The following is a 57671-nucleotide window of genomic DNA, read 5'->3' on the forward strand; positions in this document are numbered from 1 at the left end:
CAGCGGCAACAAGAATCATGTTAGCGCCTGCATTATCCTGTTGTAATTTGTAATTCATAAATGCTGCAAAGAACTGAATGAGATAGGCAAGGCCAAAGGTCCATGCCAGGTACTTATAAAGAGTTTTTGTGTTTTTGTCTAATTCCTTCATGTCTATTTTCCTCTTATATCTTCCTAATACCGCTATGTACACGTGATATTCTAATATATCCGCTACATTTTATATCTTTTTTAGATTCCAATATCATTTATATGATATTTGAATTGTAAGTAGCTCTATTTTTTCGCCTCAAACAATTAGTGCAGATCAAACTCAGGAGGCTCGTCCAGATGTTGTGAAACGTACTTGCCATCTTTTTTTCGCTGTTTGACGCACTCAGTCAGTAAATATTCAATCTGTCCATTGACGGAGCGAAAATCATCTTCGGCCCAGGCGGCTATAGCATTGTAAAGATTTTCGTTAAGTCGAAGAGGGACTTGTTTCTTTTCCGCCATATCAGTACAGACTTCCTGAGTTTACTATAGGCTGTGCATCATGGTTGCCACACAGAACCACGAGGAGATTTGATACCATTGCCGCCTTACGCTCCTCATCAAGATCAACCATTTTCTTCTCGCTAAGTCTCTCAAGTGCCATCTCGACCATTCCAACAGCGCCATCAACGATAAGCTTTCTGGCATCTACTACTGCGCTTGCCTGCTGTCTCTGAAGCATTGCTGCTGCAATCTCTGGAGCATAAGCAAGATATGTGATCCTGGCATCTACTATCTCAAGTCCTGCATTTTCAACCTTAGACTGGATTTCCTGTCTGATTCTCTCAGCAACAACCTCGGTCGAACCGCGAAGGCTTCCGTCGTCAGCCTTGCCATCGCCTGTTGTATCAATATTTTCAGTGATATCGTATGGGTAGAGCTTAACTACATTTCTAACAGCAGAATCGCACTGAAGAGAAAGGTATTCCTTGTAGTTATCCACAGTAAATACTGCCTTGGCTGTATCTGTAACCTTCCACATTACTGCAACAGCGATCTCTACTGGATTTCCAAGAATATCATTGACCTTCTGCTTGGAATTACTAAGTGTCATGACCTTAAGAGATATCTTTTTATCTACTCCTGCCTTTAACTCCGCAGATGCGCCTCCAAGCTGACCTGTGCCAAGTAGAATGCTTCCCACGCCGCTCTTCTTGCTATCTGAAATATCTCCGCTCTGTCCAAGCTTGGTCTCAGCAGCAGGATTGAAGGCTGTGCAGAAAGGATTTACAAAAAAGAATCCGTCTCCTTTTAAGGTCCCAATGTACTTGCCAAAAAGCGTAAGAACAAGGGCTTCTCCTGGCTTTAAAACTTTAAGTCCCAGGAAACATATCCATCCAAGGCACAAATACAACAGGCAAATAACCATCAGCGTTATTGTTAATCCAGTAAAATCCTTAGACTCACCAAGAATCGCAAAGTACACAACTCCTACAGTTGCCAGCACATACAAGGCTATTGTAAGGCAAAGTACTGCGATTCCATTTTTGTGTCCACTAATTACTTTTTCATTAATGTTCTCATTCATATCTATACCTCCTCATAATTCCATTCAAATGCACATCCAAGCTTTCTCAGCATGCAAATCCATATGCTGTGCTATCTTTTGTCTGTACATTCTCTTTTTTAAATTTTAAATTATTGCTGATGAAATTTATTTGATATCATTATGATATCATTTGTATTCTTTTTGTCAATACGATATAGATATTCGACGCAAATTAGCAAATTAGCAATTATATGTTATAAGAAAGACTCCTGGCGCACGCCAGGAGTCTTTTGTATTTCTATATTGAATCTGAATATTATCTATACACTATGCCTCAGAGCCATATACACGCATATTAGCATCATCTGCACATTTGCATGTACATCAATTTTCATTTCCGCAATTAATCCATTTGGCAAAATGCCAATTCCCATCAAGCTGACATATCCTCTAATGTGAAGTATGACATCTTCTCATTAAGTGTCTCTGCCATATCACGAAGGTCTGCAGCTGCATCGTTGATAAGAGCAAAGGTAGCGTTAAGCTCTTCCATAGAAGCATTTGTCTCCTGGGAAGAAGCTGCATTCTGCTCAGAAATTGCAGCAAGCTCAGCCATGATGTCTGAGAAGCTTGCCTTAAGGTCGTTGAGAAGACGAATCTTTTCAGCTATTACTTTTGTTGAGTTTTCAACGTTGTTGACGTTATCTACTACATTGTCCATATCGTTCTTGGTAGATGTAAGCTGATCGTTCTGTTCCTTCATGTCCTGTCCAAGCTGACCGATAGTATCAACACTCTTCTGTGATTCCTTTACAAGGGTCTCTACAATAAGGTTGATCTTCTCAGCAGCCTCCTTTGACTGCTTGGAGAGGTTGCCGATTTCAGAAGCTACTACTGAAAAGCCCTTTCCATACTCACCTGCTCTTGCTGCCTCAATTGTGGCATTAAGGGAAAGAAGGTGTGTCTGTCCTGCGATGTCAGTAATGATATTGGAAGCTTCCGCAATATCCTTAACAGAGTTATTTGTAAGAAGAATCTGGTCGTTGATGTCCTTCATTGAATTCATGACAGTGTCGTTCTTGTCCATAAGATTTCCAAGTGTATCCACTGTACGCTGAGCGCCTGTAAGCATCTGGCTTGCCGCATTTGAAAGAGCCTCAACCTTAGCAGTGATGTCTTCGATGCTATCACCCATTTCATTCGTGTTATTTACTGAGTTTTCCACACTTTCTGCCTGAGAAGTTGCGCCACGGCTGATATCCTCAACTGCATTTGTTACCTGCTGTGCCACCTGAGAAGCAGTCTCTGCTGAATTTGCAAGACTTACGCCTGAATTAGTAACATCCTCAGAGAGCTTTTTAGTCGCACTGATAACATCCTGAAGCTTATCTCTAACCTGGGCTGAACTTGCAGCAATAACGCCAAGTTCATCTTTTCGGTTAAATGTACGATCATTTATATAAAAAGAAAGTTCGCCATCTTCAAGGCTCTGAAGTCCGCCAACGATATCACGGATTGACCTTGTAGATCTTGTAATGATAATTCGGGCAACTCCCCAGTTAAAGAAAAAGAATCCAAGGAAAGTAAAAATGATTGCTCTTCCTGCAGCTCTTAAGTTATCCACAACGATAGTAGTATCGCGGCCTGCAAAGATCATTCCCGCAACTGTTCCATCTGTGTTCTTTAAAGGAAGATAATATGCATACCAGTCCTGGCCTGCGATTTCAAAGTTAGTTGCAAGGTACTCATTTCCTTTTGCAATAACTTCAGCTACTACGGTATCTGATGCCTTTGTGCCTTCCATTCTAAGCCCTGTGTCTGCATCTTTAAGAGAAGTCACAAAACGTGTATCTCCGTAAAAAATAGTAAAATGCATATTTGTCTTGGCGCTAAGAGCATCAAGCTGTTCCTGATAGATGTCGTGAACGGCTGTTTCGCCCTTCATAAGTTCTCCGTCCTCAGAAAGATGCCAGTCTCCCTCAAACTGATGGGACACTTCATCATCAAGTAGTACTGCTGCTGCGTGCAATCCTTCTGATAAAGATGTGTAATATGCTTCCTGAATGTGCCTGTAGCCAATATAGCCTACAAGCGCTGCCATTAAAAGTGCAAGCGCTGACGCGATAAGAATAATACCGCGAACCATGTTTCTTGATTTTTTCTTCATAATAAACCTCTCTACATAAACAATAAAACAATAAGAAAGAATGTCGCTTGCGACATTCTCGCGCGAGGCGCGGATGCTTTAGCATCATTTTCATCTCGCGCCGATGCGCATCCTTAGCGGAGCGTTTTTTATGATGTAGGAATTTCGGAGAAATTTCCTATATCATAAAAAAAAGCACAGGAGACACGTCCCATGCTTTTGATAATCCTAACTAAGTAGAATGCAACTGGCTGACATGTTAAAGTCCCTATAGCTTTGCGCCGCAGGCTTTCGCCTGTTTTGCCAAAAATATTTTTTTAACAACGAGGATTATAATGAAAAAATTTTATTAATGCAATATAAAATTTTTATAAACTTATTTTTCTATTACAATTTACTATATTCTTTCGGTAAGCAGAAAAGAAATTAGCAATGTTGTAGAAACCAATTTTATAAAACCGGTTTCCGTATCCCCTTTGAGCTACTTCTCAGAAAACTATTCCATCCTTAAAGTACTGGAAAAAGAGATCTGCGCCTGCCATGCACATTGCAAAAAAGCTAGTCATGATCATAAGGAAAATAGCGGCTTTGTCATAGACTATCTTATCCGTAAGATAATTAGAGATAAGTAGTTCAACGCCAAGGCCTATTATCATAAAGGGCCAGAGTCTGAAGATCATTTCATAGGACATGATTCCCGTAAACATGTGGACTACAAACAAGATTCCGAAGACAATCAGCGAAAGCCCCGTAGTCACTGAGCCAACTCTGTGGGTTCTTGTATACTTTGGTTTCTGATCTGAAACTTCTTTTTCATTAACAGCTAATGTTTCTCCCATTTTCAGCCCTCCCCGACAAGTTCTTTTTTCTTACCTCTGATAAGGAATATTCCTGCCGCAATCAGCACTATCGCAACAACAAGACTTGGGATATCCTCAAGTAAAGGATAGATGTCGTCCCAATAGCTCTCTGGTATATAGCGGACGATGATGTCTGAGATATAACTCCAAGCCATGGCAATTCCAACAAGAATCAACGCATAGGCACCAATCTTGCGCATTGTTTCTGCCTTGATCTTAAAGGCGTTTGTAGTTACAAATTCTTCCCAGATGTACTTATCCTCAAATGCAGCAAAGCTCTCATCATCAAGGCCCGCTACATTTCTGGCATGGAAGAATCCAAAGCAGTATATGAGCATTAAAACAAATAACAAAAAGTCAATCCTCATAGTTGTTATTGCCCCGCACAACAGGGCAAATACAGCAAGAATACTAAAGCCGTTTTTCATAAATCCCATGTACATTTCTGCTGCTCCTGGGCAGAAAGAAAATATAAAAGTAAAAAACTTGTTCTTTTTCCTTGGTTTCATTTTAATTTACCTCCCATTTCAAAAATGAAGTTCTCAAAGCCACCTATTATTCGATCTTTTCTTCTCTTATCGATTGCTTCTTCTCTTGAAGTCACAGAATCTTTTTCACCAGATAGGAATTCTTCAGCTTTTATCTGTGTGCCGCTTCTATCCTGACTAATAACCTCATCCCTTGTAGGAATCCTGTCACGAGAGTCTGTAATTCCTGGAGTAATGATCAGTAGCAAAAGAGCTGCTGCTATGGCAAATACTACTTTTGCCGAGTATCTGTATAATTCAGCCATGCTTTTTTCAGGTTTTGCCGAAGGGTTTTCTTTGTATATTTTCCGCAGTACTTCTGACTTTATCTGGGCTGGTGCTTGTATAAGCCCCTCATCTTCCACATTATTTATCAGTCTGTTTAGTTCTTCATCAGATAGGTATCTGTTATTGTCATTCATGAAAGAAAATCCTCCTTTCTCACCATTTTTTGTAGCATTTCCCGGGCTCTTCGAATCCTTGTCTGAACGGATTTAAGTGGCGTGTCGGTTTTTTCCGATATTTCTTTTGCCGTCATCCCATCTACAAAGTACATCTCCGCCGCAAAAGCATAAGTTTTCGGCAGATCATCGCATTTTTCCCTTATGTTTTCCACAATATCTTTTGCAAAAAATTCTTCAAAGGAGCCATCCCGCGACACTGTCTCTGGCATTTCCTCCTCTGCAGTAGGAGCTGCCCGTCTCTCCGCAGCTTTTAGATAGTCGATGCATTTGTTAGAGGCAATCCTGCATATCCAGGCCTTTTCTAAAGTTTCATCAAGGTTCTCCAAATGCTCATAGGCTGAAATGAAGGTCTCCTGAGTAATATCCTCTGCGCAGAAATAGTCACCTGTCATTTTAAGACAAATAGAGAATACGAGATTCTGATATTTATTCATCAGCTCTATTAACTTTTCCTTAGAATCTGTATTCCCCAATTTCTAGCTCCCATACGCGTTTTGGATATTTATCATTTGCTCTTCTATTATATAAAACGAAGCAGAACCAAAAAAGTCTTCAAAAATTTGAAAAAACTTTTTGAAGACTTTTTATTTGTTACCCGTAGAAGTAACTTTTGCGGATAACAACTTATGATTTACATTTGTAAAATATGCTTTCTTACAGGATCAAACTCTCTGCAAGATCCTTAAGTTCTTTTTTCCTATCATTTAAAAGTAGAAGCTTATTGTATTCATAGTAGGCCTCATTGCCAGTTTCTCTGACAAACTTAAGGCTGTAGTAGGCCTTGGACAGCTCAGTAAGGAAGATTACCATTTCCTGGCTACCAGAAAGCGACTCCTTATCGCCAAAGGTTTCTTCTATAAATTTAAAAGAGTTTGTGAGGTGTTCCCCGGTCTGCTTGTTTCGCTCCTGGCGGGCATTTTCCCTGTCGTTGAACCAGCTCTTTATGTTTTCTGCAATCCGGCTTGCATTATTTGTAAGATCAGCATCTGCAGAAACTCTTGCCTCATACTCTCTAAGAGCAGCAATTGTAAATCTTTGTACTCTCTCATCTTCCCTGCTAAGAAGACCAGCTTCAAGGTTATCCGCAAGCTCTTTTTCAAGCATAGATGCCTTATCTTCGAACCAATTTGCGGATGCATCACGACCTTCACCATTTGCAGCCGCCACTGTGATGAACTCTTTTATCAGTTCAAATAACTTTTTCTGCACAGCCTGATTCTGAGCATATTTGCGGAATTCCTCCATGAGCTTATCTGTAAGAAGTCCGATAATACTTAGTTTTTCGTCAAAAGAGCCATCTCTTAAGGCCTTCTTATCCTCTGGGAATCTTCCCTCTAAGATATCAGGAATCTTATAAAGCTCGTTGTATCTGCGATAAAGCTCATAATAAGTAGCATAATCCCTTGCTATATCAACATTCTGGAGGTACTGAACTGTAAGATTCTCATCAACAGCTATCCCAAGCTTTTCATGTACCCTTATAACTCTTGATAAATCCTCCCAGCCTCTTGCTGTTACAAATTTTCTGCCGTCAGCATCAGTCTTTATGCTGTAGAAATTATCTTTTTTAATCTCGAGATAAGCTATTATGGAGCCATGAACGCCGGCCTTATAGGCGTAATTTTTCCAGGCCTCAAAGTCCTCCTCAATATTTATTTGACGGACACGGTCAAGGGTTACAATATCAAAGTCCCTCACAGATTTATTGTACTGAGGCGGATTTCCGGCAGTTACAATAACAAAGCCATCTGGAAGCTTGTGACTTCCAAAGGTCTTATACTGAAGAAACTGAAGCATAGTTGGAGCAAGTGTTTCAGAGACGCAGTTGATCTCATCCAGGAAAAGAATTCCCTCTTTTATCCCAGTTTTTTCAATCTGCTCATAAACTGCTCCGATGATCTCGCTCATGGTGTATTCCGTCACAGAATATTTTTTTCCACCAAATTCTTTTTCAGAAATCATTGGAAGGCCTATTGCGCTCTGCCTTGTGTGGTGAGTTATGGTGTATGAAACCAGATTAACAGAAAGTTCATGAGCAATCTGCTCCATAACTGCTGTCTTACCAATTCCGGGAGGTCCTATAAGAAGAATTGGCCTTTGTTTCTCTGTTGGAATCTCATATTGTCCTGCGTCATCCTTTTCAAGATAAGCACGAACTGCATTTTTAATTTCTTCTTTTGCCTGATCTATGTTCATGGTTTTTCTCCTGTTATTATTGTTAACATGCAAGCATGTACGCATTTTGACTTTTGACACCTATATGATATACGAATTGCTCCATGACTTACGTCATTCTCGCAATTCTACAAATATTCAGAAACCGCTAATTTACTGCGTAAATTGCTAATTCCTCATATTTGTTCGGGTCATGAATTCATAATGATTATCATGTAAACATGAAATCATTATGAATTATGACACCTATATCATATATATAATTTCAGTGCCCAGTCCGGGACTTTTTCATCATCATAATCCTCATCCTGCGCAAATACAAATGCTGTATCATAGGTGGTTGGCTTATCCGGATATATTCCAAATCCATCTGTGAAATAGATGAGACCTTTAAGGTTTTCAAATTTCTTTTGCTGTCTAAGTTCTTCTACCTGTTCAAAAACAGGTCTAAAGTCAGTTCCATAGCCACCTTCCACATGAACTTCTGACGAATATTTATACATCTCATCCTTATTTTCTATAAAATCTATCCTCTGGATCTGGTTGTCGCACTGGATCACACAGATTTTTATTCTCTGGAAAAAGTTATCTCCTCCCAAAAGAAGAGCCGCTGTCTCATTTAGGAAACGCTGAACCAGGATGTCCTTGCAGGATGCTGAGGTGTCAATTGCTATAACAAGCTCCTGTATCTTTTTGACTTCCCTAAACTCATTTTCCTCTATAAGAGGCATGTTTCCGTAAAAATCCATGCCAAAAGAATACATTCCATAATCAAAGCTATCAAGATCTATTCCGCCTTCCTCACGCAGAACCTTGAACCTGTTTAAAAACTCCTTGTAGTCTGTATGTGAGGTGTTCTGTATTTTTAATAGCCAGGATAGTTTTCCAAGTCGGTCACTGTTTTCTTTTCCAATTGTCTCTATTTCAGTCTGGATGCGCTTTCCCTCTTTGTCCCAGTTTTTCTGAGCGTTCTTGATTTTTTGAAGCCTGCGAGGATTTATATATTTGGTTTTCTTCCTTCCAGCGTCATTATCAGGATTTTGTCCGCCTCCCTGAGGCTGACTATTCCTATCATTATCCTCATCTTTATTGTCTTTATCTTTATTGTCTTTATCTTTATTGTCTTTGTCTTTATTTTCCTTTATATCAGGGCTGTCAGAATCATCCAGAGGCGGAATATCCTTATCCCTGGCCTTGTCATTATCTTTATCCTGCTCATTGCTTTGATCAGAATCATCCTCTACATCCTGTAACCTTGTCCAGAAGCCGTGATCATCCAGCTTAAACTCTCTCTCAAGCTTTTCCAGTTCAAAAATATCAAGCGCATGATCTTCAGAAAAATACTTATAAAGCCGCTCAACTGTTAGAACCTTTACCCCTTTTTCAAGTAATGCGTACCATCTGTCCCTATAGTCAGAGGATACTCTGTAGATGCACTGATAGTCCATTCCGTCCAGGATAGACTCAACAACTATGTCTGCGCACAGGTCAAAAAGCCTATCATTTTCATATCTTGATGATGTATACATATGCATAAATATGCAATGTAGTAAAATATGAAGATATGTGCGGTTTAGCTTGCCTGGTTCCTCCACAAACAGCCGCAGAACGTGGCTCGGATTAAACCTTATGCTCACCGCATCTGTTCCTACCGTAGTTGTAGAAAGATCCATCTCGTAACCCAGGCTGTTAAGGGCCCCGCCAAAAAAGCGCATATCTATATAAAGCTCTGTCCTTGAAGCCTCAAGAACACGCTTGCCTGCCTGTTCAAGTTCTAATCTCTTATTGGGTATCATTGTCACCCTCTTATTCTAATCTATTCTCCCGCTCAGAAAAATGGTTTATTTTCCGAGCTTTCAAATGGGATTTGCCCCTTAACCATGATAGCACAAGAGAGAGTCGTATGCACAAAAAGCGCCGTAGGAAAAACTCCTACGGCGCAATATAACTATACCCCTAAAATATATACCCTCAATTATAAAAAACTTTTAAATGATTTCGAATGAATAATCACTAAAATCTGCCTTAAGTGCGATCTTGTGCTCTCCATTAGTCCATGTAAAGGTCATGACACTTCCGTTTGTCTGAATATCAAGCTGCGCATCAAATCCAAAGGCAGGATTGGTGTTACGAAGTCTTAATAGTTCAAGCTGCTTCTGCACTACATCCTTCTTCATAGCTTCTTCTATCTGTGGAAGGCTAAGGTTTGTTCTGTTAATTTCCTTGTGTCCGCCGGCTCCCGCGCGCTTAACAGCCTCGTGGTCATTCTTGCCAGCAAAAAGATCAAGGTACCAAACCTGTGGCTTACCTGGCATGAACATCTGGATTGCTCTTGCAAAGAGCATCTTCTTGTCGTCATCTCCAAGAGCACTGTAGTAGGTAGCATTTACCTGATAGTACATGTTCTTGGCTCCGTGAAGATCCTTGACAAATCCGCCTCTTCCAACGATAGTCTGGATCATCTCTTCGATATCTTCATCAGACAGGATTCCCTTAAGATCAAGAAGAGGAATACCATCGTGGCAGCCTAACATATTGACTACGCGGATTTTCTTTTCCTGAATCTCTCTAGCCCACTTTGCAAGCACTTCTCCGTCCTTGTGTTCAATTGCATAGATGAGCAGTCCTGGCAGGAAGAAGTCGTAGGTCATATAGCCCTTATCAGCAACGGTTTCATAGATCTTTTCCTTATAGCTTGCATGGATCTCAGGTAAAAGAGATACATTAAACTCATCAGCAAGCTTCTTGACCTTTTCAAGTACATCCCAGGTATCTGGCTCGTTAAGGAAGTTCTTCTTGCCTGGCTCCTTGGGAGCATAAGCAAAGGCATCAAGTCTTACGATCCTTGCGCCATATCCAGAGAGAGTCTTTAAGGTATTGCGGTAGTGTTCCCAAACAAGATCCGATTTGATGTTAAGATCCATCTGTCCAAGGTAGCGTCTTCCTGACTCAAGAAGGTCGATTACAGCATCCTTGTATTTCTCATATCCTGTGAAATCTATTTCTGAAGGTTTCTTGCCTTCATCAAGTCCCTTGCAGACTCTCTCAGAAAGTCTCTGAGCTGCAAGATACTGAATATCAATCTTGTCCATAAGGTCCTGAGCATCAGGGCGCTTGTACTGAACCTCCTGATAGAAGGTATTCCAATAAGGAACATCCTTGCCATCTGGCATTCTTACCATAAGGATTGGAAGTCCTGGTTTTCTAAAGAACATGTCTTTAATGTACTTCTGATCTGGCTGAATGTAGCCTTCAGAAGTCATTTCTCCGCAGCCTTCCCAGAACTTGTTCCAGTTGATAAAAAAGTCAGCATACTTGGACTTCTCACCGTTTTTAACAAGATCCTGGAACTGTGGTGAAAGAACTGACGCGTGATTTAAGATAAAATCAAGCTTTAGGTTGATCCCAAGTTTATCCAGCTTTGCAAGGTCATCTTTGTCTGCAAGCTCTTCATTGATTCCGTAGTCTATTACTGAAAAGCCACGGTCAAGATCAGTATTAAAGATACTTGGAAGGATGTAAAAAGACTGAAACACATCCTCAAACTCTTTTTTAGAAAGTACTGATACTATATCTGATAAAGTGCCACCCATGCTATCTGGATAAGCATTGAGCATAGGTCCGTTATCCACAAATTTTTTTCCCATAATGAACTCCTATAATGATGGTATACGGTCTTCATGGTCATGTAATTTTTCATGCAAGCATGAAATTTCCATGACTTTGAATCCTATATCATAAGTTGTATAGTTTCTTGAAATCCTCATAGCTTATAAGTTCTCCGGCCTTTGTAATAATGATCTTGGCCTTGTGAGCCTGTGCTACGAGTTTGTTCTGTTCAAGCTCAAGAACCATCATGGTAAATGGGCTGTCAAGCTTACCATCTCTGTTTCTGCTACGTCTGTGCTCAAGTGTCTCCTGTGGAGTGCTGTTAAGAAGAACTGGAATATCTACCTGTGACATGTAATCACTGTTTCCATGTGTCCACTCTACAATAAGTACCTGTTTCTGAGACATATCTACTTCATCGTACCAAAGAGAAGCCTCATCTCTTCCCATTCTCTTAAGGAAAAGTTTGTCTGCACCATCCTTGAAGGCTTTCATGATCTGATCAACTTCCTCAAAGTCTGTCTCCTTGGGAGTTCCAAGATATGCATCAAGGCACTTTCTGCCACCCTCAAGGTAGCTTCCAAACCATGTGTCAGTTTCCGCATGTGCAGCATTAGCATCATCTTCTGCAATCTGCCACTTCTTTAATACTTCCATATTCTGCGCAGACATGACACCTGCGTCAACCATTGCTCTTATGCCGCCTTCTCTAAATACATGAAGTCTTTCGGCATCGTTGTACATAGGAATACGATGTGGATAATTATCTCCAGACATTGTATAACTACCGATTCCTACCTGTTCAAGCAAATATGACAGGCATGACGCAATTTCAGATTTTCCCACTCCAGAACCACCGCAGACAGCAATTACTGCTCGTCCATACTTGTTTTCCTTGAAAGTCTTTTCAAGTTCATCTACTAATTTAGAAAAAATAGTCTTAGCCTTGGCTGTATGACTATCACCAATTTCAACTTTATCCCCAGGCATATCACCATGTGGAATGTCGGCAGGAATTGTAATTGCTGCCACCTTTTCTTTTGCTCCGGAAAGCTTTGCAATTACTTCATCGGAACTAGCTGCTATTCTATTGTATTGTTTGTTCATAATTCTCCTCTTTCTTTAAAAAAGGCACTTTGCATGATCCAATAATAGAACCACCCATAAATTGAATTGCGTGCAATTGTACCAAACGCCAAACGTTTTTCTTGTTCAAAATGCATAAATATACATTGAACACAACTTATGTTTTTGACAACTTATGTCCCACCGTGTTATTTTGAACACAAGATACAATAACTTTTTTTCTTTGTAAAGACCAAAATAATTTATGATCACAATAAAAGAGATTGCAAAACAACTAAATATGAGCACTACAACGGTTTCAAATGTTATCCATGGAAAAACCAGCGAAGTGTCTGATGATACAAAAAAGAAGGTCCAGGAATTTTTAGACAAGGTTGACTACGTCCCAAACATTAGCGCACGTAATCTGGCGCAGAACGAGTCCAAGATCATAGGGCTTGCCCTGAAGGCCAGAGCTGACAAATATGAGAACCTTATCATGGATCCTTTCGTTTCAGAACTTATAGGTGGTGTCGAGGAGACTATCAGAAATGCCGGCTACTTCATGATGCTGTACATTTCAAGTGACACTACAGAAATCATGCGCCATGTCTCTACCTGGAATGTAGATGGCCTGATTCTTTTTGGTATGATTGGTGATGATGGCATCCGTGTCAGTGAGAAATATAAAAAGCCAATTGTCTGCATAGACACATACAGTATCGAGGGGCTCAAGCATTTCACCAATGTTGGACTGGATGATGAACAGGGAACATATGACATCACAAAATATCTCATCAAGCAAGGTCACAAGAAAATAGCCTTCCTCTCAGATAATATGACAGGTGTCGATCTTGCCCGATTGAACGGTTACCAGAAAGCGCTTGCAGATGCAGGACTCAAATACAAGCCTGACAGCTTCTTAAAGATCCGTCCCAGAACTGAAGACATCGAGGAAAGTTTGGAGGAAATCTGCAAGAGATCCAAAGACTTTACCGCTATCGTTTGTGTATCAGATCTTTATGCTGTAACACTTATGGCAGCCCTTGAAGATCGCGGCATCTCAGTTCCAGATGATATTTCAATCGTCGGATTTGATGACAATATGCTTGGTAAATATCACAGGCCTGCACTAACTACAGTTCATCAGGATATCAAGTTAAAGGGAGTCACCGCTGCTGATACGCTGCTTAAACAGTTGTCAGGTCAGAAAACTCCCAATCAGATACAGCTTCCGACAAAGCTCATCATAAGAGATACAGTAAAAAAGGTTAACTGAATGGTTAACCTTTTTTGTTTTACAGACTATTTCTGCTCATAGCATTGTACATTCTGTACAATTTTACTTTTGCGCATAAGTTTTGACTTTTCGCTATATTGCGTATATTTGTTTATTATTATTTTATATTTTAATAAAAAATTTATACACCCGCAGAGCTTGCCATATGTAGCTTTGCGGTTTTTTGCATTTTTTGGTTCCGGTTTTTTTGCGTTTTTGGCTTGTTTTTTGTGCATTTGTGTGGTATTTTGAATTTAGCGTACAACTTATGCGCAAAAGGAACCACCAATTTTTTAATGTGTTATAGCAAAATGCACAAAAGGAGGATTACAAAATGAAAAAGAAACTCATGTCAGTTCTTTTAGCTGGCGCTATGGCTGCTTCACTTGTAGCTTGCGGCGAGACAGCTACTGACACAACAACAACTTCATCTGACAACACCGAGTCACAGACAACAGAAGCTCCTGCTGCTGAGACACCAGCTGCAGAGACAACTGATGCTGCTGCATCTGTTGAGCCTGTTCGTCTTCTTAATGGTAAGCCTGAGATTGATGCTCAGATGCAGGCTCTTGCAGCTAAGTACCAGGAAGAGACAGGTAATGTTCTCACAGTTGAGACAATCGGTGGTGACACAAACGCTTCTGATGAGCTCAAGAAAATGTATCAGGCAGATAACATGCCAGATATCTTCGTTATCGAAGCTAACCAGACAGCTACTTGGGACGGAATGCTTGCTGACCTTTCAGATTGCGAGTGGACAGGCAAGACTGGTTTCGAACTTGTAGATGCTAGCATGGGAACAATCGGATTCCCTTACACTGTTGAGGCTACAGCTCTTGGTTACAACGCTGACCTTCTTGCTAAGGCTGGCGTAGATCCTTCAACTCTTACAAGCCCTGATGCTTGGAAGGCAGCTTGCGAAACACTCGATGCCAAGAAGGACGAGCTTGGAATCACAGCAGTATTTGGTTGGTGCGCAGAGCCTGCAAACCTTGGATGGTCTTCAGGTACACACGTATTTGGTCAGTATCTTGACGCTGGACTTAAGGCTGATGACACAACATACATCGACCTTCTTAACGACGGTGGTAAGATTGACGAAGAGAGAATGACAAAGTTTGCTGAGTTCATCGGCATGATGAACCAGTATTCAGATCCTGCTCTTCTTGTAGACGGCACATATGATAATCAGGTTGCTGGCTTCAAGGATGGCAAATATGTATTTATCACACAGGGTAACTGGTGCGTAACATCTCCTGATGACGTATCATTCGAGTGCGGATTTGCTCCTTATGCATTTGAGGATGGAATCAACACAATCATCGCTGGACCACCTTCATACTGGGTAGCTTACTCTGAGGGTAATGTTGATGGTGCTAAGGCATTCTTTAACTGGTGCGCAGGCGACTCAGCTCAGAACATTCTTGTTAATGACGCTGGTCTTGTTTCTCCATTTGATGATTGCCAGTACGAGGCTGTTAACCCATTCTATAAGAGCATGAAGAGCTACATCGATGCTGGTAACTATTCAGGATGGCACACAATGCTCAAGAAGGACGGCCTTCAGAACACAACTTGCCAGGTATTTGCTGACTATGCAAAGGGCAAGATTGCTACAGCTGAGGACTTCACTTCTACAATTTCTCAGGTTATCACAAGCTACTACAACAACTAATATTATTGAACTTAGGGGGCAGGGCTTAATGCCCTGCCCATTTTTAACTAACTTTCCACTAGATTTTTGAACTTTCTTTTTACTCACGAAAGGGGAATTACACATGAGTACTTTTTCTATGACAAGAAAATTAACTTCTTTTGTAAGCCTCATCGCGGGAATTGCGCTTGCAATCGGGGGACTTATCCTTGCCATCCTAGGCCAGGGTAAAAGCTACAGGGGCGCAGTACTTGTGTGTGGCGTTTTACTTTTCTTTTGGGGACTATATCTTTTTCCAACACTTAAACATCACCGCACAATCATAAACATAATATTCCTGTTTCCTCTTCTGTTTGCATTCGCAGTAACAGTCATAATACCGCTTGTTCTTGGTATTGGTTACTCATTTACTGACTGGAATGGAATCAGAATCAAGAATGTTGTTGGTATTGCCAACTATGCCAGAATGTTCAGGCAACCGAGCTTTTTATGGTCAATTCTCATAACATTCTTATTTGTAGTATTTAACATGATCCTTGTTAACCTTGTTGCTTTCCTGCTTGCTCTTTTGTGCACTTCCAAGATTAAGGGCCTCGGATTCTTCAGAGCAGCATACTTCCTTCCAAACCTTATTGGCGGAATCGTACTTGGTTACATTTGGCAGTTCATTTTCAGTAACGTAGTTACTAAGTTTACTGGAACTTATTCAATGCTTTCGGATACAAAGACAGCCTTCATGGCTATCATTATCGTATATATCTGGCAGTACGCAGGTTACATTATGTTGATCTACATCACAGGCCTTAACACTATTCCTGGTGATGTACTTGAAGCTTCTGCCATTGATGGTGCAAATCCTACTCAGACTCTTTTCAACATCAAGATTCCTATGATCGCACCTACAATCACAATCTGTACTTTCCTTACACTTACATCTGCTTTCAAACAGTTTGATGTAAACCTTGCACTTACAAATGGTACTGGTTCAGTTAATTTCCTCGGAAACTATCTGACAAACGGTACAGAGATGCTGGCACTTAACATTTACAGCACAGCAGTTATCAACAACGAATATGCCTTTGGTGAAGCCAAGGCCGTTCTGTTCTTCATAATACTTGCAACAGTTTCAATAATTCAGGTACGTATATCTAATAAGAAGGAGGTGGAATTATAATGCATAGAAAAGAAAAGACATCCAGCGTAGTAATAAGACTTATTATCGCTATTATAATTGCTATTTATGTATTATTCCCATTCTTCCTTGTTGTTATCAACTCCTGCAAGCAGACAGATGATATAACAAGAAATCCTATAGGCTTCAATGGAGCAAGTTTTGAACAGCTCTTTTCTAACCTTAAGGATGTTATCGGTAACACACATTTCCTGTTCTGGCAGGCATTTGGTTATTCACTTCTTATTACAGTAGTTTCCCTTGTACTTCTTGCTTTATTTGGAGCAATGGCTGCATGGGTCATCTGCCGTAACAAGACAGTTTGGTCAACTGTTATCTACTTTACCTTCATCGCATCCATGATAATACCTTTCCAAGTAGTAATGCTCCCACTTATTTCTACCTTCCGCGATGTTGGTAAGTTTATTGGTATTCCTATGCTTCAGTCCGTGCCAGGTATTGTATTTGCATACCTTGGCTTCGGCGGAGCCATGACAGTATTTATCCTTAACGGATTTATCAAGGGAGTTCCTTATGATCTTGAGGAAGCTGCATCTATCGATGGTTGCTCACCTGAGCAGACCTTCTTCCAGATCATCTTCCCACTTCTGACACCTGTTATCACAACAGTATCAATCCTTAATGGTATGTGGATCTGGAATGACTACCTTCTTCCTTCCATGATGCTTGGTCAGAATGGTGCAGTTAAGACACTTCCTGTTGCAGTTCAGGCGTTTGTTGGATCTTATGTTAAGCAGTGGAACATGATCCTTGCCGCTGCCCTTCTTGCAATCGTACCAATGGTGATTGTATTCCTTATCGCTCAGCGTCAGATCATGGATGGAATGATTGAGGGTGCTGTAAAAGGTTAATCAACTACTTTTAAAAAAAGAGGCTGTCACGCGACAGCCTCTTTTTTCTATATTTTGACACCTATATCAAAGTGAATATTTAACCTTATCCTCTACGCTGATAGATTCACCAATCTGAACCTCAATAAGCTTGAGTTCTGTATCTGCAAATACTGTATGCTTGCATCCAGCCTGCATCTTGATAACATCTCCAGGAGCTACCTTCTCTTCTATTCCCTCAACAACAGTTCTACCTGTTCCTGAAATTACAACCCAAACCTCATCTCTGTGGTTATGGCTATGATAGTTCATAGAATGACCAGCATTTAATGTAACCTTGATTGTCATGCTGCCTGGCTCAACATCAATAACCTTGAAATTACCCCAGCTCTTTTCAGCAAACATAATCTGCTGCTCAAAGCTATCAACAAATGGCTTGATATATGAGCTCTGTTCCTTGTCAGAAACAAGAATTCCCTCTGGAGAAGCAGATATAACAACATCTGTAAGTCCCATAGCAAGTACAGGAACATCCATTTCATTTACAATATGTACACCCTTACAGGTCTCATTTAAAACGCCCTTACCTACAACGCTCTCTTCCATGGCCTCAGTAAGAGTATTCCAGGTTCCAAGATCCTTCCACTGTCCGCCGAAACGCATAACCTGGATCTTGTCCTCTTTTTCTACTACAGCGTAGTCAAAAGAAATCTTGGTAAGAGTATCATATTTCTCAAACAGATCCTGATAGTTTGTAAAATCAATAAGCTCATGAGCCTTATCAAGAACGTATTTAAGCTTGTAGGCAAAAACACCACCGTTCCAAAGTGCGCCCTGGCTAATATACTCCTTGGCTACTTCCATTGAAGGCTTTTCCTTAAAAGTAGAAACGCTGCTTACTTCATCCTTGGAAGCAGGGATGATATAACCGTATTTCTCAGAAGGATATGTAGGCTCTATTCCCATAAGTACAAGATTAGCCTCTCCCTTATCAGCCTGCTGTGAAAGGGCCTTTAAAGCGTCAAAATAGTCATCCTCAACATAAGGATCTACAGGACATACAACAACTGACTCTTCAGGATCAACTCCCTGAACATCTACAAGATATGCTGTAGCAAGAGCAATAGCTGGGAAAGTATCCCTTCTGCAAGGCTCGATTGAGATTCCTACATCTTCCCCAAGCTGATTGTGGATAGATGAAACCTGGGCCTTACTAGTTGCGATAGTTACTGTTGCGTCCTGATCCACACGCTTTATCTGACGATAAACTCTCTGCACCATGGATTCATAAGATCCGTCTTCCTTTTTAAAGATCTTTATAAACTGCTTAGATCTGATATCGTTTGAAAGTGGCCAAAGGCGCTTTCCTGAGCCACCGGATAAAAGTACAATATTCATTTTCTTCCTTACTTCTTCCTTATTATTTATTATGTGCATAAAGAGAAAATCCTCCGTGATAATCTCGGGCTAAAAACAGCTACATTTATGCTACATGATACTATATCATTAATCTATTAAACCCTGAAAGAAAAAACTGCAAAAATTTCTCTTTCAGGGTTATAAATATTCTGATCAAATTATCTGATTTATACTCTTACTGAGCATTACTTGCGACCATGTTGTCCTGGTTCTGTTGTACAACAGATACATAATAAGCATACAGGTTCTTGTAAGTATCCTTACTATAGTGAAGTCCATCTGATGAACTAAATCCAACCTGTGAAAGGTATGAATAACTGTCAATCCATTGTACCCTTGGATCAAGGCCTTCCTTGAGCTTATTATTGAAGTTCTCTATCTGTGCATTTGATACACTTGCACAGGCAGATCCTACAGGAGTAACAGAAGCATAATAAACAGTAATTCCTGCATTTGTCCAGGCATCAATGTTTGAATTAACAAGTTTGATATACTTATTAGCATTAGCAAGGTCATTCACACCAAAGTTAATAATCATCACTGTTCCCTGGCCTGCATACTCAGGAATAGCTGGAAGAGCTGTATTCTTGAAATAGCTATATCCCTCACCAATCTTGGCAATATAGGCCTTGTCAGTTGATCCAACTGCGTTCTGAAGCTGTACAGTCCTGGAATCTCCAACAAAAAGGAATGGAACTCCTGGCATCTCGCTTACCATATAATCGCCTCTAATATATCCAATAAGGTCATTATAAAGAACTTCAAACCAACCATTGTCGGTCACACCAGTAACTGAAATCTCAGTTCCCCAGGTCACCTTACCAAGCTTGTCATAGTCTGTACCTGCTCCTGAACGAACATTTACAGTATCGCTTGCAAACATCTTGGCTACAGTCTCATACTCTGTTACAGTAAAGGCAGTAAGGGACAGCTCAGCAGCATTCTCTTTAGCTTCTACTACTGTTGTCTCTGAATCCTCTAAATTAGCTGATTCCAGAACGTCCACATCAGCATCATTATCTGAAGCTTCTATATTAAGAGTATTCGCCCTGTATAAATCTTCAGATGCATCAGAATAAGCATCTCCATCTGCATCTGATCCAGTCCTATCATTAATAACGGCTGTAGCTACTGTCTGAGCCTTATCACCATTTACTCCAATGATAAGTGCTACTGAAAGAATTGCTGCAAATGCAAAAAGTATGATTAGGTTTTTCTTTTTTTCTTTGTGCATGTTCATAATATCACCATGTTCATTACGAGCCTTAAGTAGTAAATATAATCAGTAAATAGCTCGCCAAATATAAAAGTTATTCCCTCAACCTCACAAATTTTACATTAGACGTAACAATATGTCAAATTTGACTAAAAAGTATCAACCTCTTATAATATAACATGCCTATTTTTGAGCATGTTCAAATACTTGCCAAACAGGTACAATGAATTGGATCATTAGATCTATAAATATGGATCTAAGATCACAGAAACTTATTAATATTAATATAGAACAAAATGACGCAAAACGATAGGAGAAATTATGTGCGGAATAATTGGTTATATTGGTAAGAGAAGCACTAAGGAGATCCTTCTGGACTCACTTGAGCTTTTGGAGTACAGAGGCTATGACAGCGCTGGAATAGCTCTTTTCCCAGAGGGTGAGAACGAACCTATAGTAAGAAAGATTGCAGGACGTGTATCTAACCTTAGAGAGGTCTGCAAGGATGTTACAGATGAATCATGTGCAGGAATCGGACATACACGTTGGGCTACACACGGTGGTGTAAGCGATGCCAATGCTCATCCACACCATCACGGCAAGGTAACACTTGTACACAACGGTATCATCGAGAACTACAAGGAACTTATCAAGGAGTACGATCTTAAGGGCAAGCTTCTTTCAGAGACAGATACTGAGGTTGCTGCTTCTATTCTTGATCACTTTTATGATGGTGATCCAGAGAAGGCTATCAAGGAGACCGTGAACGTACTTAAGGGAACTTTCGCTTTTGCTATTCTCTTTTCAGATCAGCCTGGCAAGATCTACGCTGTACGTAACGTAAGCCCAATCGTTGTTGCCATGACAGATCACGGTGCACTTCTTGCTTCTGATGTAGCTGCTCTTGGTGTGCATGCCAAGGAATACGCATTTCTTCCTGAGTATCATATTGCATGCCTTTCATCCAAGGGAATCCTTGTTCACGACGAGAAGAAGCATGAAGTACCTCTTCAGCTTATGACAATCGACTGGGATACAAGCCGCGGTGGCAAGGGTGGATATCCTTTCTATATGGAAAAAGAGATCCACGAACAGCCAGATGCTATTAAGGACACTGTTTCACCTCATATTGTAAATGGTAAGACATCCTTTGCAGAGGAGGGAATCCCTGATTCACTCTTTAGAGAAAATCAGAACATCGTAGTTATTGCCTGCGGAACAGCTATGCATGCCGGACTTATCGGCCAGCAGCTCTTCCACACTCTTGCTAACATCCACACTGATGTAGCAATAGCTTCCGAGTTTACTTATACAAACCCTGTTATCAAGCCTGGTACACTTGTGATCGCAGTTTCACAGTCAGGTGAGACAATTGATACACTTGAGGCTATCAAGTTTGCCAAGAAAAAAGGTGCCAAGGTTCTTTCTATCGTTAACGTAAAGGGCTCTACAATTGCCGATAACAGTGATTACTGCATTTATACACACGCAGGCCCTGAAATTGCTGTAGCCAGCACCAAGGCTTTCACAAGCCAGGCTTCAGTGTTCTATCTTCTTGCTATACATGCAGCAAGACTTAACGGCCTTCTTTCAACAGAAGAAGTAAGCCACTACCTTGACGAGCTCACACGAGTTCCTGAGATCATCAGCCAGATTCTTGAGAAGAAGTCTATTGTTCAGAAGATGACTAATAAGTTCCTCTCTCACGATCAGGCATTTATGATTGGCCGTGGCCTCGACTACTCACTTCTTCTTGAGGGATCACTTAAGCTTAAAGAGATTTCCTACATTCACTCAGAGGCATACGCTTCAGGTGAGTTAAAGCATGGTACTATCGCTCTTATTACTGACGGAATTCCTGTAGTTGCTCTTGTAACTCAGTCAGCACTTGCATCCAAGGAATATTCAAACATCCGCGAGGTACAGTCTCGTGGAGCAAGCGTTCTGCTCATCACAAGAGATTCACTCTACAAGGACATGAACATTCCTGAGGAAGATACATTTATCCTTCCTGAAATGGATGATCTGTTCATGACATTCCCTGCAGCAGTAGTAATGCAGCTGATCGCATATTACACATCCTTTGCCAAGGGCTACGATGTAGATAAGCCACGTAACCTTGCCAAGGTTGTAACAGTAGAATAATATAAACGTGCGCCGCTAGGCGCACCAATAAAAAGAGCCTTCACTTATACCACTTAAGTGAAAGCTCTTTATTTTTTCTTTTTATGCGAAGTTAACTGCTCCGCTTTCCTTGGCTGATGTTTTAGAGAATTTAAGCTTTTCGGCCTTCTTTTCCATAATAAAGCCCAGGACTCTTGGGTTAATATTCTCAATCTCGCAGCCAATGGCATTGTAGCCGCTTATGCTAAACTTTCTGACTATTACGCCATTTAATACAAGCTTGGGGCTGAGCTCATTTTTCATAAATTCAAGCTTTACCTTATCGCCCACATTAAAGCCTGTATTCTTACCGACCATAAGTGAAAAACCACGAAGAGAGATATCGTGAAGCACTACGCTTATATGTCTTGTCTTGTTTATCACAGCATTGCCCATAAGCTGAACACTGTAACGCTCCGCCTTTCGCTGATGGTTTCCAAGTAAGATTTCCTTTCCTGTTATCACATGGAAATCTGTCCCTGCAAAATCAACCCTGCTGATAGTATCAGCCTGGAATACATGCTTAACCCCACGAATTGTTTCCACATATTCGAAATGAGCATTAGAACAAATATCTATAAGACGACCATCCACCATGACTGGTGTGATCAAAATTCCGTCACCGTAACGCGTAAGAACAGTTGCATCAACATTCTTGCTCTGATTGTTATGAACCAAATTGATGGTTATTTTTGTTGCCTGCGGTATGTCGTATATTTTCATACCGGTATATTATCTTTTTTCGTCAAAAATCACAAGAAAAAAATGTGAACTCTTTGTGTATTTTTGTTGATTCATCAACAAAATTTCATCCAAAAATATGGAAACTGTAATTATGTATCTTAGTTTCCGTTGCATGCAATGTTTTAGCCAACTTCAAGGCCTTCCATCTGTGCAGTATACAGATGATAGTAATCTCCCTTCTTGGCCATAAGCTCTTCATGGCTTCCACACTCAGTTATGCCACCCTCATTTATGTACATGATCTTGTCGCACCTTGTGATTGTGGATAACCTGTGAGCAATGATAAAGCTTGTTCTTCCAGCAAGCATTGCATCAAGGCCCTGCTGAAGGGCTTTTTCAGTTTGTACATCGATACTTGAAGTTGCTTCATCAAGAACCAGGATTGCTGGATCTGATAAAAGAGTTCTGGCAAAAGAGATAAGCTGCTTTTGCCCCTGTGAAAGAAGCGCGCCTCTTTCTTTTACCTCTGTTCTATAGCCGTCATGCATGCTCTTAATGAAAGGATGGGCACAAACAGTCTTGCTGGCTCTCCTGATCTCTGCTTCTGTGGCATCAAGCTTACCGTATCTGATATTATCTTCGATCGTTCCTGAGAAGATGAAGCTGTCCTGAAGCATGATTCCCATCTGTGAACGAAGAGACTTAAGAGTAACCTTTGAAATATCCTGGCCATCAATCAGGATTCTTCCGCTATCCACGTTATAGAATCTTGAAATAAGACTTACGATAGTACTCTTTCCGGCACCAGTTGGTCCTACGAGAGCAACGCTCTCTCCTGGCTTAACGCTAAAGGATACGTTGTGAAGTATTTCTTTTCCCTTTTCATAGGAGAAGGATACGTTTTCAAAGGTTACTTCGCCCTTAACTGCCTTCATCTCTACAGCATCAGGAGCATCATCTACAGTTACAGGCTCATCCATAGTCTCAAAAATTCTCTCAAGATAAGCCATATTGTTGATAAAGCCATTAAAGATATTACCAAGGTTCATGATAGGCTGCCAGAACCTTGATGCATAGCTGGATATAGCCACGATAGTACCAAGAGTCTCGCTTCCCTGTGAAAAGATAAGGAGTCCAAAGAGGAAGATTGAAGCACGGACCAGAACTGATATAGTGTCGATTCCAGGCCACACAAGTGTGCTGTAGCCAACAGCTGTCATCCAGGTCTTTCTGCAGTTACCTGAAAGGGTCTTGAAAATCTCAGCATTTTCTTCTTCTCTTGCAAAGATCTGTGTGATCCTTGCTCCTACTATATTTTCCTGAAGGTAAGCATTAAGGTTTGAGTTCTTGTTGGAAACTGCCTGCCAGGCCTTTCTCTGCTTATTCTTTATCCAGAACATGAAGACCATAAGAAATGGTACACCCGCCATAACAACAAGGCTCAGTTTCACATCAACTGCAAACATAAACACCACAATGAAGATCAGGTTGATGATCTCAAGGATAACGTTTATAAGACCGTTACTTAACATATCTGACACTGAGTTTACATAGTTAACTACTCTTACCAGGATTTTTCCCTGAGGTCTGTCATCATAGTACTGAAATGGAAGCTTTTGCAGGTGTTTAAATAAATCTGCTCTTATCTGGTAGATTATATCCTGGCTGACGTTGATCATGATGTAGGAACGAATTGTAGTAAATATAACGCTCACTACAAAAAATGCAGCTACATAGACCACAAGTCTATACAACATTGGCATATCCCCATTAGGGACAGCAACGTCCAGAGCCTTTTGAACAATCATAGGGCTCACCAGCGCTGCGGCTCCACCAAGCGCTGACAGGATAAGTGCAAGAACCATCTTGCCAGCATGTTTTCTAATATACACCCAGGCCCTTAAAAGGTGTCGTATATCAAAAGGCTCTTCTAAGATTTCGTCTTCTTTATATGTATTTCTTCTAGCCATTTTTTCTCCTCCTTTCAGGCGCCCGCCTGGAGTTTAACAAGTTCAGCATAGTAGCCGCCCTTCTTAATGAGTTCCTCGTGGGTTCCTCTCTCTGTAATCTCGCCATGCTGCATGATAAGGATCTGATCAGCATCCTTGGTAGTAGAAATTCTCTGAGCGATGATGATCTTTGTGCATGGGAAGTCAAGGTGTCTTAGGCTTTCCTGTATCTCTTTTTCCGTTTCAAGGTCAACAGCCGAGGTTGTGTCATCCAGGATAAGGATAGAAGGTCTAACTGCAAGTGCTCTTGCAAGAGAAATCCTCTGCTTCTGGCCTCCAGAAAGGCCTACACCTCTTTCGCCGACTATAGTCTCATAGCCCTCAGGCATCTTGGCGATAAAGTCAGAAGCTGCTGAGTATTTAGCAAAGCGAACAACCTCGTCCTTACTGATATTGCTGTCTCCGTAGGCAATGTTGCCGTCAATTGTATCTGAATAAAGAAGCACATCCTGTGTGGCAAGTCCTATATTCTTTCGAAGCTGGTTTAATTTCAGCTTATTGATATTAACTCCATCCACAAGGATTTCGCCCTCTGTAGGCTCATAGAACCTTGGGATCAGGTGGATAAGGGATGTTTTTCCACAACCCGTCTCACCCATAATGGCAATTGTCTGTCCAGGCTTGGCAGTAAAAGAAATATGCTCAAGCACAGGAAGTTTGGCATCTGCATATTGGAAAGAAACGTCCTTAAACTCTACTTCACCCTTAAATCTGTCTGGCTTATCAACTGCATCTTTTGCATCTACAATCTCAGGCTCAGAGTAGTAGATTTCCATAACCTTGGCAGAAGCTGCAGAGAATCTCTGAAACTCGTTCATTACGTTACCAAGCTGTCTCATAGGGTTTGCTATAGCCCAGATAAGTCCTGAGAAAGCAACATATTCGCCCATGGACATGTCTCCCCTTATAAGGAAAGTGCCGCCAACAAGAAGAAGGATGACTGACAAAAGGTTTGCAAGAGTTTCCACAAATGGGAAGAATCTAAGCCATACTCCTGCAGTCTTTTTGTTAGTATCTCTATAGTCTGTGTTGCAATCATCAAACTTTTCTATCTCATGGTCTTCTCTTGCAAAGGCTTTGACTACTCTGTTTCCTGCAATATTTTCCTGAGCTATTGTGTTCATATTGGCAAGCTTCTCACGAAGAAGTGCATGCATAGGTGCAACCAGTAGCTTGAACACATAGATGATAAAGAAAATAAGTGGCGCAACAATTAAAAGATTGAAGGCCAATTTCCAATCCATGATGATAAAGTAAATAGATGTAAATGAAACAAGGGCAACAGCCTCCATGACCATTCTCACAACCCAGGCTACCATGTGTCTTACAGCATCAAGGTCACCTGTTACTCTGGTCATAAGGTCACCAGTTCTATAGGTACTATAGAACTTCATGTCCTGTCTCTGGATCTTGTCATAAAGGTAATTACGTACTCTGAAAAGTACTGCCTGAGACACATACTCATAGGCCATACAATCTACATACACAATGATGCATCTAAAGATTGTAAGTCCCACCATAAGTGCCAGGTTCTGAATAAAAAGATCCGGATGCTCCGTCAGATTCTGACTTGCATTCTCTCCAGTCAGAAAGTTATCCACAATCTTTCCAGAAAAATAAGGTACTGTAAGCTGCAACATGTTGTAAACTACAGTACCTAGCATTGCCAGGACATAGATAAATCTGTGCCCTTCCATGTTATCCCAAAGCCATTGTAATCTGGTCCTGGGATACTTCCACTTTTTGTCTCTCTTTCCCATAATATTTACCCCTACCTAGTAATAAAATACTCTATTATCTTGATTCTATATCCAGCATTTTTCATTTACAATATGATTTTGCGCAATTCTCTTACTATTTTCGACCAAGTTATATTCATAAATTGCTACTTAGTTCAAAGGGGCTATTCCTGTGCATTTCATGTGCACTATAAAAATAAATATTTGAGTTAAAGAATTAATTTTGCAGAAAGAATTATCCACAAAAAAATCAGCAACCCTAGGATAATAGTTAATCCAACGTAGTTACTGATCATCACTTTAAATATTATAGAATACTATTTTAAGGCATGAAAAAAAGCTGCTGACGGGAATCGAACCCGTGACCTCCGCACTACCAATGCGACGCACTACCGACTGTGCTACAACAGCTTGAACTCTTTCGAGTCACAAAGGTTATTATAACAACTAGCTATACTAGTGTCAATCATAATCTCATTATTAGCATCTGCGCTTATAAGCCATTTTAGCTCATAAGCTGCGAGATAAGATACTGATAAATATCTGCATTTTTTTCCTGCCAGTTATCGCAGATATTCTGGGCAATTTCCTCAGTTGGAACAGAAAGAGCTATATCTACAAGGTTCTGTCCATTTTCCTTGACAACAAGCCTGACTGTGTATTCATTCTCAGCAGTCTTTTGATAGTCGCCCTGGATAGAGGCTTCATTCCTGAGCTTCATACTGTTGTCCTTGAGATATTCATCCATTTCCTGCTTGATTGTAGGATTGATCCTGTTGCCAAAAAACTTAAGGGCCTCCTCACCATCTGCTGTGATCTCAAGATAGGTTCTATTGCCTACTGTCTTTTCATGAATAAGCTCAGAATTAGCCATCTCACTGAAAACCTCTTGCAGTGTAAGGAATGTTGTATATTCTTTTTCCAAAATAAAATCATAGATCTGAGATTTGCTAAGAGGCACTTCGCAGCGCTTTAACATATACAGAACTATCATCTTGTATAAAGTAAGATACTTAGAACTCACAGGACTCCTCCAAAAAAATTATTTCTTAATTATTCTCAGCCATATAGCACTTCTTGACCGCATCTGCTACTGCATCTGCACATCTTGGATCAAAGGCAGCTGGCAATATATTTACATCGCTAAGCTCATCTTCTGGGACAAGGCCTGCAAGAGCATTGGCTGCAGCAAGCTTCATTTCCTCAGTGATCTGTCTTGCTCCGCACTCAAGGGCTCCTCTGAAGATTCCAGGGAAAACAAGTACGTTGTTGACCTGGTTAGGAAAATCACTTCTTCCTGTTCCAATAACTCTGATTCCTGCCTCCCTTGCAAGGTCTGGCATGATCTCAGGAACAGGATTGGCCATTGCAAACATGATAGCATCCTTGTTCATCTGCTGAGCCATCTCCTTGGAAACAATTCCTGGAGCTGAAACTCCGACAAAAATGTCTGCTCCCTTAAGGGCATCTGCTAAAGAGCCGCTTAACTGATCAGGGTTTGTCACATTCATCATCTTCTCCTGCATCCAGTTAAGATCAGTTGAAGACTTGGAAAGAATTCCTGATTTATCGCACATAGTAACATTTTTAAAGCCATATCTTAAAAGGAGCTTAGTAATAGCAATTCCGGCACTTCCTGCACCATTAACTACTACCTTGCAATCCTCTTTTTTCTTGCCCACAACCTTGAGACCGTTTATAACGCCTGCAAGAACTACAATAGCAGTGCCATGCTGGTCATCGTGGAAAACAGGGATATCAAGCTTTTCTTTTAATCTCTCTTCTATCTCAAAACATCTAGGAGCGGAAATGTCCTCAAGATTAATGCCGCCAAAGCCAGGAGCAAGGTATGTGACTGCCTTGATGATCTCCTCTGTATCCTGAGTATCAAGGCAAATAGGCACCGCATTAACTCCGCCAAATTCCTTAAAAAGTACTGCCTTGCCTTCCATAACAGGCATTCCTGCATAAGGTCCAATGTTTCCAAGTCCAAGAACTGCAGAACCATCGGAAACAACAGCTATAGTATTGGATTTAATAGTGTACTTGTAAGCAAGACTCTTATCTTCTGCTATTAATTTACAGGGTTCGGCCACTCCTGGTGTGTAGGCGATAGCCAGATCCTCTTTGGATTTAACCTCCGCTTTGGACCTGATCTCTAGCTTCCCCTGCCATTCTTCGTGCATTTTAAGGGCTTTTTCGGCGTTTGTCATAATGTTACTCCTCTTTCTTATAGATTCGTGATATACGTCCCTATATCACTAGAACTTCTTTCCAACAATATCGTACGCAAATGATATTACATCATTTCTCTTGTCTGTATCAATATATTTGAACACATTATAAATATATTTGTGATGACCACCTGTAGTCTGAAGTCCAAGTGCAAGTCCCAGCGCAGCTATCTCATCACCTGCATCTGTCTGCCTCGAGAACATAAGAGCGTCAATGTAACCATTTTGCTCCATCTTGACATAGGCATAGGCAAAAGCTGCAGCCTGAAGTGTTTCTCCTGAAGATGAGGAATAGCCCATCTCACTTAGGATTATTGATCTGACATTGCCGGAAGAGTCCAGCATCTCAGGTCTTTGCATGTAATTGGTCAAAACTTCCAGGTTATCCATGGAGATAACGGGAGTAGAAACATCATGATTAGTATATTTGGTAGCCTTCCAAAAAGCTGTATTTCCATTAGGATATGAATAAGGATGCGCCGCAAGGCCCCAGTCTATATTGCCGTAATCATTTATTGAGGAGGCGAAAATGTCCAGGAAATCCTTGGCATCATAGTCTCCAGTTTTTTCTGAATTAAGAGTCCATCTCTGGTCTATGGAAAAATAGACCTTGGCTCCTGCATTCTGGCTCTTAATTGCATTATAAAATACGCGGAAGCAACGAACAAACGCCGTTGTGTAGGTATTAACATCCACATAGGGCATGTAATTGTACTCTTTTCTGGCGTTTACCTCATTGGCAATGATCCACATGCTGACATTGCCATGTCCAGAACCTGAGTATCTACCCGCCAAAAAGCTTCCAACTGCAGCGCAGGCCTTAACTCCACCATCTGTTGCGCCGTTAAACATGCGGTAAGGAGCACTAGATGCCCCCCTTGCATCAGGATGTGTAAGATCTGGATAAGCGGATGTACTTGCGTCGTTTAAAACAATAGCTGCTACATCAATTCCCATGCTGTTAAGTCTCTTAAAGAGATAGTCATAGGTATCAATTGCGCCCTTATTGAAGTGATAGGTCACTCCTCCGTAGCTATAAGCAATTCCCCCCGAAGTAGTAAGGATATGGGAAAGAGGAATATTATAAGCGCAGTAGCTGACTCCCAAATCTGTAAGCTCGCCAATTCTAAGTGGATCTGGCAGGATTCCCTTGATGGATGTATGCTTCATCCCGCTATAGTTGTAGGAAGCACAAGCTCCCGGATTTGTTATGTATTTGGCATGGCTGATGGAAACATACTCTCCACCAAGCTTAACTGCCACTGTAAACTTTGAAAACAGTTTGGAAGATGCATCGCCCTTGTTAAGGTTTATGGTAAAAGAGGTCTCATCGTCCTTGTAGATCTTACTTAAGGGCTCAGCTCCCTCTGGTATTGCATCCTGATAGGTTGTTTCTTCAAAAAGGTAGTAGTATTTGTCGTCGCTTTTAGGAATTCCCTCGGAGGTTACATCTATCTGTACCTTGCCCCCATCTACAATATGGCACTCACTTATGGTTGCAAAGCTTGACCTTGTATCTGCATTCATCTCAACTGTTGCAGGCCTCTTTGAAAGTTCGTCTGCAACAGACTTGCCTCCATCAACAATAGCCCTTATTGTGTCAGGACTTATATACTCTGACTCATAGAGATCTTCTACAGGCTCAGCAAAAGATGCCTCGAACAAAGCTACATCCTCGGCATCCTCGTCATTTCCTTTATCCATTCCGAAAATAACAAACAAAATCATTCCTAGAACAAAAGCAGAGGCAAGAACCGCAACAATACCGCTTAATATGACCAGTCGCCTGTTCTTGCGGGCCTTCGCTCCAGAATGTATCCTACGCTTTTTCTTTTTCATCTATCCCCCAAATAAAAACTATTTCTGCCCCTTGAGCTTTTTCATATGCTCCTTTATCTTGACCTCATATCCATTTCCTGATGGATTGTAGAATTCCTTGCCATTAAGCTCATATGGAAGGTACTGCTGCTCCACATAATTGTTGGGATAATCATGAGCATATTTATAACCAATTCCGTGGCCTAACTTGGCCGCAGACTTATAATGTGCATCCTGTAAATGAGGAGGAATAGGAAGATTCCCTGTCTCCCTCACTGTAGCCATAGCATCGTCAATAGCACAAATTGCCGCGTTGCTCTTGGGTGCTGTAGCAATATAGCTTGCAGCCTGAGCAAGAGTTATTCTGGCCTCTGGCATTCCAAGCCTCTCAACTGCAAGAGATGCTGCAACAGCCACCTGAAGTGCCTGTGGATCTGCATTGCCAACATCTTCTGAAGCACAGACCATCATCCTCCTGACGATAAACTTGGGATCTTCGCCAGCATTTAGCATCCTTGCAAGGTAGTAAACTGCCGCGTCGGGATCTGACCCTCTCATGCTCTTGATAAAGGCAGAAATGGTGTCATAGTGATTGTCGCCATCCTTGTCATATCTGGCCACCTTTTTCTGGATACACTCCTGAGCAACGTCCCTTGTAATGTGGATAAGTCCGTCACTACTTCGCTCAGTAGTAAGAATTCCAAGTTCTATGGCATTAAGGGCATGTCTTGCGTCGCCATCAGCAAGATCTGCCAGAAAATCTGCAGCATCAGGTTCAAGGACCGCTCTATACGCTCCCATTCCCCTCTCCTTGTCAGTTACTGCTCTATTAAGAAGGACCTTGATATCTTCAGCAGTCAGCGGCTTAAGCTCAAATATAACAGACCTTGAAATAAGAGCTCCGTTAACCTCGAAATAAGGATTCTCGGTTGTGGCGCCAATAAGGATTACTGTACCGTCCTCAACAAAGGGTAAAAGATAATCCTGCTGCCCCTTATTGAATCTGTGGATCTCGTCTATAAAAAGAATCGTCTTCTTGCCATACATTCCAAGGTTATCCTTGGCCTTATTAACAACCTCTTCCATATCCTTTTTGCCAGCTACTGTGGCATTTATCTGCATAAATTCAGCCTTGGTCGTACCGGCAATGACTCTGGCAAGCGTAGTCTTACCAGTTCCTGGAGGTCCATACAATATGATAGAGCTTAATTTATCTGCAGAAATTGCACGATAAAGAAGCTTGTCCCTGGCAATGATGTGCTGCTGTCCCACAACTTCATCCAGTGTGCGGGGGCGCATTCTTGCGGCAAGCGGAGACTCTTTCTCTTTGCTGTTTTCTCTCATATACTCAAATAAATCCATAACACTACGATTGTACTATTTTTCCCCTTATTGTACAAATAAATAAGCCTATAAAAACAAAGTAAATTTACTCGGATTTTACTATATTACGAACCCAGACTCCGCTCTTTACAAGCACAAATCCAATAAGACATTTTAAAATCTCTGTAAGTGATACTATCGCAAACACAAAAAGCGCAGGAAGTGCTGTATAGCGGCTCAGTACATAGGCTGTTGGAACTGATACAGCCCAGGAAAAGCAGCTGTCAAACAAAAATGTAACCGCTGTCTTGCCTCCAGACCTCATTGTGAAGTAAGAAACATTAGCATAAGCATTTATAGGCATGCAAATTGCTACTACCCAGATAAACCTTGTAGCAAGAGCTCTTATCTCGGGCTCTGTATTGTAAAAGTTTGGTATAAAAGGCGCTGCACAGGCAAGGAGTGTTCCCATTACAAATGTACTTGCAACACTGAGCGCCGCCATCCTAAAGGCAGTTCTTCTAGCATTTACAAGTCTGTCAGCTCCAAGCTCCTGTCCAACAATGATTCCAGCAGAATTTCCAAGGGATAAGAAAACCTCATTAAATATCTGTGATATAGTGCCACTGATATTCATTGCAGCAATTATAGCTATTCCTCTAAGTGAATATGCCTGCAAGAGAGTCGCCTGAGCAAGACTCCACAAAAACTCATTGCAAAGAAGCGGAAGGGATCTTATAAGCATTGGAAAAACAAGATTTCCAGGAATAACAAAATGGCTGTACAATCCCCTGAAAAACTCATACCTTGTACCTCTTCTGTGGGCTCCAAATACCACTATAAACAGCTCTGTAAATCTTGAAATCACAGTAGCAACGGCCGCTCCAAAAACTCCCATCTTAGGAAGTCCAAAAAGTCCAAAGATCAAAAGAGCATTAAATACAAAGTTAACTCCCATGGCTACCATACTTGCTATCATAGGAAGGGTTGTCTTGCCGGATTCCCTCATGGCACTTGCATAAACCTGAGTAAGGCTAAAGGGTATAAGACCAACGATCATTATCCTCAGATATCCGCCTGCAAGTCTTAAAGTCTCTGCTCTCTCATCCGGAAAGGTATCAGATGAAATGTAAAGTGCAATAAGGTCTCCTCCAAAATTCATAAGGATAATAGCAGCAATTATCAGGATAGTTATGGCTGTTATCAGCTTAAATCTAATGGCAGCCCTTACGCCCTCCATATCTCCTTTTCCAAAGAACTGTGTGCTAAAGATTCCTGCTCCCGCAAGAGATCCCCAAATACACAGGTAAAAGATAAAGAGAATCTGATTTACTATTGCTACAGATGACATGGACAGGGTTCCCACCTGGCCCACCATGATATTATCCAAAAGTCCTACAATGTTAGATAAGGTATTCTGGATGATCATAGGCACAACAACCATAGCTACTCGTGAATAGAAGTTTCTATCGCCGATAAGCGCCTCTCTTAATCCAAATTTATATTTAACTGCTTCTTGTCTGTTTCCAGTTTCAAACATTTCTCTCATTTTAATAAATCCTTTGTCTTAGCATTTAGCATGTTAAGAACACGCTTTTTGTCAAGGCTCCATAAGGGCTCTACAAGGAGCTTTCTAGGGCCGTCCCCCTGCATCCTGTGAACTACACAGTTGTCAGGCAAAAGAGCTATGCACTCTGCCACCAGATCAGTGTATTCCTCCATGGACATCACATAAAAGTCGCTTGAGGCTCCTTCTGTGGCTTTTAAGAACTCCTGATACATTACTGTTCCCTTCAGGATCTGTAAATTCTGAAGTTTGATTCCATCTAGCTCTGGTGTTAACTCTGACAAAAACTTTACTGTATCAAGCATCATCTCTTTTGACTCACCGGGAAGGCCTAAGATAACATGGACAATGACCGTGATGCCAGCATTTTTAAGCCTCTTATAGGCATCAGTAAATACAGGAAGATCATACCCTCTGTTTACACGCCTTGCAGTTTCATCATGTATTGTCTGAAGCCCAAGTTCTATCCAGACTGGTTTGATGCTGTTTAGCTCTTTTAACATATCCATCACATCAGGGCCAAGGCAGTCTGGTCTTGTTCCAAGGGAAAGAGCTACTACCTCATCCCTTTTTATGGCGTCTGTGTAAAGCGCTTTTAATCGCTCCACATCCCCATAGGTGTTGGTAAAAGACTGATAATAAGCAATAAACTTCCTTGCATCGGTTTTACCAGCTATTTTCTCTTTGGCTTCCTCAAAGATGGTTGTGGCAAATTCTCCAGAGCCTCCTTCAGAACAAAAGGTGCATCCTCCTGTTCCACAGGTTCCATCCCTGTTAGGGCATCCACAGCCCGATGATAGGGCCAGTCTATAGACCTTTTCGCCATATTTATTTTTTAAAAATGTAGATAATCTGACTGGCATAAGCTATCATTCCGACCTTTTTCCATTAGAAGTGACGTAACTCTGGGGTTTCCTATTGATGTCGCATATTCCATGGCCTTGTCCTGATCTTCAAAAGAAAGAAGACTCTCTGATCCGAAATCTCCTTGTCTTCTAAGATCAAGCACACTTCCAAGCAGTTTCTGGGCGTCATCGCTATCTTTAGCTCTATCGATGAGCCTTTTTAATATAGCAAAGCCGCTATCACTTACATAATTCTCATATTCTTTCTTAAATCTCTCTTCAAGTTCCACAGGATATAACAGTCTTCCGATTGCAATATCCTCGCAAATGCTGCCACCATCTATCCTGGCCTTGGAAAAGAGATTGTCATACTGCCTGTAGTCAATCTTCCTGCGGTCCACACATTCGCGGTAAGCATAGCCGGAACCCGCTATGGAAAACTGTATCGTCCTTGCCATGGTGTTCTCGTTAAAGTCATAGACATAACCAGGAAAAGAAAGGCAGGCTTCTACATCCTCTTTTTCCTGGGAACTTATATGAATCTGGAAGCGCAGGGCTTTGTCCGTATCGGATAGGAAGTTTCTTATGACCTCATACCAGTTTCTCTCAATAGTGATCTCAACGTCCTCTAAACTGTCACACTGTCTGCATACGCCGTCATAGTAGTCATCTATGCTGTCAAAAAGAGATATCTTTTTAAGGCTCCTGCTATTGTGGAAAACATAACTTCTAAGAGTTCTGATAGTGGACGGAAGGGCAACTTTCTCAATATCCTGTCTTGATGAAAAGGCATGACTTCCTATAGCTTCTACTGGAAGATCATCAATATGGTCAGGTATTATCAGCTCTTTTGCACTACCTTCAAAGCCTGTAATTACTATATATTCGTGATTATCTTTTTTGTCTGTTTCTTTTTCGTATAAAAACATATTTACCTGATCTCTATCAGCTGTGATTTACTTTATTTACAAGCTTGCCCAATAGGTTATAATGCACTTTCATGGCGCCCTTTGGACAAAATTCCTGACAGCAGAAGCACTTTATGCACTTGCTCCTGTCTATCTGCGGAAGGCCGTTTTTACCGCCTTCTACCATGGTTATAGCCTTAGCAGGGCAGGTTTCAAAGCACTTCTTGCAGCCTATACACTCATCCTTTTTAACAAGGGGCTTTGTAGTGAGGGCAATCTTAAGGGCAACCGATTCAATCTTGCCAAATATTCCTTTTCCCTCAAAGGTAATGCTCTGGTGAATGGTGGCTCTCTTAAAGTCGCTTATCTTAAGATCTGATAAAGCACTGCCTACAACTTCCACTTCGCTGATATCCTTGGGGCCAAGTTTTCTCTCACCTGCTGCCACCAAAGTTCCAACATCTGCATAGCCCATTCCTATAAGCTCAGCACATGCCATATCAAGAGCATAGGGCTTTTTGGAAGCAAGAACCGCGCCTATATGTCTCTTTTCTCCAGCAGTTGGACCGTTGCCCTCCATACCATCTATAGCATCTACCACGTAAAGAGCCGGTTTAAAAAACTCGTTTAAGTCCACCATGATGTTGGCAAAGGCCTTTTCCTCAGGAAATCTCATGTGATACTCAGGCTTGGTAGTCCCAGGAATAGTACCAAACATGTTCTTGACTGCACAGCTCATGCCCATCATGGCATGGGTCTTGAGCTTAGAAACATTTATAATTGCATCCACACTATCAAGCCAGCCTGTATAGATAAAAGTTTTTATGGACACAGCATCCATGAACTCTGCATTCTTAACTGAGAAATCCTGGTTAAGAGAGACCTTCACTCCTGATGGATCAAGCTCTTTTACCAGCTTTTCAAGACCGCAGGTCCTGTAAACTCCCTTAAGGAACCCTTCAGTATAGATTCCTCCCGGGCTGTCTCCTATTACGACTGTAGCTTTTCTCTCAAGTAGAAGTTCACAGAGCCTTCTAAGCACCATAGGGTGAGTAGTTGCTGACTTATCAGGATCCATGGCCGCCACGAGATTGGCCTTTATTCCAATCTTCATTCCAGGCTTAACAAAATCAAGGCCACCTATACTATCTAACACTTTATCCAAGGAGCTTTTCACAGCCTCAGCGTCGTAGGAGGGGCATTTTTCTATAGAAACTTTTTCGTACATATTTTATCCTTATCTCGTTTTTAATTATTCAAATGAATCTGCATTCTCACAGGCATAAAACCGCAAATTTTATGCAACACAAAAGGTGGCAACAGATGTTGTCACCTATTATTTGGACATTATAGTTATAGCCTTATTTATGACTTCTATAGAAGTCTCTTTAAAGGATCCGCCAAACTCTCCATCAAGAGTCCACTCAACCTCTTCCTCTGACTTTAAGCTGACCTTAGAGACCTGTTTGTAGGTGATGTATGGGTTATCCGGCTCTCTTACAGCAAGGGCTGCAAGAATAGCATTGAATTCTCCAAGATTCTTGGGCGCCCTGATAAGCAGTAGCTCCATCTGCCCATCGTCCTGCTTGATATCATCATCTGCAAAAAGTGTCATGCCTGCTACAGAGGCAGAGTTACTGACTGCGCCAAAGAGATAATCCCCTTCTTCCACGACTCCATCAGCCTCAATCTGCATATGGCAGCTATAGCCTATGTTCTGCGGAAGTTCAGCTATCGCGCTTATGACATAGGCTGCGTAGCCCAGAACATTTTTAAGATCCTGGTCAGTTGCGTAGCTTACCTTGGAGAAAGCACCAAAGGCTGCAACATAGTTAAAGTAGGAGTCATTCATTCTGCCAACATCATATTGGATTGGTTTGCCTGATACAGCTACTTCCAGAGCCTTTGAGCGTGCGCTTGGTATTCCAAGCCCCTTTGCAAAATCATTGGTGCTGCCTGATGGAATATAGGCAAGAAGTGGCTTTTTTTCAAGGTTCATCATTGCATTCATCGCGTGATTAAGTGTTCCATCACCGCCACTACACAAAATAAGGTCTGCTTCTTCTCCATATTCTTCTACCAGAACTTCTGATGTCAGGTCTGTACCAGGAATTATCGGATATATAATAGGTTCATATCCTCTTTTTGCAAGGGTAGTCGATATTTCAAGAGTATCATTTCCTGCCTTCCCAACTCCTGATGTTTTATTTATCAAAACAAGAGCTTTCTTTCTCTTTTCCACAATTATCACTTCCTGTAATTATATTGATATCTGCTTAAATTCTCTTGTAAGTTCTGTAGGTATAGGTGAGATCGAAATAAACCTGCTCGTCGCTTTCGTCCACAAGCTCCCACTCTGGATCTTTGTCCAGATTAGGAAAATAGGAATCTGCCTCAAATTCCTTGTCTATGAAGGTTACGATTGCTGTGTCGCACTTATCAAGGAACTCCTCATATACGCTTGATCCGCCAATGATATACACCTCATCTGTATCAAGATCAGAAACAAGACTTAAAAGCTCTTCCTTGGAATGAGCTACAGCGGCGTTCTTGACTGTGTAGTCTTTTTTGGTTGAAAGGATAATGTTGTTACGACCTGGAAGGACTACTCTTTGCGGAAAAGTCTCAAGGGTCTTTCTGCCATAAACTATAGTTTTGCCGATTGTCTCATTTCTGAAATTCTTCTGATCTGCTGGTATGCTGACAAGGAGTTGTCCCTTGTTGCCGATTGCCCAGTTACTGTCTACTGCTACGATTGCTTTCATGTGGTCTCCTCTGTATTGTTACTTTTTCGCGATATACTGCGCAACATTGAATTTACTCAGTCCTTATATCGCTCAGATTGCTATTGGAATGTCTTTCAGCTGCTCACCAGCAACTTCGTAGTCCTCAAGGGATACATCATCGCGAGTGAACTTGTAGAAATCTTTTACATCAGGATTTAAGTGGAACTTAGGTGCTGGAAGAGGCTTGCGCTCTATGAGTTCCTTGATAAGCGGAACATGCCTGTCGTAAATATGCGCATCTGCAATAACATGCACAAGTTCTCCAACATTCATGTCACAGACCTGTGCGATCATATGAACAAGAACTGCATACTGCACAACATTCCAGTTATTGGCAGCCAGAACATCCTGAGATCTCTGATTTAAGATAGCATTAAGTGTAAGTCTGTCCTCGCCCTTTTTCTGAGTTACATTGTAGGTTACAGAATAAGCGCAAGGGTAAAGATGCATCTCATGAAGGTCAGAAAACACATAGGTATTTGTCATGATGCGGCGGCTAAATGGGTTGTTCTTAAGGTCATAAATAACCCTGTCCATCTGGTCAAACTCGCCCTCTTTGTAGATGCTCTTTTGACCAATCTGATAACCGTAGGCCTTACCAATTGAGCCTGTCTCATCAGCCCATTCATCCCAGATGTGGCTGTTAAGGTCATTTATATTATTACTCTTTTTCTGATATATCCACAAAACCTCATCAGTAGCGCTCTTAAGAGCAGTCTTTCTAAGAGTCATGATAGGAAACTCCTTAGAAAGGTCATATCTGTTAACTACTCCAAATTTCTTTATTGTATAGGCCGGTGTTCCGTCAGGCCAATGAGGTCTTACCTTTTCCCCCTCTGTTGATGTGCCGTTTTCAAGAATGTCCCTGCACATACCAATAAAAATATCATCTGCTCTACTCATCCCTTGCTCCTCCTGACTATTATTTTACGTAAACTTACTTGCTCTCTAATCAAGTATGCTCTATGTATTTTCTTATTTACTCCATTTATCGCACAGTGCGATTATCTGATCTGCAAATTTGGCCTTGTCCTTGTTGGTCATGCCCTCACTCCTTGCTATGATACCCATAAGTCTGGCACCTGCTGCCTTGAGTCTTGCATAAACATCAGAAACAAGCGTGGCCTCTTTCTTTTTAACAGGTATTGGCAGTCCTTCTTTTACAATCTGACCAGATATCAGGTCAAACTCAGTTCCGCTGTAAGGCGCATAGGTATCGAATCCATATTCATCCCTAAGGCACTTGGCAAAAGAGTTGCAAACGCTGTCTTCTCCATGTACAATGAAAACTTTTTTAGGTCTCTTTTTATCAAAACCATTTATCCACTCGATAAGGCCGTTCTTGTCAGCGTGGCCAGAGAGTCCCTCCATCTTGCAAATGTCGGCCTTAATATCTATTGTCTCACCAAAGAGCTTTATCTGCTCCGCGCCGTCTATGATTGCTCTACCAGTGGTTCCTATTGACTGATAACCAACAAAGAGTATTGTGCATTCCTCTCTCCAGAGATTGTGCTTGAGGTGGTGCCTGATACGGCCGGCCTCGCACATTCCGGAAGCTGAAATTATAACCTTGGGCTCTGGATCTTCATTTATAGCCCTTGACTCCTCAGTTGTGATAGCAAGGTTAAGTCCTGGGAAGGTAATGGGATTTATCCTCTTTTTTACAAGTTCCATTGCCTCTTCGTCATAGCACTCATACTGGTTATCTTCAAAGATTTCTGTAGCTTCCACAGCAAGCGGGCTATCCACGAATACAGGGAAGTTAGGGTTAGATTTTACCAGGCCATCCTTTTTTATCTTCCTGATAAAATACAGCATTTCCTGAGTTCTTCCCACCGCAAAAGAAGGAATGACAACATTGCCGCCTCTTTTAAAGGTTCTATCAAGTATATCTGCCAGATCTCTTACGTAGTCTGGTCTCTCAGTCTCATGAAGTCTGTCGCCATAGGTAGACTCCATGATGCAGTAGTCTGCCTCAGAAGTCTTCTGCGGGTCTCTTATAAGTGGCTGGCGCTTATTGCCAATATCTCCGGAAAAGACAAGCTTCTTCGTGACATTTTTTTCTGTTAGCCATACCTCTATGCTGGCAGAGCCCAAAAGATGCCCTATATCTGTAAACCTGATCTTTACGCCCTCGCAGATATCTATCTCCTGGCCATATGCACATGGAACAAAGGCCTTGATTGTTTTTTCCGCATCTTCCATGGTATAAGCTGGCTCTATCTGTGAGATATCTCTTGTTCTCTTGGCCTTTCTGTTGCGCCACTCAGCTTCCTGCATCTGAATATGGGCACAGTCACGGAGCATGATGTTACAAAGATCTACCGTAGCCTCTGTAGCATAAATCTTGCCCCGAAAGCCCTTGGCATACAAAAGCGGAAGATTTCCCGAGTGATCCACATGTGCATGAGTTAGAAAAACATAGTCGATCTCCGGAGCTGAAACAGGCAGCGGAACGTTTTCAAAATAGTCCTTGCCCTGCTCCATTCCATAATCCACAAGAATATTTTTACCACAGGCTTCCAGAAAATGACAGCTACCTGTCACTTCGTGATCAGCACCTACAAAGATAAGCTTCATATGTTCAATCTCTCCTATAAATCACTGAATTCCTGCCGCTAATAATATAATTCTTACCAGCAAAGCAATGATCCAGGCTACTGCGCACTGCCATATAACAACGAAAAATGCCCATTTTCTGCCAAGTTCTCTTTTAACTGCTGCGATTGCTGCAACGCATGGTGTGTACAAAAGGCTAAATACCAGCATTGTAATGGCCGCGCCTGTTGAAAGAGCCGCTTCTACGCCTTCACTAAAGAGAACTTCCATAACAGATACAACGCTCTCCTTGGCTATAAATCCACTTATAAGGGAAGTGCATATTCTCCAGTCCCCAAGGCCAAGTGGAACAAAAACAGGGACAAAGACTCCTGCTATAAGTGACAAAAGACTGCTCTGAGAATCTGTTACCAGATTGAAATGAAGATCAAAGTGGCTAAGGAACCATACAACAATGGTTGCAATGAATATTACTGAAAAGGCTCTCTGTATGAAGTCCTTGGATTTCTCCCATAATAGCTGCAATACATTTCTGGGACTTGGAAGTCTGTAGTTTGGAAGTTCCATTACAAATGGAACAGGCTCTCCCTTAAATATTGTCTTTTTGGCAACAAAGGCAACTAGTATGCCCACTACGATGCCCCATATATAAAGAGCTGTTATAACTAGTCCACCCTTTCCCGGGAAGAAGGCATTTACAAAAAAGGCGTAGATTGGAAGCTTGGCTGTGCAACTCATAAACGGCGTCAGCATTATAGTCATCTTCCTGTCTCTTTCACTAGGCAGGGTCCTTGTGGACATTACCGCAGGAACTGTGCATCCAAAGCCAATAAGAAGCGGCACAATGCTGCGCCCTGAAAGGCCGATTCTCCTGAGCAGCTTGTCCATTACAAAAGCTACTCTTGCAATGTATCCACTATCTTCCATAAGGGACAAGAACAGGAACAATATGATAATAATAGGGAGGAAACTAAGAACACTTCCTACTCCTTCAAATATTCCGTCTATGATAAGTCCCTGCAATACCTGGTTGACATTCCCGGCTATAAGAGCTTCTTCCACAAGAGTCTTAAGCGCATCAATTCCTGTTTCCAAAAGTCCCTGTAGAAAGGCACCTATCACATTAAAGGTCAGTAAAAAGACAAGTCCCATTATCAGGATAAATACAGGAATAGCTGTATATTTACCAGTAAGAACCTTATCGATCTTGTTACTTCTTATCTGCTCCTTGCTCTCTTTGGGCTTGGTCACGCACTGATGGCTGACCTTCTTGATATACTCAAAGCGCATTTCTGCTATAGCAGCACTTCTGTCAAGGCCGCGCTCTTTTTCCATATTGCTGACAATTCGTTCAATGGCTTCCTTCTCACTGTCATCAAGGCCTAGCTTTTCAATTATAAGTGCATCTCCCTCTACAACCTTACTGGCAGTAAAGCGAAGGGGAAGTCCGGCTCTTTTAGCATTGTCATCTATAAGATTCATGACTGCATGAAGGCATTTGTGGACAATACCTCCATTGTCATCCTTGGAGCAAAAGTCCTGCTCAAGGGGTTTCTCCTGATATTTAGCTATATGAAGTGCATGGGCTATAAGCTCGTCAACGCCCTGATTCTTGGCAGCTGCAATGGGGACAACAGGAGTTCCCAGCATTTCTTCCATCTGATTTATGTCTACAGCGCCGTCATTGCCTGTGAGCTCATCCATCATATTAAGAGCAACTACTGTTGGAACATCCATTTCCAGAAGCTGCATAGTAAGGTACAGATTTCTTTCCACATTGGTGGCATCTACAATGTTAATGATAGCTGTTGGTTTTTCCTCAAGCACATGATTACGGGATACAATCTCTTCACTGGTATAAGGTGACATGGAATATATACCTGGAAGGTCCGTAATTAGTGTATTCTTGTACCCTCTTATCTCGCCGTCCTTGCGGTCAACTGTTACTCCTGGAAAATTACCTACATGCTGCTTGGAACCTGTGAGCTGGTTAAAAAGAGTTGTCTTTCCGCTGTTCTGATTACCAACCAGGGCGAAGGTAAGTGTGGTGCCCTCTGGAAGAGGATTTCCGCTGCCCTTTGGATGATAAATACCAGTTTCACCCAGTCCTGGATGAACAGTTTTCTTTTTATCTGAAGCTGCATGAGATTCCGGATTTATAGATACCTTGGGCTTTGTATATTCCGGAATTTTCTCAATTTCAATTTCCTGAGCCTCAGCAAGACGCAGAGTCAATCTGTATCCGTGTATCTCAATTTCTATCGGGTCACCCATAGGAGCATACTTGATCACAGCTAGTTCAGCCCCTGGTATTACACCCATATCCAAAAAATGTTGGCGAAGAGCTCCTTCCCCGCCAACCTTTATTATTCTGGCTTTCTCGCCTACTTTTAGTTCTCTGAGAGTCACAATAAAAATCTCCTTAAGATAAATCTACCTAAATATATACTAACCCATTTATGCACAAATTGAAAGTTACCCCCTTTAGTCCATGCTCAATGAGCAAGGTTGCCTTATCAGCTCATTTTTGTTAGAATAAAGGTTACCTATTGATTAAATTGCTGAACTATGCGATTTCATAGGTGATTTTTTTGTTTATAGTAAGGAGAAAACAATGTTTATAAAAGCATATGGAAAAAAAGTTCTTGCTGCTATCCTTTGCACTTCAATGATTGCTTCTGTAGCAGCATGTGGTCCTAATGAGGCAGGTTCTGACGACACAACAGCATCTGTATCCTTTGAGCCAATCACAGAAAATGTTGATAACACTGAATCATCTTCATCAGAGGCAGCTTCTGTCGAAGATGCAACATCCAACGAGCCTTATGTTCTCCCTGAGGGAATGTATTTCAGCGAACTTACAGGTGAGCCTATCAGCGAAGATATCAAGGACCAGCGTCCTATCGCAGCTATGGTTGATAATGAAATAACTGCTCTTCCACACTACGGAACAAGTGAAGCTGATGTTGTATATGAGCTTATGAACAGTACAGCCAATGACCGTATAACAAGACTTATGGTCGTTGTTAAGGATTGGGGCAACATTGAGCAGCTTGGCAGTATCAGAAGTACTCGTCCAACAAACATCATTCTTGCTTCAGAGTGGAATGCAATCCTTTGCCACGACGGAGGCCCTTATCACAATGATGCATATTTTGCCCAGCCTTATGGTAAGGATCATATCTCTGGATACTTCTCAAGAGTAAACAACGGTAAGGCAAGAGAGTTTACAGAGTATATTCTTCCAGGTGATCTTGAGACTGACCTTGAGAAGTTCAATATCTCAGCCACATACACAGAACTTGCTAACGAAGGCAGCCACTTTAACTTCGTTCCTTATGGCACAGAGCTTACACTTAGTGAGAAATATTCCAACACATATCCAGCAGGACTTATCTCACTTCCTTTCAAGCACAACCAGTCACAGCTCGCATATAACTCTGACACCAAGGAATATGAGTATTACGAGTACGGTGACAGACATGAAGATGCTGAGGACGGCGCTCCTCTTAGTTTCAAGAACGTTATCCTTCAGAAATGCAGCTTCAATCAGCTTGATGATAATGGTTACCTTATTTACAACTGTGTAAACCCTGGAGAGATCGGTTGGTACATCACTAACGGCGAAGCCAAGATCATTTCTTGGTCCAAGACAAGTGAGACAGGCGTTACCAAGTATTTTGATGAGAGCGGTAACGAGATTGAAATCAACACAGGAAAGACTTATATCAGCCTTATTCCAGCTGATTCATGGGACAGCATTACATTACAGTAAACCTTTTTTTAAGATAGTGAGACTGCCATGGAAGACATAATGAACAGATTTAAGCGGATAAATGGAAATACCTTAAAGATTATTGCCTGCGTATCTATGCTTATAGATCACTTAACTGCAGGTATCATGCTTCCAGTTGTAAGAAACGGTCTTTATACCGGGTCTCTAACTATCGACCAGTTAAACATCATATATAGAGCCCTTAGAGGAGTTGGCAGAACAGCTTTTCCTATTTTCTGCTTTCTTTTGATTGAAGGTTTCACACATACTAGAAGCAAGCTAAGATACGCCCTTAGCTTGCTTCTTTTTGGTATTATTTCCGAGGCTCCTTTTGATCTTTTGTTCTTTGCAAGAGAAGATGTATTCAACATAAATATTCTGGATGCACTAAGGGCCAATAATTACCTTTTACGCGACCAGTGTAATGTCTATTTCACTCTTCTTATTGGTCTTCTGGTGATATGGACAATTGATACAGCCCTTGATAAGATTCGCTTCAAAGAGGCCGAGATAATGATTCCTATCTCATGGATCATTGCCATAGCAATAACAGGGCTTGGATGTCTTATAGCTTACAAGATAAACTCAGACTATGACATCTATGGTGTTACCCTTATAGTTATCTTCTACTACCTAAAGAAGCACGAATACATAAGGCTTCTCATAGGTTTCTTTTTCATTTCCCAGCTTGGCACAGAGTATTTCTCTTTCCCAGGCTTTATCCTCATGGCCCTCTATAACCACAAAAGAGGCCGCAATCTGGGTGCCTTAAAATACCTCTTCTACCTCTTCTACCCAGTCCACCTTCTAGCCATCTACATCTGCAGATGCCTCATCTACGGCTAACCAGGCACTCTGCCCCACCCACCACAGCACCATCCACCGCGACACCTTCCACCACAGCACCATCCACCGTACGCGGCATGGTAATCAGCGGCAGATATTTGCGATGTTCATAAAAGAGTTTTTTGTCGTAAGAAAGAGCTGGTGGATTTAGGAGCCTTCCAAAAGTGTCCCAAAATCCTGTTTACGAATTACCTGTCCGAAGCTCGATTCCAGAATCCCTGGTTTTGGCAAGAGATTTGATCTTACTCACGACAAAGAAGTTCACATTTTCTTAGATGCTCCCGCAGCCTTTCTTTTAAAGCGCATGCTGCAGCGTAAACTTGCAGGACGGATAGGCAAAATATAATAGGAAATGCCATAGCCCGCAAAGCGGGCGTTAACAAAAAATGCGAAATCAATCTTTCAAGTAAACTTGAAGAAGTTGATTTCGCATTTTTTTATGACGCAAGGCGTCAGATGGCATTTCCATATATAGTCTGTTTCCGTCCTGCTTCAGACAACGCTTCGCATGCGCGGGAAAGGCTGCTTTGGGAGCATTAGAAAATGGAACTTCTTTATAACGCTCGTAAGTATCAAATCCACCCGCCAAAAGGATTCTGGAACGAGCTGAGTTTAATTCGTAGGATTTTGGGGCATCTTTTGGAAGGCCTTAAATTCCAGCGAAAGAACCGACAAAAAATCTTTTTGAACGAGCAACCTCTACTGCCGCGTCCGGGAAGCCTCAGTGTATGAGAATGAGTTGAAGCCTTCTGTAATTTCTTAGACGTCCAGGATGATGGTTACGGGGCCGTCGTTTAGGGAGGCTACTTTCATGTCGGCGCCAAATTCGCCGGTTCCTACTTCGAAGCCTTTGTTTCTGCATTCTGAAACGACAAGTTCGTAAAGGGGCTTAGAAATCTCTGGCCTTGCAGCGTCGGTAAAGCCAGGTCTTCTGGAACTGCAGTCAGCATAGAGAGTAAATTGGCTGACTATCAGAAGTTTAGCTCCTGCATCCTTGGGATTGATGTTCATCTTGCCATTGTCATCTTCAAATACTCTAAGGCCACAAATCTTATCTGCTAGTTTTATTGCCTGCTCTTTCGTATCATCCTTGTGTACACCAAGTAGTACGAGAAACCCTTTATCGATGGCTGCTACTTCCTTTCCATCAATTGTCACTGATGCGGATAAAACTCTAGTTACTACTGCTCTCATTTCAATTCTCTCCATAATTTATTTATATTCAGACCCACTAGTCATAGTTTTATTCCACGACTTTTAGATAGCTGCTTACGCAGTACAAAGTCTGACCATTATATTCAACTCTTGACCAGCCATATTCAGCATTTATTCCAGTTCTAAGTGCAGTTTCGCCAGATGACAGGCTGGCAATTACCTGTGAGTCCTCATCTGTTACACTTGGTTTGTTTCGCAGATTTACTACATCCTTGGCTGTGACTGTTTCGCTACACTCAGTAAACTTTGTCTTAAAACCTGATGTTTCCTGAGGCTGCGACGCCACTTCCTGCTTGGGTGCGCTTAGGTCTGTTGTCAAAAAGCTGGATACAGCATAGTAGGTATTCCCTTCATAAACAACTCTGCTCCATCCACTTGAGCTTATGCCTGTTCTCTGAGCAGTCTGGCCATTTTCAAGAGTTACCATAACTGTGCTGTCACTTCCCTGGCTTGGTTTATTTCTAAGGTTGGTGCTACTTTTGGCAGTAACTGTTTCATCCACCGCCTCGAAGTTCATAAGAGCTTCAACATCGGCAGATACTGTTTCACGTTCAGATGTATCCTTGGCTTTTTCAGTTCCATTATATCCAAAATAGGCAACGTTGATATCCACCTTACCATTAATTCCAGGAACATTGCCCTTACTCGTATATTGCCACATGGCACACTGCCCGTCATAGGAAGGTCCCTTTGCCAGATTTCCTGTATCCTGGCCATACCAGGCCATCCATATCTTGTACTTCTGCTGGATCTGGGTGGTATTCCACTTGGCGTTTCCTGCAAGTTCACTTTGGGAAGCGTAAAAAATAGGAGTGTACCCAGCATTGTATATGGCCTCCAAGAAGGTCATAGCTATATTACTTCTCTCATCCTGAGTCAGATTAACCTGTCTGCTTGCAGCATTTTCAAAACCTTCACAGTTATAGCCCACAGGATAAGTTATTGAATATTTAGCTATATAGCTTGTAACCCAGTTTGCTTCTTCCAGGGCCTCAGCACTACTTACAGCAGTTGAGAAAAAGTATGCTCCGACCTTTATTCCGTTTTTTTCTGCTTCCTGCATGTTGAATTTGGCATTTGAATCTGCCTTGATCTCTCCAGTCTTGGAGTCTCTATAGCCAACTCTTACCATGGCAAAATCAATACCACTTGCTGCAACCTGACTCCAATCTATTGTTCCCTGAAATCTGGAAACGTCTATTCCATTTGTGATATTGGAATTCTCTACCACATTACTGGCGCTTACAATCTGTGATATATCTACCTCGGCACCTGTATCTACTGAAACAGCTGCTTGAAGATCACCATCGATATCATCCATACTAGAAGCTGTCGCAGTATTATCTGTATCACCGCTACTAACTTCCTCACTACTATTCTCAGAAGACTTATCAATAGACAAAAGAGCTGTTCCTTCATCAGAAGATGCCTCCATGCTGATCTCTATCCCTGACTGTAATTTTTCAAATAAATTGGCGCCATCTTCTACCTGCTTACCTGGCTTATAAAGTAGTAGAACTATTATGCCTATTACCAGTATCAGCAGAAACACCACTCCGCCAATGATAATCGGGGTAACTCTTTCACTTTCCTTGAAGTCAAAACCATCGCTGTCAAAATCTTTTTTCATACATCTACCTCTTTATGTCATATTGTCCATGATGTTTGTGTTATAGTCATAAGAAAAGAGCATGCCAAACCGACATGCTCTTAAAATCACTCTTTATTCTTTCATAACACTTGCCACTGCTGCCTGAGCACTAATGATGTCAGTCTTGGATAATGTATAGTCCTGTATAAGCGCTGTTTCAAACGTTACACAACCTGGTTCAGCGCTCACTACCGCAACCTGCTTGTATCCCTTATCCTTGTCTCCTGTAAGTATATATACCTGCTCTCCTGGCTCAACGTCCATTTTCACATAGATATTGGCCTTAGTAGTCAGTATAGCCCTGTTACTGAATTTAAGTTCATAGGTACCTGGATAATAGGCATCCTGAGACTTGGTAACTGTTCCGCTGATCGGCAATACACCGCTTTCATCCATCACAGTTACTCTTTGTGTCATCCTGACACCATTCTCAGTGTAACCGCTTACATTTCCGCTATTACCACTTCCTCCAGCCGTATTACTCTCCTCCAAACCCAAAAAGGATTTAAGAGTATTCTCAGCAGTGTCATAAACATCTGCATCAACTTCCATCTCTGAGCTTGCCTGACTCTTGGAATATATCACAGTACCTGCAAATAAAGCACTAATACACAACACAGTAACAAGGAAAGATATCAACAACTTCCTTGCTTTTATCATAAAAAATCACCCTGTTATAATATGTTTTTCACAAAACCTACTCAAGTTTATCACACTTTGGACACAATTATCAATGTTTTTTTATTATTTTTTTATAGAAATTTTAGATTTTTATCTCTTCCATGTCTTAGGCTTCAATATGATGAATATTGGCAAAAGTTCTAGTCTTCCAGCCAGCATATCAAACATAAGAACAAGCTTTGAAAGATATGAAAACTCTGCATAATTGCCTGCAGGGCCTATCATACCAAGACCCGGTCCAATATTATTGAGTGTAGCAATTACAGAAGTCACTGTTGTATCAAAGTCAAAATTGTCCAGTGAAACAAGTAGTATTGATGTGATAAGCGTAATGACATAAATTCCAAGATAAGCAGTTACAGACTTGACTGTAGTGCCTTCAACAGAATGTCCGTCCATGTATACTCTCTTTACTGCCTTTGGATGAACTATATAATTAAGCTCATTTCTTGCATTTCTAATAATTATAAGTGCTCTCGAAAACTTAAATCCACCGCCGGTTGAACCTGCACAGGCACCAATCAGCATAAGTGTGACCAGAATAACCTTGGAGAGCATTGGCCACTGGTTAAAATCAAGAGTACCAAATCCGGTAGTTGTCATGATTGACACTACTGAAAACAGTGAATGATGGAAAGCCATGAATGAGTCATTAACAATGCCTGATCTATACACGTTAATAGCAACAATGCTTGAGGCCACAATTATAGTTCCAAGGTAATACTTAACTTCATCGATGGCAAAGGCTTCCTTGGGCTTTCTGTTAAGAAGAAAATAGTAAACAGTAAAGTTAATGCCGCAAAGAGCCATGAACACTATTATGATAGCCTGGCTCACAACGGAATAGCCCATCATTCCAGTATCGTGGATTGCAAAGCCGCCTGTTCCTACTGTGGAAAAAGAGATTGTCACGGCATCATATAAAGGCATGCCGGAAATAAGCAGGCATATGATCTCTGCAAATGTGATTCCAATATAAATGAGGTAAAGGATCTTAGCTGTATCTTTTACCTTGGGAACTATCTTACCTACAACAGGTCCTGGAGACTCTGCTCTCATAAGATGCATACTATAGCCATCTGCCATAGGGATAACAGCCAAAAGGAATACCAAAACTCCCATTCCACCAATCCAGTGAGTAAAAGTTCTCCAGAACTGTACACTGTATTCAATGTTATCCACTGTTGTGAGGATACTGCCTCCAGTTGTAGTAAATCCGGAAACAGTCTCGAACAATGCATCTATATAATTGGGGATAGTTCTTGTAATTACAAAGGGAAGGGCCCCCATCATACTCACCGCAATCCATGCAACAGCAGTGATTGCAAAGCCCTCTTTAGCATATATTACTTTGTTCTTGGGCTTTTTAAGGGAAAAAATAGTTCCTACAACAATTGACATCACTGCCAGCAGGAAAAATGTAAGTGCACTATCAAACTCACTGTGGATAAGTGCAACTATAAGAGGAAGCAGAAATAATGTCCCCATCACCCTTAAGAGCCTGAATAAAGTGTATCTAACCATCGAGTAATTCATTTATTATTTCTCCAAAATATCACTTATATCTTTTAATCCAGCCAGTGTAGTTACTACAATAACTGAGTCACCATCTCTTATAACGCTGTCTCCACTTGGAGATATGATATCTCCATTATGGTTGATGCAGGCAATCAGAATTCCCTTTTTAAGGTTAAGCTTTGAAAGAGGAACTCCAATAACAGGAGATCCGTTTCTAACAATAAATTCAAGAGCCTCTACTCTTTCATCATTGAGCTTGTAAAGAGCCTCGATATTGCTGTCCTTGGATGCTGTCATGCCTCGTACGAACTGCACAATTCGCTCAGCAGTAATATTCTTGGGATAAATAATACTTCCAATGTTAAGTGAACCAATGATATCACCATAATTAACTCTATGAACCTTAGTGATCAGCTTGGCCTTGGGGTTTATGCTCTTAACATACATTGAAAGCATGATATTTTCTTCATCAAGGTTAGTCAGTGAAACAAAAGACTCAACGCTTGTTACACCCTCTTCAAGGAGCATATCCTTGTCTGTTCCATCACCACAGATGATCAGTGCCTGTGGCAGAAGATCTGACAATTCCTTGCATCTTACAGGATCTTTTTCAAAAATGATAACCTTTATTCCTAGAGAAAGAAGGTTCTGCGCAAGGTAGAAAGCAGTTTCTCCACCTCCTATTATCATTGTTGAATGAACTTTGGCTGTTGGAAGCCCAAGCTTTTTAAAGAAATTGATAGTGTTTCTACTAGAAGCAAAAACTGTAACCTCATCACCAGCCTTGATAACAAAATTACCATCCGGGATAAATACTTCGTTACCTCTTGATACAACAGAAATAAGTACCTGCTTGCGAAGATCAGCAGGTATATCTTTAAGAGCCTTGCCACATAGTCTTGAATTCTCATCAACTATCATCTTCACAAGCTCAGCTCTTCCTCTGGCAAAGGTCTCAACCTTAGTAGCTGATGGAAATTTAAGGAGCCTTTCAGCCTCAGCAGCAGCGGCCTCTTCAGGGTTGATGACCATTGAAAGGCCAAGTTCCTCTTTAATAAAGTTGATTTCCTTTTTGTAGATTGGGTTACGAACTCTTGCGATAGTGTGACAGTTACCAGCCTTCTTAGCTATTAGGCAGCACAGGAGATTGAGTTCGTCTGAATCAGTAACAGCCACCATCAGATCTGCTGATTCAATTCCAGCATCCTTCATTATGGAATAGCTGGCACCATTACCCACGATGCCCATAACGTCGTAGTTATTAACTACATTCTGCAGAACACTACTTTTTTCCTCTATTACAGTTATATTATGTCCCTCTTTGCTGAGCTGCTGGGTAACTGCCTGACCCACATTACCACAGCCCACAATAAGAATATGCATAACAATCCTCCATCTATTACATATAAATCCACATTACATTATATTCGCAACAATTCTTTAAAGCAATAAGCCTTTTAAATCCCCGATATGTCTGCTAAGACAAGTTGATATTTGTTAACATTCAGTATATATGCGTATAATAGTTTTTTAAGATAAATTTATCCCAGTTTCATTGAATTTAAGCTACTCCAAATCTACAATTATCATGTAGCTAGGCATGTTCCAGCTATATTGTTTTTTAAGGAGATTATTATGAGAAACTTGTTACGCCAGTTGTTCCACGGACGGTATGGTTCGTATGGATCAGATAGACTGACTCGTTTTCTTCTACTTCTTGCAGTTATTCTGCTTTTGCTTTCTATAACTATAGCGCCTTTAGCTTTTTTATATTATGTAGCTTTTATCGACTTGATTCTTTGTTATTTGAGGCTCTTTTCCAAAAATATAACCAAGCGATATAGAGAAAACGAGATTTTTGTGAGATACACAGATAAGTTGCGTGATTTATTCAAAAAGAAGTGATGCCTATGCTGAAAAATCTTGTGGTATATGCCAGTGAAACTGGCAACACCCAAAAACTTGCAGAGGAAATCTTTAGTGTCCTTCCATCCTCTATGGGAGAAAAGGATATAGTAAATGTGCGCTCCTGGAACGGAAAATTAGATGCAGAGAATTATTTTGTAGGATTCTGGGCTAACAGAGGGTCTTGCAGTCTTGAGATCATAGATCTGCTCTCATCTCTTCAGCATAGAAATATTGCCTTATTTGGTACCTGTGGCATGGGAAAAACAGATAAATACTATGCTTCTCTAGAACAAAATGCCTGTGTATGGATATCTGACAGTAATAATTACCTTGGCTCATTTTTCTGTCAGGGTCAAATGCAGGACGTAATACGTGAAAAATATGAGTCCTACCGCGGACTAAAGAGTGACAGCAAGATTGATCTTATCCTAAGCTACTTCGATGAGTCCTTGAATCATCCAGACCGGACTGATATGCTAAAGGCCCACATGTTTATCGAAAACTGTATAAAGAAAATACAGTCACTAACTCTTGTCTGACCTTTTTGTGATGTCATCTTCTGCTAATATAGCCATTTCCATCGATTACAGCTGTTGATGACATTGAATTCATATATCCGATTATTCGCTGGGCTTCTCCTCCAGTTGCTTCTGTAACAGTGCAATCGCTTTGAATAGCAGGCACAAACTGAAGATTAACCGTGCCATCGCTGTGAAGGCTTGCGAGAACAAGGCAGCTATCAAGCGTCTTAGAATTAAACATGAAATTACCCAGACTATAGACTACAGGGACTCCGTTCACGTAGTCTATTTTTTGTAGCACATGTGGATGATTGCCAATTATAAGATTAGCTCCTGCATCAGCTATTTCAGCCGCCTGATCTCTTTGAAGATAATCTATTTCTGAAGTACTCTCAGTTCCCCAGTGAATATAAACTATCACGTAGGCATTCTTTTTCCTTGCCTCTCTTATTCTCTCAAGAAGAAGGGTATCATCAAGACATCTGAACACTCCTGCAGAGGTTGCTGTAGCCTCCTTGGTATCTGGATTAGACAGTCTTTCTATCTGAGTTGCGCATATTATAGCAATCTTCATACCAGACTCAGTAACATAGTATACAGTATGAGACGCCTCATCTATATTGTGCCCCGCACCAGCATATTCTACGCCGACAGAATCAAGTGCACTCATAGTATCAATAAGAGCCTGTTGTCCATAATCATAGGCGTGGTTATTGGCAAGTCCTACTATATCAACCCCCATAGTATTCAAAATTGCAGCTGAATCCGGTCTTGCTCTAAAAGTAAAAGTTTTTCCCTCGCAAGGAGACCCGCCATAGGAATATGGAAACTCATTGTTCACCATCATGATATCTGCATTTTTCATCTTATCAAGAAGGCTGTCTCCTATAACTCCAACTGCAGAATTACCATGCCTCTTAAAGGCATTACCAGCCGCATAATTATCATCAAATAAAATATCTCCGGCAAACCCTATTGTTACCACATTATCATCTAGAGTCTGGATAATATGAGTGTAGTCCTTATCTTCCTCAGGAATTTCCGGAATTGCCTTCTCTCCTCCAACTCCCTCCTCAGGCTCTTTTTCAGCATCATTCCCTGCAATATAAAACTTGTCAGCCTCTGGAATAGTTTCCCACTGTGGTGATAAGGAATTAACTTTTTCTGTGTTTTTTGTAGGTTTTCCACCAAGTAGTCCCTTTCTATCTGCAATTATGCATAGTATCAGAACTCCACTCCCAAGAACGACAAATAAGGTAACCAAAAAAACTCTGATCGCCTTACTGACAATTGAGTTATCAATTTTCTCTATTCTATTATTCTTATTATTCCAGTTACTACTTCCCCTGCTCATACTCATACCAAGAAAATAAATATAATGCCCCTATCAATTACTCATTTCAATAAACTCATTGACCTGCAATAAACAATTACTAAGGCCAAATAATAATCATCAGCTCTAGATTAAATACTCATATCCACAAGTATAGCACAACATATGCGCATTATTAACCATGAAACCACAATATATTTACCATCAATAGTTTAGTATCTACCAAAATCAAATGTCTGCCTTTTACAAGTAAGTAACTTGTATAACGCTAAAGTTTCGGTTTTTCGCATCGCGAAGCGATGATTCTGCTGCACTGGATCTGCTGGCCAAGGTAGCTAAGTGCATATTCGAGGCGATTTTAGTTCTATGGAGACGAGACAATGCCCATGCATTGGCTCGTCGGAATGTTCAGAACTACGAGCATCGAAATGCGCTTAGTAACTTGGCTGGCAGATCCATGCGCAGTAGAATCCCCCCGGAAGTGTAAAAAAAGACCATCACTTTCGTGATGGTCTTGTAAGCTCTAGATATAATTAATACTTGTTAGATACAACCTTAACACCAGGGCCCATTGTTGTAGCAAGAGTGATGCTCTTGAGGTACTGACCCTTAACAGATGCTGGTCTAGCCTTTGTGATAGCATCCATAAGAGCGTTGAAGTTCTGCTCAAGCTGCTCCTCTGAGAATGAAGCCTTTCCAACTGGAACGTGAATGATGTTAGCCTTGTCAAGTCTGTACTCAATCTTACCAGCCTTGATATCAGCGATAGCCTTTGTAACATCCATAGTTACTGTACCAGCCTTAGGGTTTGGCATAAGACCCTTAGGTCCAAGTACCTTACCAAGACGTCCTACAACACCCATCATATCAGGTGTAGCAACTACAACGTCGAAATCAAGCCATCCATCGTTCTGGATCTTAGGAATAAGCTCCTCGCCACCAACATAATCTGCGCCTGCTGCCTGAGCCTCGTCAAGCTTTGTTCCCTTAGCGAATACAAGAACCTTAACAGTCTTACCTGTTCCGTTAGGAAGAACAACAGCGCCTCTGATCTGCTGATCAGCGTGACGTGAATCACAACCAGTTCTGATGTGTAATTCTACTGTCTCATCAAATTTTGCAGTAGCTGACTTCTTAACAAGAGCGATAGCTTCTGCAGCTTCATACTGCTGAGTCTTATCAATAAGCTTAGCAGCTTCTACGTATTTCTTTCCGTGTTTCATCTCTCATCCTCCATCAGTCTTCTACTACGATACCCATACTACGTGCTGTACCAGCGATCATGCTCATAGCACCTTCGATGTCAACAGCGTTAAGGTCTGGCATCTTTGTCTCTGCAATCTTTCTAATCTCTTCCTTAGAAATAGTTGCAACCTTAGTCTTGTTAGGAACTCCTGATCCCTTCTGGATCTTAGCTGCCTTCTTAAGAAGAACTGCTGCTGGTGGAGTCTTTGTGATGAATGTGAAACTTCTGTCTGCATAAACAGTGATAACAACAGGGATGATAACGTCACCCTTATCTGCTGTCTGAGCGTTGAACTGCTTTGTGAATTCAACGATGTTTACACCATGCTGACCAAGTGCTGGTCCAACTGGTGGTGCTGGTGTTGCTTTACCAGCCTGGATCTGTAACTTAATATATCCTTCGACTTTCTTTGCCATTATGGCACCTCCTGAAAATATGTGGTCGGCGCAATTATCCAAAAAGAGTTGCTCCCGTGGTTCGGACTAGCGGATTCGCTGCGACTTACGTCTAGCTCATCCGAGTCCTATCACAGGGGCAATTCCTATATCGCGCGAAATACGCGCGATTGGAATTGCTCCCACTCAGCGGTTACATGTCTGCCGAAGCAGACTATATATTCAAGTGCTCACGCACTTAAATAACAAAATTATGAATCGATCTTACGAACTTCAGCAAAGGAAATCTCTACTGGAGTCTCACGGCCAAACAGATCTACATTGATAGTAGCAGTCTGCTTACCAAAATCCATTCTCTGTACAACGCCTGCTGTATCCTTCCAAACGCCAGCAATAACTGCAATCTCATCACCAACGCCAAAGTTAACAGAAATTGTATCAGTCTTAATACCGAGAGGTTTGATCTCTGCATCTGTAAGAGGAACAGGCTTACTTCCCGGTCCAACGAAACCAGTAACACCACGTGTGTTACGAACAACATACCAAGTCTCGTCATTCATATCCATGTTAACAAGGACATAACCAGGGAACATTTTTCTCTGGACGTTCTTGCGGGCACCGTTCTTGACCTCAACAACATCCTGAAGTGGAACTCTTACCTCAAAAATCTGATTTTCAAGGTGTCTGTTCTCGATGGTCTTCTCAAGAGTTGCCTTAACCTTGTTCTCATAACCTGAATATGTGTGAACAACATACCAATGAGCATTCTCACTAGCAGATGACTCTTCTACGCCTGCTTCCTGTTCTACAGAAGCATCTGATAATACCTCTTCAGATACTGTGTCTTCAGAATTCTCAGACACCTGTCCAAGATCCTTTTCCATTTCTTCTGACATATTATCTCCTTCTCAAATGTAACTATGTGTCCTACTCAAAATATAGAAGTAATAACATTCACTCCATACTCAAACACAATGTCAAGTAACGCAATAAGCGCACAACAAACAGCTGAAACAACGACTACTGCAGTTGTCTGCTTAACAATATCGTCTCTTGTAGGCCAAATAATCTTACCAAACTCTGCCTTAACCCCAGCAAAAAAGCCAGAAATCTTAGAGAATACACCATCCTCTTTGTTCTTGCTCTTCTTGGCAGAAGACTTCTTTTCAGAAGTTTCGGAACTATTCTGTACTGCCTTAGTCTCTTCCATACCCTTGTAAACCTCCTAGAAAAATAGGGAAATAAAATAAGAAATTACTTTGTTTCCTTATGTAATGTATGCTTCTTGCAGAATGGGCAATACTTCTTCATCTCAACACGATCTGGATGTGTCTTCTTATCCTTAGTTGTGTCGTAGTTACGATTCTTGCAATCTGTGCATGCCAGTGTAATTCTTGTACGCATTATCTCACCTCCGGGCGTTTTAATCTACTATACTTCGCGCCACAAAACATTATTTTTTTGCATAAAAAAAAGACGTAAATCTTATGTCGCTTGTCTACTATAACATAGTCTCTTTGTCTCGTCAACGTTTTTTCAATCATAATTATAATATTTTTATTAAATCGTGCATTTTTAATGATTATTTCATTGACATTTCGATTGTATTATGTAGAATAAAGATAACTAAACGTGGCTAAATGTGCCCTCGTGCGACAGATGTCAATGGAATGGCAGAAGATCCAACTCGTACGTATCATGGAAGAAAGGAGGGGCATTATGGCAGGCATCTCTTTAAATGGTGCTTATAACCATTTCATACAGGATTATGTATCCAAAGATGTTACACATGCTGATACTCATCGTAAAGAAGAGCTTCGGGATGTGTATAAATCAATTGCAAAACTCAATAAAAATTCCCCTCTATATCTTTTGACTGATGACGATAAATCGCGCAATGACGCTATAGATATCAAGGAAAGAGCAAGACAGTTACAGGGAAATATCATAGGACTGAACAATCAGGAGGATAAATCTTCGCTAGATCAC

Annotated in this window: 50 protein-coding genes, 1 tRNA gene and 1 riboswitch (2 of these 52 only partly in view); of the genes, 9 read left to right on the plus strand and 42 right to left on the minus strand. The window is 41.2% G+C overall.

Going from position 1 to position 57671, the window contains the following annotated elements:
- The 12 genes from G631_RS0116905 to G631_RS0116965 form a co-directional block, all read right to left on the minus strand.
- Positions 1-151, minus strand: partial view of a CPBP family intramembrane glutamic endopeptidase gene (locus G631_RS0116905; protein ID WP_026490444.1) — the 5' portion only. Its footprint begins 767 nt before the window's first position; 151 of the gene's 918 nt are visible here — the first part of the coding sequence; its start codon is at positions 149-151; the stop codon falls past the left edge of the window.
- A 146-nt stretch (positions 152-297) separates the two neighbouring features.
- Positions 298-495 (minus strand): PTS ascorbate transporter subunit IIC, encoded by a 198-nt coding sequence (locus G631_RS0116910; RefSeq protein ID WP_026490445.1) that lies wholly within the window; start codon positions 493-495, stop codon positions 298-300.
- 1 nt (position 496) lies between these two features.
- Positions 497-1549, minus strand: a complete 1053-nt coding sequence (locus G631_RS0116915) for an SPFH domain-containing protein (protein ID WP_026490446.1) — start codon at positions 1547-1549, stop codon at positions 497-499.
- Positions 1550-1955: 406 nt separating this feature from the next.
- Positions 1956-3689, minus strand: coding sequence for a methyl-accepting chemotaxis protein (locus G631_RS0116925; protein ID WP_026490447.1), 1734 nt, complete (start codon positions 3687-3689; stop codon positions 1956-1958).
- 218 nt (positions 3690-3907) lie between these two features.
- A riboswitch (cyclic di-GMP riboswitch) is annotated at positions 3908-3983 on the minus strand.
- Between the two features lie 173 nt (positions 3984-4156).
- Entirely contained in the window at positions 4157-4507 is a 351-nt protein-coding gene (locus G631_RS20505) for a LiaF transmembrane domain-containing protein (protein WP_051197349.1), read from the minus strand.
- A 2-nt stretch (positions 4508-4509) separates the two neighbouring features.
- Positions 4510-5037 (minus strand): hypothetical protein, encoded by a 528-nt coding sequence (locus tag G631_RS20510; protein WP_051197350.1) that lies wholly within the window; start codon positions 5035-5037, stop codon positions 4510-4512.
- Positions 5034-5477, minus strand: a complete 444-nt coding sequence (locus G631_RS0116940) for a hypothetical protein (RefSeq protein ID WP_026490448.1) — start codon at positions 5475-5477, stop codon at positions 5034-5036. The genes G631_RS20510 and G631_RS0116940 overlap by 4 nt, the downstream gene beginning before the upstream one ends.
- The gene (locus G631_RS0116945) at positions 5474-5992 is read right to left on the minus strand and encodes an RNA polymerase sigma factor (protein WP_026490449.1); all 519 of its coding nucleotides are present in this window, start codon (positions 5990-5992) and stop codon (positions 5474-5476) included. The genes G631_RS0116940 and G631_RS0116945 overlap by 4 nt, the downstream gene beginning before the upstream one ends.
- A gap of 181 nt (positions 5993-6173) precedes the next feature.
- A complete protein-coding gene (locus G631_RS0116950; RefSeq protein ID WP_026490450.1) occupies positions 6174-7715 on the minus strand; it encodes an ATP-binding protein in 1542 nt (513 codons plus the stop codon).
- A gap of 230 nt (positions 7716-7945) precedes the next feature.
- Positions 7946-9490: a vWA domain-containing protein gene (locus tag G631_RS19675; RefSeq protein ID WP_051197351.1), complete on the minus strand. Its 1545-nt coding sequence runs from the start codon at positions 9488-9490 to the stop codon at positions 7946-7948.
- Between the two features lie 192 nt (positions 9491-9682).
- Entirely contained in the window at positions 9683-11341 is a 1659-nt protein-coding gene (locus tag G631_RS19680; protein ID WP_035789978.1) for an alpha-amylase family glycosyl hydrolase, read from the minus strand.
- Between the two features lie 88 nt (positions 11342-11429).
- Positions 11430-12410, minus strand: a complete 981-nt coding sequence (locus G631_RS0116965) for an adenylylsulfate kinase (protein WP_081671400.1) — start codon at positions 12408-12410, stop codon at positions 11430-11432.
- 223 nt (positions 12411-12633) lie between these two features.
- Between G631_RS0116965 and G631_RS0116970 the strand changes: the two genes are divergently transcribed.
- The 4 genes from G631_RS0116970 (at position 12634) to G631_RS0116985 (ending at position 17344) form a co-directional block, all read left to right on the plus strand.
- The gene (locus tag G631_RS0116970) at positions 12634-13647 is read left to right on the plus strand and encodes a LacI family DNA-binding transcriptional regulator (protein WP_026490452.1); all 1014 of its coding nucleotides are present in this window, start codon (positions 12634-12636) and stop codon (positions 13645-13647) included.
- Positions 13648-13981: 334 nt separating this feature from the next.
- Positions 13982-15322 (plus strand): ABC transporter substrate-binding protein, encoded by a 1341-nt coding sequence (locus G631_RS0116975; protein ID WP_026490453.1) that lies wholly within the window; start codon positions 13982-13984, stop codon positions 15320-15322.
- Between the two features lie 103 nt (positions 15323-15425).
- Positions 15426-16475 carry a carbohydrate ABC transporter permease gene (locus tag G631_RS0116980; protein WP_026490454.1) on the plus strand — a complete coding sequence of 350 codons (1050 nt, stop codon included), beginning with the start codon at positions 15426-15428 and terminating at the stop codon, positions 16473-16475.
- A complete protein-coding gene (locus G631_RS0116985; protein WP_026490455.1) occupies positions 16475-17344 on the plus strand; it encodes a carbohydrate ABC transporter permease in 870 nt (289 codons plus the stop codon). The genes G631_RS0116980 and G631_RS0116985 overlap by 1 nt, the downstream gene beginning before the upstream one ends.
- Positions 17345-17410: 66 nt before the next feature.
- Here the strand turns inward: G631_RS0116985 and G631_RS0116990 are convergent, their stop codons facing one another.
- Positions 17411-18721 (minus strand): sugar phosphate nucleotidyltransferase, encoded by a 1311-nt coding sequence (locus tag G631_RS0116990; protein ID WP_026490456.1) that lies wholly within the window; start codon positions 18719-18721, stop codon positions 17411-17413.
- Positions 18722-18917: 196 nt separating this feature from the next.
- Complete coding sequence (locus tag G631_RS0116995; RefSeq protein ID WP_196803898.1) at positions 18918-19976, minus strand: SH3 domain-containing protein; 1059 nt, start codon at positions 19974-19976, stop codon at positions 18918-18920.
- Between the two features lie 303 nt (positions 19977-20279).
- On the opposite strand from G631_RS0116995, the gene glmS reads away from it, so the two are divergent.
- Entirely contained in the window at positions 20280-22103 is a 1824-nt protein-coding gene (gene glmS, locus G631_RS0117000; RefSeq protein ID WP_026490458.1) for a glutamine--fructose-6-phosphate transaminase (isomerizing), read from the plus strand.
- 81 nt (positions 22104-22184) lie between these two features.
- Here the strand turns inward: glmS and G631_RS0117005 are convergent, their stop codons facing one another.
- From G631_RS0117005 to feoB, 17 genes are all read right to left on the minus strand, one after another.
- On the minus strand, positions 22185-22844 hold the full coding sequence (locus G631_RS0117005; protein WP_026490459.1) for a PilZ domain-containing protein: 660 nt from the start codon (positions 22842-22844) through the stop codon (positions 22185-22187).
- A gap of 143 nt (positions 22845-22987) precedes the next feature.
- Positions 22988-24775: an ABC transporter ATP-binding protein gene (locus G631_RS0117010; RefSeq protein ID WP_026490460.1), complete on the minus strand. Its 1788-nt coding sequence runs from the start codon at positions 24773-24775 to the stop codon at positions 22988-22990.
- 14 nt (positions 24776-24789) lie between these two features.
- On the minus strand, positions 24790-26574 hold the full coding sequence (locus G631_RS0117015; RefSeq protein WP_051197352.1) for an ABC transporter ATP-binding protein: 1785 nt from the start codon (positions 26572-26574) through the stop codon (positions 24790-24792).
- A gap of 317 nt (positions 26575-26891) precedes the next feature.
- Positions 26892-26964 (minus strand) — tRNA-Thr (locus tag G631_RS0117020).
- A 94-nt stretch (positions 26965-27058) separates the two neighbouring features.
- On the minus strand, positions 27059-27577 hold the full coding sequence (locus tag G631_RS0117025; RefSeq protein WP_026490462.1) for a DUF4364 family protein: 519 nt from the start codon (positions 27575-27577) through the stop codon (positions 27059-27061).
- A 25-nt stretch (positions 27578-27602) separates the two neighbouring features.
- The gene (locus G631_RS0117030; RefSeq protein ID WP_026490463.1) at positions 27603-28766 is read right to left on the minus strand and encodes an NAD(P)-dependent malic enzyme; all 1164 of its coding nucleotides are present in this window, start codon (positions 28764-28766) and stop codon (positions 27603-27605) included.
- A 48-nt stretch (positions 28767-28814) separates the two neighbouring features.
- The gene (locus tag G631_RS19685) at positions 28815-30626 is read right to left on the minus strand and encodes a DUF5722 domain-containing protein (RefSeq protein ID WP_051197353.1); all 1812 of its coding nucleotides are present in this window, start codon (positions 30624-30626) and stop codon (positions 28815-28817) included.
- Positions 30627-30644: 18 nt separating this feature from the next.
- Entirely contained in the window at positions 30645-31967 is a 1323-nt protein-coding gene (locus tag G631_RS0117040) for a replication-associated recombination protein A (RefSeq protein WP_026490464.1), read from the minus strand.
- A 67-nt stretch (positions 31968-32034) separates the two neighbouring features.
- Positions 32035-33477 (minus strand): MATE family efflux transporter, encoded by a 1443-nt coding sequence (locus G631_RS0117045; protein ID WP_026490465.1) that lies wholly within the window; start codon positions 33475-33477, stop codon positions 32035-32037.
- Positions 33474-34358, minus strand: a complete 885-nt coding sequence (locus G631_RS0117050; RefSeq protein WP_026490466.1) for a TIGR01212 family radical SAM protein — start codon at positions 34356-34358, stop codon at positions 33474-33476. Before G631_RS0117050 ends, G631_RS0117045 begins: the two co-directional genes overlap by 4 nt.
- Positions 34331-35269, minus strand: a complete 939-nt coding sequence (locus tag G631_RS19690; protein WP_035789980.1) for a leucine-rich repeat protein — start codon at positions 35267-35269, stop codon at positions 34331-34333. Before G631_RS19690 ends, G631_RS0117050 begins: the two co-directional genes overlap by 28 nt.
- A 16-nt stretch (positions 35270-35285) precedes the next feature.
- On the minus strand, positions 35286-36476 hold the full coding sequence (locus tag G631_RS19695) for a DUF362 domain-containing protein (protein ID WP_051197354.1): 1191 nt from the start codon (positions 36474-36476) through the stop codon (positions 35286-35288).
- A 108-nt stretch (positions 36477-36584) separates the two neighbouring features.
- The gene (locus G631_RS0117065; protein ID WP_026490467.1) at positions 36585-37490 is read right to left on the minus strand and encodes a diacylglycerol/lipid kinase family protein; all 906 of its coding nucleotides are present in this window, start codon (positions 37488-37490) and stop codon (positions 36585-36587) included.
- Between the two features lie 34 nt (positions 37491-37524).
- A complete protein-coding gene (locus tag G631_RS0117070) occupies positions 37525-38013 on the minus strand; it encodes a dihydrofolate reductase (RefSeq protein WP_026490468.1) in 489 nt (162 codons plus the stop codon).
- A 72-nt stretch (positions 38014-38085) separates the two neighbouring features.
- On the minus strand, positions 38086-38937 hold the full coding sequence (gene thyA, locus G631_RS0117075) for a thymidylate synthase (protein WP_026490469.1): 852 nt from the start codon (positions 38935-38937) through the stop codon (positions 38086-38088).
- Between the two features lie 72 nt (positions 38938-39009).
- On the minus strand, positions 39010-40614 hold the full coding sequence (locus tag G631_RS0117080) for an MBL fold metallo-hydrolase RNA specificity domain-containing protein (RefSeq protein WP_026490470.1): 1605 nt from the start codon (positions 40612-40614) through the stop codon (positions 39010-39012).
- A gap of 21 nt (positions 40615-40635) precedes the next feature.
- Positions 40636-43002, minus strand: a complete 2367-nt coding sequence (feoB, locus tag G631_RS0117085; protein ID WP_026490471.1) for a ferrous iron transport protein B — start codon at positions 43000-43002, stop codon at positions 40636-40638.
- Between the two features lie 205 nt (positions 43003-43207).
- On the opposite strand from feoB, the gene G631_RS0117090 reads away from it, so the two are divergent.
- Entirely contained in the window at positions 43208-44368 is a 1161-nt protein-coding gene (locus G631_RS0117090) for a DUF3048 domain-containing protein (RefSeq protein ID WP_026490472.1), read from the plus strand.
- A gap of 39 nt (positions 44369-44407) precedes the next feature.
- Complete coding sequence (locus tag G631_RS0117095; RefSeq protein ID WP_026490473.1) at positions 44408-45214, plus strand: TraX family protein; 807 nt, start codon at positions 44408-44410, stop codon at positions 45212-45214.
- A 759-nt stretch (positions 45215-45973) separates the two neighbouring features.
- On the opposite strand, the gene dtd is transcribed toward G631_RS0117095, so the two are convergent.
- The 5 genes from dtd to trkA all read right to left on the minus strand — a co-directional run bounded on the left by dtd (position 45974) and on the right by trkA (position 51662).
- Positions 45974-46408, minus strand: a complete 435-nt coding sequence (dtd, locus tag G631_RS0117105) for a D-aminoacyl-tRNA deacylase (RefSeq protein WP_026490475.1) — start codon at positions 46406-46408, stop codon at positions 45974-45976.
- Positions 46409-46457: 49 nt separating this feature from the next.
- Entirely contained in the window at positions 46458-48059 is a 1602-nt protein-coding gene (locus G631_RS0117110) for a GH25 family lysozyme (RefSeq protein ID WP_026490476.1), read from the minus strand.
- Positions 48060-48152: 93 nt separating this feature from the next.
- Complete coding sequence (locus tag G631_RS0117115) at positions 48153-48740, minus strand: hypothetical protein (protein ID WP_026490477.1); 588 nt, start codon at positions 48738-48740, stop codon at positions 48153-48155.
- A 111-nt stretch (positions 48741-48851) separates the two neighbouring features.
- On the minus strand, positions 48852-50297 hold the full coding sequence (locus G631_RS0117120; RefSeq protein WP_026490478.1) for a TrkH family potassium uptake protein: 1446 nt from the start codon (positions 50295-50297) through the stop codon (positions 48852-48854).
- Between the two features lie 3 nt (positions 50298-50300).
- Complete coding sequence (trkA, locus tag G631_RS0117125; RefSeq protein ID WP_026490479.1) at positions 50301-51662, minus strand: Trk system potassium transporter TrkA; 1362 nt, start codon at positions 51660-51662, stop codon at positions 50301-50303.
- Between the two features lie 527 nt (positions 51663-52189).
- Between trkA and G631_RS0117135 the strand changes: the two genes are divergently transcribed.
- Positions 52190-52726: a flavodoxin family protein gene (locus tag G631_RS0117135; protein WP_035789982.1), complete on the plus strand. Its 537-nt coding sequence runs from the start codon at positions 52190-52192 to the stop codon at positions 52724-52726.
- 13 nt (positions 52727-52739) lie between these two features.
- Here the strand turns inward: G631_RS0117135 and G631_RS19705 are convergent, their stop codons facing one another.
- From G631_RS19705 to rpmG, 6 genes are all read right to left on the minus strand, one after another.
- Positions 52740-54062, minus strand: coding sequence for a CapA family protein (locus tag G631_RS19705; RefSeq protein WP_051197355.1), 1323 nt, complete (start codon positions 54060-54062; stop codon positions 52740-52742).
- 512 nt (positions 54063-54574) lie between these two features.
- Complete coding sequence (gene rplA, locus G631_RS0117145) at positions 54575-55264, minus strand: 50S ribosomal protein L1 (protein ID WP_026490481.1); 690 nt, start codon at positions 55262-55264, stop codon at positions 54575-54577.
- A 13-nt stretch (positions 55265-55277) separates the two neighbouring features.
- Entirely contained in the window at positions 55278-55703 is a 426-nt protein-coding gene (gene rplK, locus G631_RS0117150; RefSeq protein ID WP_013281686.1) for a 50S ribosomal protein L11, read from the minus strand.
- Between the two features lie 230 nt (positions 55704-55933).
- A complete protein-coding gene (nusG, locus tag G631_RS0117155; RefSeq protein ID WP_026490482.1) occupies positions 55934-56578 on the minus strand; it encodes a transcription termination/antitermination protein NusG in 645 nt (214 codons plus the stop codon).
- Positions 56579-56613: 35 nt separating this feature from the next.
- Positions 56614-56892: a preprotein translocase subunit SecE gene (gene secE, locus G631_RS20800; protein ID WP_081671405.1), complete on the minus strand. Its 279-nt coding sequence runs from the start codon at positions 56890-56892 to the stop codon at positions 56614-56616.
- A 44-nt stretch (positions 56893-56936) separates the two neighbouring features.
- Positions 56937-57086: a 50S ribosomal protein L33 gene (gene rpmG / locus G631_RS0117165; RefSeq protein WP_013281689.1), complete on the minus strand. Its 150-nt coding sequence runs from the start codon at positions 57084-57086 to the stop codon at positions 56937-56939.
- 315 nt (positions 57087-57401) lie between these two features.
- Here rpmG and fliD point away from each other — a divergent pair, with 315 nt between their 5' ends.
- On the plus strand, positions 57402-57671 hold the 5' end (the start) of the coding sequence (fliD, locus tag G631_RS0117170) for a flagellar filament capping protein FliD (protein ID WP_026490484.1). It continues 1035 nt past the right edge of the window; 270 of the gene's 1305 nt are visible here — the first part of the coding sequence; the start codon lies at positions 57402-57404; its stop codon lies off the right edge, out of view.

This window comes from Butyrivibrio sp. XBB1001, from assembly GCF_000424505.1.
Classification (GTDB): Bacteria; Bacillota; Clostridia; order Lachnospirales; family Lachnospiraceae; genus Butyrivibrio.

Coding starts and splice junctions, on each gene's coding strand:
- G631_RS0116910 (WP_026490445.1), bottom strand. CDS start 495: ATGGCGGAAAAGAAACAAGTCCCTCTTCGACTTAACGAAAATCTTTAC.
- G631_RS0116925 (WP_026490447.1), bottom strand. CDS start 3,689: ATGAAGAAAAAATCAAGAAACATGGTTCGCGGTATTATTCTTATCGCG.
- G631_RS20505 (WP_051197349.1), bottom strand. CDS start 4,507: ATGGGAGAAACATTAGCTGTTAATGAAAAAGAAGTTTCAGATCAGAAA.
- G631_RS20510 (WP_051197350.1), bottom strand. CDS start 5,037: ATGAAACCAAGGAAAAAGAACAAGTTTTTTACTTTTATATTTTCTTTC.
- G631_RS0116940 (WP_026490448.1), bottom strand. CDS start 5,477: ATGAATGACAATAACAGATACCTATCTGATGAAGAACTAAACAGACTG.
- G631_RS0116950 (WP_026490450.1), bottom strand. CDS start 7,715: ATGAACATAGATCAGGCAAAAGAAGAAATTAAAAATGCAGTTCGTGCT.
- G631_RS19675 (WP_051197351.1), bottom strand. CDS start 9,490: ATGATACCCAATAAGAGATTAGAACTTGAACAGGCAGGCAAGCGTGTT.
- G631_RS19680 (WP_035789978.1), bottom strand. CDS start 11,341: ATGGGAAAAAAATTTGTGGATAACGGACCTATGCTCAATGCTTATCCA.
- G631_RS0116965 (WP_081671400.1), bottom strand. CDS start 12,410: ATGAACAAACAATACAATAGAATAGCAGCTAGTTCCGATGAAGTAATT.
- G631_RS0116970 (WP_026490452.1), top strand. CDS start 12,634: ATGATCACAATAAAAGAGATTGCAAAACAACTAAATATGAGCACTACA.
- G631_RS0116975 (WP_026490453.1), top strand. CDS start 13,982: ATGAAAAAGAAACTCATGTCAGTTCTTTTAGCTGGCGCTATGGCTGCT.
- G631_RS0116980 (WP_026490454.1), top strand. CDS start 15,426: ATGAGTACTTTTTCTATGACAAGAAAATTAACTTCTTTTGTAAGCCTC.
- G631_RS0116985 (WP_026490455.1), top strand. CDS start 16,475: ATGCATAGAAAAGAAAAGACATCCAGCGTAGTAATAAGACTTATTATC.
- G631_RS0116990 (WP_026490456.1), bottom strand. CDS start 18,721: ATGAATATTGTACTTTTATCCGGTGGCTCAGGAAAGCGCCTTTGGCCA.
- G631_RS0116995 (WP_196803898.1), bottom strand. CDS start 19,976: ATGCACAAAGAAAAAAAGAAAAACCTAATCATACTTTTTGCATTTGCA.
- glmS (WP_026490458.1), top strand. CDS start 20,280: ATGTGCGGAATAATTGGTTATATTGGTAAGAGAAGCACTAAGGAGATC.
- G631_RS0117005 (WP_026490459.1), bottom strand. CDS start 22,844: ATGAAAATATACGACATACCGCAGGCAACAAAAATAACCATCAATTTG.
- G631_RS0117010 (WP_026490460.1), bottom strand. CDS start 24,775: ATGGCTAGAAGAAATACATATAAAGAAGACGAAATCTTAGAAGAGCCT.
- G631_RS0117015 (WP_051197352.1), bottom strand. CDS start 26,574: ATGGGAAAGAGAGACAAAAAGTGGAAGTATCCCAGGACCAGATTACAA.
- G631_RS0117030 (WP_026490463.1), bottom strand. CDS start 28,766: ATGACAAACGCCGAAAAAGCCCTTAAAATGCACGAAGAATGGCAGGGG.
- G631_RS19685 (WP_051197353.1), bottom strand. CDS start 30,626: ATGAAAAAGAAAAAGCGTAGGATACATTCTGGAGCGAAGGCCCGCAAG.
- G631_RS0117040 (WP_026490464.1), bottom strand. CDS start 31,967: ATGGATTTATTTGAGTATATGAGAGAAAACAGCAAAGAGAAAGAGTCT.
- G631_RS0117045 (WP_026490465.1), bottom strand. CDS start 33,477: ATGAGAGAAATGTTTGAAACTGGAAACAGACAAGAAGCAGTTAAATAT.
- G631_RS0117050 (WP_026490466.1), bottom strand. CDS start 34,358: ATGCCAGTCAGATTATCTACATTTTTAAAAAATAAATATGGCGAAAAG.
- G631_RS19690 (WP_035789980.1), bottom strand. CDS start 35,269: ATGTTTTTATACGAAAAAGAAACAGACAAAAAAGATAATCACGAATAT.
- G631_RS19695 (WP_051197354.1), bottom strand. CDS start 36,476: ATGTACGAAAAAGTTTCTATAGAAAAATGCCCCTCCTACGACGCTGAG.
- G631_RS0117070 (WP_026490468.1), bottom strand. CDS start 38,013: ATGAAAGCAATCGTAGCAGTAGACAGTAACTGGGCAATCGGCAACAAG.
- thyA (WP_026490469.1), bottom strand. CDS start 38,937: ATGAGTAGAGCAGATGATATTTTTATTGGTATGTGCAGGGACATTCTT.
- G631_RS0117080 (WP_026490470.1), bottom strand. CDS start 40,614: ATGAAGCTTATCTTTGTAGGTGCTGATCACGAAGTGACAGGTAGCTGT.
- G631_RS0117090 (WP_026490472.1), top strand. CDS start 43,208: ATGTTTATAAAAGCATATGGAAAAAAAGTTCTTGCTGCTATCCTTTGC.
- G631_RS0117095 (WP_026490473.1), top strand. CDS start 44,408: ATGAACAGATTTAAGCGGATAAATGGAAATACCTTAAAGATTATTGCC.
- dtd (WP_026490475.1), bottom strand. CDS start 46,408: ATGAGAGCAGTAGTAACTAGAGTTTTATCCGCATCAGTGACAATTGAT.
- G631_RS0117110 (WP_026490476.1), bottom strand. CDS start 48,059: ATGAAAAAAGATTTTGACAGCGATGGTTTTGACTTCAAGGAAAGTGAA.
- G631_RS0117115 (WP_026490477.1), bottom strand. CDS start 48,740: ATGATAAAAGCAAGGAAGTTGTTGATATCTTTCCTTGTTACTGTGTTG.
- G631_RS0117120 (WP_026490478.1), bottom strand. CDS start 50,297: ATGAATTACTCGATGGTTAGATACACTTTATTCAGGCTCTTAAGGGTG.
- trkA (WP_026490479.1), bottom strand. CDS start 51,662: ATGCATATTCTTATTGTGGGCTGTGGTAATGTGGGTCAGGCAGTTACC.
- G631_RS0117135 (WP_035789982.1), top strand. CDS start 52,190: ATGCTGAAAAATCTTGTGGTATATGCCAGTGAAACTGGCAACACCCAA.
- G631_RS19705 (WP_051197355.1), bottom strand. CDS start 54,062: ATGAGCAGGGGAAGTAGTAACTGGAATAATAAGAATAATAGAATAGAG.
- rplA (WP_026490481.1), bottom strand. CDS start 55,264: ATGAAACACGGAAAGAAATACGTAGAAGCTGCTAAGCTTATTGATAAG.
- rplK (WP_013281686.1), bottom strand. CDS start 55,703: ATGGCAAAGAAAGTCGAAGGATATATTAAGTTACAGATCCAGGCTGGT.
- nusG (WP_026490482.1), bottom strand. CDS start 56,578: ATGTCAGAAGAAATGGAAAAGGATCTTGGACAGGTGTCTGAGAATTCT.
- secE (WP_081671405.1), bottom strand. CDS start 56,892: ATGGAAGAGACTAAGGCAGTACAGAATAGTTCCGAAACTTCTGAAAAG.
- rpmG (WP_013281689.1), bottom strand. CDS start 57,086: ATGCGTACAAGAATTACACTGGCATGCACAGATTGCAAGAATCGTAAC.